Consider the following 52,754-nt stretch of genomic DNA (forward strand, 5'->3'; position numbering starts at 1 on the left):
ATTTGAAGTCGTATAAGCTCCTCTTGATATCTCTGCGGATTTCAGAGTAACACCCAGATCCACGCCCGGAGTCGTGGAGGACTTCAAATAAGCATCCGACTTGGCAATCTGAGTATTTGCAGGCATACCGACTTTTCCCTCGGCAGCCACCTTCTGCCCTTCCTCGCTTACATTAAACGCCAGGTATTTCCATGCATCTTCCTTGTTCTCCGACTGGTTTACAATAAACCAACCATTGGGGAAGGTATTTACCACACGGCCGCCGTTAGGCGCCTTTGGAGTCAGCGTTATACCATAGTTGATCTTTTTATCATCATAAACTGCCACATTCCAGCTGCCCAAATCAAACATGGCAATATTTCCATTTGCAAAATCAAAGGCATTGCTCTTGTTGGCCGCTGCAGAAGGTGTAACTTTGTCTTTCCATATAAGATCATGCAGGTACTGGAAGGTTTGTACATTTTCAGCAGAATTCAAAACAGAGGTTTTTCTGTCATCCTTTACAAATTCTCCCCCGTTTGCCCAGATGTACGGGAAAATAAAGTTGGGCCATGCACCGAAGGAAAAGCCGTACTGATCGATTTTTCCGTCTCCGTTTGTATCCTTGGTCAGCTGCTTTGCGGTATCCCTTAAAGTATCCCATGTATAGTTTTCATCCGGATACGGAATACCTGCTTTATCAAAGATGTCCTTGTTGTAAAAAAGCACATTTACAAAGGTCATTGTGGGCATGGCATACAATTTTCCGTCAACGGTAAACGGACCATACATGCCCTCCGGCATACAATCCTTTTTAAACTCCGTGTCTTTGCCCATATAATCGGTAAGATCCGCCATGATACCTTTTGCCTGATATGTAGGTGTCAGCATTTCCTGCATGAATGCTATATCCGGAGGCGTACCGCCTGCAATCATAGTCTGCAGCTTTGTCCAATAAGTGTCGTTGGGCAGGGTCTGCAGGTCGATTTTTAAATTGGGATACTTTTGCGAAAATGCATCATTAACCTTTTTCTGCGCATCCCACCTGGCTTGTTCACCCCACATAACAGCCACCAATGTTTTTTCCTCACCGCCGCTTTGTACGGCAGTCGCTTCGGCACCGGTGCTTTGAACCGCCGTACCCGAGGATACCCCTGCGCTACTTTGTTCGGCTGCACTCTTGCCGCCACACCCGGCCAATGTACCTGCAACCAGGATTACAGACAGTAAACCGGACAATAACTTGATGCTTTTTTTCATCTTCATCTTATTTTCCCCCTTGAATTATAATTACTGATGTCTTTTGATAATCTATTAAAGAATACTAATCATGCCGGCCCGGCGCCTTTTAAGCCGACTATGTTTCGTACCCGAAATAGGTTGATATTAACTTTTTCATATTTTTATATTTCAGTTTTGATATTCAGATATTCATGTTTCTTTATTTTTCTTTGGGATCCTTTAGATTTGGCCACGATGATACGATACTTATTATGGTAAACAACCTGAGCTGAAAACATATAAAAGTAAAAATTTTGTTTTATTACATATTTTTTGTTGGTTTTATTAAAAAAAATGCAATTCATACAATGTTTTTGTTTTATTACATTTTTATTGTAGCATTGCCCATAAATATTGTCAATATATTAATGGATTTATTCAAAATTATTGGAATAATCAATTCTCATAACTATGTTTTGTGCATGATCCCCAAACTTATCACCAAATATATTGATGCCTCCCACATTGGCCGCATCCTCTTTGACCCCTATCCTGACGCTGATATAATCACGTGAGTTCAGGGACAGGTCCTCCAGTCTGATGCCGGATAACGGCATTTCATCTATACTTGAGCCTTCAGAATTTATCCTCCAGGTTTTGAGCATACCGTATTGCGTGCTGGCATCGGGCCACCACTGCGGATTAAGCCTTCCTCGTCTTCCACCGAAATCACCCGGACATGTCCAGGTTCCTATTTCAAAATCATTTATCCACAAGGTAATGTCCGAAGGCCAGTTGTTACGGTAGTTTGGAGCTTCGGAGCACAGCTCCAGGGACAACTCCAGCAGGTTGGCTTTACCGTGCTGCAGAATGCTGTTGGGAAACCTGTATTCCACATAGCCTTTATAGAACCAAATCAGCTGGGCATTGATTCTCTCAGGGTTATAAAAGCTTCTGGGATTATCCTCCACATCAATGCATGCCTTTTCGCTCATTATTCCGCATGTAGGGCTGACTTTGCAGTCTATATAGCTGCCGATGGGCATATTTATGTAGAATGAATTGACCACCGCCCCATTGGTTTGCGGTGAAAGCTCAATATTGATCAAATCTATTTTGCGGCTGCATAGCTTCATGGAGCCTCTGACACCGGGCTGCAATTCCGTGAGTATGAGCCCTGCATCCTCCAGGAATTTTACGTTCACCGCAGCAGTGGAAGTGGGTATTCCCAGCTTTTCGGCTATTTCGTTTACATTCAGACTATCTGTATTCAGGAGTTTCAATATTTCTATGCGAATTTCCGATGCCAAAGCCTTTGACACGCTAAATAACCTTTCTGCATCCTCCGTGCTTAAAAATACCTGCTTTGCAATATAATCCGTCATACAATCAAATCTCCTTCTAACAAATTGGCAGTTTATGAATCAAAGAATACATATTATATTATTATATTGTAAATTCGTTCAATAACTTTGTCAATTAGGTCCGGGATTAATTAATGGTTTATTACATATTTATTGTAATAAACCATTGAAGTTGACAAAAAAACTGCAAGCAGTTGTTTTGTATTTACACACAACTGCTTGCAGTCTCCAAATAACTTTTATGTTATTGCTTTATTTTACTGCATTTGATTTTTAATCAGGTTATACAATACCTGCGCCATTTGCGCTCTGTTGGTTGTATCCTTTGGCGAGAGTCTGCCAAGATTTCCGGCTATTATTCCGTTTTCTGCAAACATTGACATGGCAGGCTTTGCCCATTCAGCAATATCATTTGTATCGCTGAATTCATTCAGACCCATTCCTGAATTTCCGGCAGGAACTTCATCTATCAGCTTCAATATGTTGTACAGAAGTGTAAACATTTCCTCCCTGGTAATTTCTTTTTCGGGTGCAAACCTGTTGTTTCCGACTCCTTCGGAAATACCGAGTCTTTTTGCTGCCGCCAGGTAACCCGTATAGAATTTGTTTCCCGCATCTGTAAAGTTATCAGCCGTTTTTTCATCGGCTTTTATCTCATATGCCTTCATTACCATTGTGAGGAATTCCCCTCTGGTCAGCTTTCCTCCGGGACTGAAATTACCGTTGCCGGTACCCGTTGTAATACCTCTTGCGGCTATAAAATCAACCGCCTTGGAATACCATGCTCCATCTTCTACATCCTTAAAGCTGACCTTGTTGTAGCCCACTGCATATTCCATTAAATTGTTTGTCTTAAAGCTTATCATTTTTGTTTCTTTGTTGTATACGCAGTTGCTTACAAGTTCCAGGCCGCCCTGTGAATTTATGCAGTATATGACAACAGCTTCGGTATCCTCTCCCGCTTTTGCAGTATATGGAATAGATACTGTTACATTTCCTGCAAACTCTGATATTGTTTTTCCGCCGCTGGTAACGCTTAAATCCACCACCGGCCTGCCGCCTGCAATCCGCTTTGCCTCATCGGACAGAGTTGTGCTGTCAACACTGGAGGCTGTAATTTTCACATCTCCTGCCGCTGACTGGGAAATTGTTTTAACAGACTCCTTGTCAAAGGTCATGACTGCAATAGGTGTTGAAATAGTAATCGTATCTACTTTGCTGCTTACAACCTTATCAACTGCTTCTTTTGGAAGACTGACCTCCACAGCTTTTGCACCGGAAGGAGCAGATACCTTAATTTCCACATTTGCTGCCGTACCTTTATCCATATTTGCTGCAGCTTCAATTACCTTGTTTATTGCTTCGGTAACTTCTTTTTCTGTAACTGCGGCTGTGGCCTTTCCGTCCTTGTCAGTTTTTGCTGCTGCTGCAATTGTGCTTGTAACAGAGCCGTGACCTGACGCAGCTGCATCGGAGATGGTATTATTTGACGCAGCAGGGGGCGGAGTTGTATTGGTACTGCTGCTACTTCCGCTGCCGCCTCCATTACTGCCGCCACTGCGACTGTCGTCAATATACGGTTGTACCGTAACGACGCATTGTGCTGTACCGCCATCTGCTGTCGCTGCTGTAATTATTGTTGTTCCGGTACGTATTGCGGTAACCTGTACGGTTGTTATTCCATTTTGTGCATCATAGGATGGCGTACCCAATGACACTATGCTGTTTCCGACGCTGAAGCTTATTTCCTTATTTACCGCTTCCTCCGGAACAGCGGTCGCAGTCAGAGTAAAGCTATCACCGGGATAAAGTGTCTTTGAAGGAGTATCAAGTACTACACCGGCCGGGAGTACATTTACAGCACATCTTGCAATTCCGCCGCCGCTTGTAGTTGCGGTAATAATGGCATTACCCACCTTTGCAGCACTTAAATGTACTATTGTTATTCCACCGGGAGTGCTGGACTCTGTTTCTCCTACTATAACGGCATCGCTGTCCGAGCTGAACAGTACAATACTGTCAATAGCCGCAGGAGAAGTTACTGTTGCAGTGATTGTGAATTCCTGACCCCTGTACACTGATTTGGATGTACTATCCAGGGTTATAACATCAGGATTTTCAGGGTTTGTTACCTTAACCAGCCCATTCATGGCTGCAATTAATGCATTTACAACAAAATCTATTTCCTGCTGTGTGGCATAGTCATTAAAATAAACTGAATTGGCATCGGCAAGTAACTTTTCCAGATTGGCGCTTTCCCAGCTTTCAGGTGTATAATCCGCCTGTTTTAACGCATTTACCTGTGACATAGCAGTTACAAGAGAAGCTTTATTTGACCGTTTCTCCAATATGTTCATTGCCGTTTGCAGGTTTTGTATGGCAGCATCAACCTGACGCTGTGTTGAATTATTATCACCCAGTACAGTATTTGCATTCACTAAAACACTGTCTATGTCCGAATCAGTCCAGGACGAAGAAATATAGTCATTCTGGTCTAATTGTGAGGCTATATCATAAAGTGCCTGCAGATCATTTTTAAATGTGTTTACTTTTACTGTGCACAAATCATATTCAGAACCGGCCGAATGGCGAACTATAATAACCGAGGTACCGCCCGAAACAGCCTCCAGCCTGGCAGTATACGTTCCTTGGCCGCCTGGGACGGAATCCCCGCTGACTACAGGAGTTCCTACAGTTACTGCATCTGTATTATATGATTTAAAATCAGCACTGTCTGTCTCTGAATACGGAGCTAAAATAGCCTTCAAGTCCAGAGTATCCCCCTTGTTCAATGTGACTGCATGATTGTCCAGCTTATAAGAGTAATCTCCATAAACCTCAAACTCATAAATAGCCAAGCCATATTTTGTGGCCATTACACCACTAACCCGTATGTAGCGGGCTGTAAGCGGCTTGAATTTTACATCATCCTGCTCATTGCCTTTGTATGTACTTCTATTAATATCAGTAATAGGCATCCATGGACCTGCCGGATCATTGGAATATTCCAAATATACATGCTGAGAATTTACTTCCCAGAAAAGTTTTATTTCATTTACTGATAAAGGTTGACCCAGATCAACGTAGAAAGAACGCTGTGTAACCTCTGCAGTACCTCTGCCCGTGCTGATCCTGGTTCCCATATTCCCGTCGGTAGGCACAGTCGTCTCCAGTGGTGCCTCAATATTAGCACTGCCGCTGTAACTGGAATCCAATGTGACTGTTTTGCCGTAAGCCAGGTTCTGCCTGCCTCCATAATTGGGCAGCGGAGCCGGTACATCAGCTTCTCCGAATACTTCAAATTCATACATGGATATGCCGTACCGGCTATCAACCCTGCTTATGCTTTGCAGTCTTATGTATCTTGCATCAATACTTCCTTCGGGGAAGTTAAGGACTTGAACCCCCGGCTTGTTATTAGCAAAAGTATTTACGTCTGTCCAGGTACCTCCGTCATCTGAGGTTTGGATTTTGAAACTGGTTGAATAAGAACCTTCCCAGGAAATCCGGATTGTTCTCACTTTTGACTTTGCTCCCAGATTAACCTGCCACCATGGGGTAGCAGTCGATGTCGGACCCGACCATCTTGTGGTGTCATTCCCGTCATTTGCATAAGTTGCCATACTGCCCGAATCATTTCCGCTGGTTGATGAAGGTTTGTATAATGCCAGATTTACAGCATAATGTACATTAAGATCTTTAATATCATACCCGTTCTTTTTATTGCTTGAGAGCATTAATATGCGGATATACTTTGCCTGAACATACGGCAGATCAATTACTTCCTTTCCGCCGTTTCCATGCCACTGTAAATACCCGTCGGTCCAATTAACATTATCTGTGGAATATTGAACTATATATTCTTTTGCATAATCAGCGCCCCAGTCAACAGTAACCTTGTCAACAAGAGGATTGGGAGTATCGATATTATAGACAATATACTGGCTTTCATCAGGCTCCGAGCGCCAGGAAGTATCCATGGAATCATCTATTGCATTCAGAGGAGCATATCCCGGTAAAAATGAACTTGCCCCTATATTGCTGGCAGAAAGAGGAACATCGGATAAAGTCTGGGTAATCGATTGTCCCATGTAAATTCCGCTTCCAAGATTATACCTTCCATATAATGTATCCTTATCAGTCTCAGTAATTTTTACGTCAACTATCAAGCCCGGTGTTTCGGGATTTGATACAGTTACCTTTGGTGTTCCGGAACTCTCGTCAATAATTGCCAGACAGGGCTGATTCACTGTTATGGTAGCACCGGTGCGGTATTCAAAACTTCCGGCGGTGTAAAAGATCAATTGTGTCTGGTTTAAGCCTTCATTTCTTACCGCCTGCAATTCTGTTGTATTTGACAAAATCTGAACCGGAATATTGTTTGAATATGCTTCGACTTCGGCTGAATCCTTTCCAGGAACAACAATATACTCATAGGAAGCATTCGCAGGATTAATGCCATGGTTAAAATAAAGTGTGAATGCCTGCTTTGTTTGAGCCGGATGGTCCAGCCAGTTTGATGTCTGATCCATATTTGAAATACTGACTTTGGAATCAGCCGGGAACACATATCCTATCTGATCATTATAAGCCCATTTGGGATTTGTATATGTTACCGGGGCTGTCCCCTTTGGAACCTGAACTCCGTCAACTGATGCATTGTCCTTTGCAATTGCCTGGTTAACGGTAGTATGAACCTCTACAGGGCGGGTTGACGATATTCCTGCCCCTAAAGCCACCATTTCGTCATCAAAATAAAAGTATCCCTTGCGTGCAACAGTATTATCCATATCCTGGGTAAACACCGATGCACCGTACATACCGTCGGACACTCCGCCTACAAAGCTTGAATTTGCATTAAATTTGCATTCCAGCGTGTAAGGCATCTTTTCATTGGGAGCTGTCGTACCCGGATAATGCGACCAGTTAAAGGCCGGAACCAGATCAGTGTACTCATGTCCATTAACAAAAATTGCCGTTGTACCTGCCGCATTCCAATAAATTTCATTTCCTATGGACGACCGGAAAGTGGACCGGTATTCACCGCCATTAATACGGCTTGAACTCATTTTAGTCATAATTCCGTAATTATCGCGCATTTGAGAGGTATAATCGGACCGCCAGAAATGTTTGTTCCCTACCAATCCATTTGTCGCCGACTTGCCTTCTATGTTGTCAACTAACTGCTGGTACTCAGCCCTGCGCTCCGGGTCGGTATCATATTGTGCCATTATAATCATTCCCGGCAAAATATCGGCCGCATAGCTGCTGACTCCTTCAATGGTATTATACCTTCGATATCCAAGGTACAGGAAACCGAACTCTCCCCGGATCATCCACCTGGTACCGTCAAGTATATAAAATTCCAGTTTCTTTAAGGCTTCTTCGGTAAAAGCAAAATTAGTTCCGCTTGTATAACCGACCCACATGGCAACCATGTTAAACTGAGCCATTCCATACCCTTCACTGTACAGCTTGGCGCCATGACAGTAAAAGCTTGAATCTGCCTGAACCGCTTCATTCGATGTTCCTTTTTCATCAACTGCCAGAGTTTCCGCGAGTGTCGAAATTCCTTTTACAATCTCAGGATAATCATTCTGCACCAGCTTCTTATATAAATAATCCTGTGTTCTCCAAACACCATTTGCACCTACTGTATCCAGACGTCCCTGATTGTAGTTAATGCATACATCCAACGCCTGTTTGCTTATGATGCCTTCCATAAATATACCTGTAACACCCATACACATGGCTTGTCCGATTTCATTTTCCCACCAGTTTGTGGATGAAGGCTTGACACTGTCCCAATAAATTAATGCCCTTTCAATGGCGTCCTTTATTACAGGATTTTGATATGCTTCATTACCTTCCTGATTATAGCCCATTGCCATTGCCGTTATACGGTATAAAGCAAGATATGGACTCCATAAAGTACCATTCGCACTATTGGTACGGTCAGCATAATTTACATCAGACCAACTGCCGTTTGGCTGAATGGAATTTGCATACTCCATTGACTTTGATATGTACCCGAAAATGTCAGAACCGCTGACTACACGATAGGAATCACTCGCTAAAAATGTCGCTTTGATCCTATCCTTGACAATTTGAGCACTTTCACTATCCGTCATGTCAGATGCATATACTGACGATATGGACATTGAAGAAATTGTCGTGAGTATTAGCGCTAAAACTAATAAAACAGCTGTCAATTTTTTAAAGTGGACTGCTAATCGCTCTTGTCTTTTTCGTATCTTTGACATATTGTTCCTCCTTATTATTAGTATTTGCTGCAAAATTTTGCATATATTAAGGCTTTAAAGCCTAATATAACAAGCCTATAGATATCCAGGGCTTACTTTAATCCTAAAGAAGTCATAATATCCTCTATGGGGATCTCGGCATAACACATATGAGTATCAGCCGCCCCATAGTATACTTTTACAACATCATTTTCGTATATCACTCCGCAGGTGAATATTACATTTCCAAAAAATCCATTTATCTCGTAGTCTTCTACCGGTTCCATGATAGGCTTCTCACTTCTTGCAATCACTTTCCAGGGTTGTTCCGGGTCCAGAAGCATAGCCCCCAGACAATACTTATCGTCTTTTGTAGCTCCGTGATATATCTCAAGCCAGCCTTCCTTCACCCTGAAAGGAACAGCACTTCCGCCAATTCTTCCATTATCCCAATAACCCTCGCGTGCACCTGCCAGGTGTCTGTGGTTTCCCCATGAAATCAAATCGGGAGACTCGGATATCCATATATCCATCTTCCCGAAATGTGACATGGACGGCCTGTTCAGGGCATAATACCTGCCATTTATCTTTTCCGGAAAAATCTCAACATCTTTATTGTCAGGATGAAATATGACACCATGCCGTTGGAACTTGATAAAATCCTTTGTGGATGCAAGATAGGAAGTTATCCCCAAATCGGATATGGCACTGTAACTAATATAAAATGTGTTGTCAATAAAGGTTATCCTGGCATCCTCAATGCCATAAACCTCATATATGTTTGCAGGTGAAATAGAAGGCGTTTCTTCAATTTCAAAATGAATTCCATCCCTGCTGCGCGCCACTCTCAAATGGGATATGGAGGTAATATAATTAGTCGAAGGAGTCCTGATCCACCGCGAATCCGAAAAATCGCAGCCCGGTTCATCCGTATTAAAGCTCTTTTTAATAATTGCAGCCTTCTCAACGTCATAAACCGGAGCAATATGAATATCTGAATTTTGATTGATGGGCCTTTCTGCTACCCTCAATAATAAAATCACTTCATCTCCCAATTTTGCAACTCCTGCATTAAATACACATATAACTTCAAAATCCGGTCTTGAAGGTTTAACATCCTGAGGTCTGATTATTGGATTATGTATATGTCTTTGAACCATTGTGTCCTCCAAATAAAATAGAATATATAATTTATTCTAATTCTATTAAGACAACACACTAAATTACACTGTTGAATTTAAATATTCCTCAAAATTCTATTTATTTTGTTACTTCATATTTTAAAGCTATACATTTTTTTTAAATATTTCTCCTAATTCTGTTCTTTCTTTCTGAATTGAGTGGGCGTAAGACCATTGAATTTCTTAAAAAAAGTATAAAAATGGTTCTCAGAATTCATTCCAATCATTTCACTTATGGCTGCAACTGTCAGATTGGAATTTACAAGCAGCTCCAAAGCTTTTTCGTACCTGTATTTACTTATATAGTCTGTCAGGGATATTCCCAATGCTTCTTTGAATATAGCCCTTAAATAATTAACCGACAGTCCTACCCGTTCGGCAATGCTTTCAATATTTAATCCGGGATCATTATATTCGTTATGAATTATAGTAAAAACCATATTAATATATTCTCTTTTTGTATCTTTAGGATTATCTTCTATGTATTCTATTTCATTCTTGTATATATAAAGCAGCCATTCCTTAATTTCCTCCAATGTATCAAATCTCTCCACCTGATCTCTCAAAACTTTGAAGGAATATGCATTTCCGGAATTGTTGCAATGATTCATTAAATTTATTGTAGCAATTGAATCGTGTATAATCTGGGAAAGTATAACCATAATATCATCATATTCCATCTGGGCCAGTCTTCCGAAGAACTTATCGACCTGCTTTTCCACAAGATCATATTTGCGCAGCTTCAGATTATTTAATACAGGCATAAAAATATCCTGTGAATAATGATATTTGGCAACTTCTTTCAGGTTCAGTATTTCCTGTGTAATTACAGACCTTTTGCCGTATATCAATCTGTAGTTTGAATTTAAAACAGCATTATTATATGATTTATTAATATTTTTTATATGCTTCTGTAATGGGCCTATACTGCCGCTTAGAGAAAAATTCAAATATTTCTGTACCGCATCCTGAATCTGTTTTATGACCGTTTTCAAATCAGCTTCGATTGTGCTATCAGGTTCTCCCTTGGTTTTTACAATTACGGCAATGGTATCTTCACCCATATCCACAGTTTCATTTGAATAAAATTGTTCTGTCAATTCCTGCGCAATATTCCCTATGGCAAACCTGTAAAGGGATAAATCCTCCACTGAATAATTAAATATTTCTTCATTATAATAGTTATCAATCTTTAAAACATAAACAACAACATTTTGAAAATCAAATTCCAAATTATTAAACCTGCCTTCAAGGTCTGCCCGGTGAATATACCCGCCTAGCAGAAGCTCCTTAAGCAATTCATTCCGGATCAGCCTGGAATCATCCAGGGATTGATACTTTGCCTTTAACAACTCGTCTTTCATATTCAGTATAAAATCCGAAACATACTCCAATTCATGCTTTTCAGAACCTTTAATTGCAATAGTACCCGTTGATATATCATTTGCCTTGTTAACAAGCTTGCGAATAGGCAAATAGAATTTTCTGGATATGAAATATGATATTATAGCTCCTATAGTGAATAGAATTATGCAAAAAATTATAATCAGATTGCGCATGTTATAAGCTTTTGCAACTAACTTTCCATAAGGGGTTACCTGTATTATTTTCCATTTTAATTTACTTGATGAAATAAAGGTTACAAGTGATTTCTCACCGTTTACCTCCCCTGTAAACTGCCCGGAATTGTCTTTTGATGCAACTATGGATTTTATATATTCCTCCGAGGATAAATCTTTAAGGAACATATCCGGGTCATAATCGGAAATAACCCTTCCTTTTTCATCCACCAGCATGGTGACATCATCTGAAAATGGTATCAGCGATTTAAGGATATTCCGGATATAGCCTTCCTTGACATTTATTATCAAGGCACCCTCCAGATTTCCGTTTTTATCCGGTGCTTCGCTTGAAATCAAAGTAAGCAGGTTATCGTTAATTTCAACACCGTTTATATTATATTTTACTTTTCGAGGAATAAAATGAAGTGTTTTCATTTCATTTTCATTTTTTAAAAGCTTTAATATATCCTTATCATAAAATTCTACTGTGGAAGAAGTGCTTCCCTTGGTAGAAAAGACCTTTTGCATATTTCCGTTATACAAATAAACAGATTCTAAAAACATACTGTTGGATATGGCTTTTGTTATTTTGATGCTGGCATTTATTGCTTCAGTGGGAGAAACATCTCTGCTGTAAATACTATTATATACATCTGCGTCTCCGTACAAATCATAAAGATGGTTACTGGACAGGTCCCAGACAAAATCCACAGCTAATGCTGTTTGAGTAAGGATCTGCTTTGATGAGTCACTTGCCTGCCGTATGGTTTGTTTTTCATAGTTATCATAAAATACCAAAGAACAGGTTAAAAGTATTATAGATAACAGAATAATCAAAGAATAAAATAGTTTGGTAAATGAACTCCTCATTTTAAACACTTTCAACATATATTCACCCTATTCTACATTATTAGAGTTAATCTCATAAAGTCAATTACGGTTAAACTATCGGCTTTCAGCAATAGTAATTGACTTTTTTATCATAGCAAGATTATGTTAACAATGCCAGATGTTTTTTCACTTATACGGCAGCATAAATTAAAATATTTATTTGCATAAAGTGGACTAAATGTTTGTGCATATTACAAATACAAAAGTCCAAAAGTAAAGTCCAGAACATTGGACTTACTTTTGGAATCTTGTAAATAAAATGGAATTTTACAAATAAAAGCTGGGATGTCTACTTATAAAAATCTTTAATTCTTGGAAGCCAAAAATTCATCAACTTGCTTTTTAGCCTCTTCTACTATTTTCAGATATCCTGCATCCTCCAGTTTCTTCTGAACCTTCGGGAGTTCGGAAATATCCAATGACCCATTTAAAATTGGCAGCATTGTTGCAGGCCAAATAGCGGATACCTTTGCAATTTCATTTTTAATAGGATCAAGATTTGGAGTAAAGCCCATCAGCTTTGAGGCAATAAGCTGATTTGGATCTCTCAGCTTTTTGTAATAGAACTTATCATCTTCGGATGAAGTGGCCAAAGTTCTTTCAAAGTTCGGATTCCACATTAGATCGTATCCGGGGAAGTTGTAATTTTTCGAGGCATCTATTCCCTTTGGCAGGTCATATGTCTTATCACCAGTATCCACCCAGTTTACGTCCTTGATTCCGTATCTCAATATATCGTAATTTGCCTGATCCTGATACATCCAATTCAAGAATTTAATTGCCCTGTCTGGATCTTTTGCATTGGCATTTACACAGATAAAGTTCCATTGTGCAAAGTTTGTTACATGTTTTGTATCTTTTCCTTCAAAGTTTACAAACTCAACTTTTGCACCCGGTATTATTGCATCCAATTGATTTGATATGGTACCTACAATATAATCCCCTTTTATGGAGGCTACCTTGCCCGACTTAAATGCTCCCATTTCATCCTTTTGAGTCATTTGATCCTTTTCTATCAATCCTGATGTATACCATCTTCTTACCATCTTTATCCAATCCAATACATGTGGATTCTCATATATGGGTACTATATCTTCAACTTTATCACCTGTTGCGAATATATCCACTTCGGAGTTGTTTCCGCCGAATAAGGTAACATCATATCCTGCATCGTAAAAACCGTTGCTGCCGATACAGTAGTTTCCGAGCCAGGTTAAAGGAATCATGCTCTTTTCATTTTCTTTTACTTTTGTCAAATACTGTTCATATTGATCAATAGTCTCAATCGGGGCCATCCCGTATTTTTCCCTAAGATCTCCACGGATCCATATACCATGCTGGCTGGATAATACATCCCCTAAAGGAATACCCATTATCTTGCCGTTTTGACGGTTGGCATCAATCATTTGTTTTGGGAATGCCTTTATTAAATCCGGGCCTGATTTCTCTAACAATGGTTCCAGGTCCAGATATGCTCCCTTTGAAATCATCTGTGACAAATGCATCCACGGTGCATCAAATATGAGGTCGGTCTGATCTCCTGCTGCAATCATAACCTGCGCTTTGTTCGGATAATCGGTCCAGGATGCAAAGGTAATGCCTAACGTTACATTAAGTGCCTCTTCCAGCTTCTTATTAGTTTCAGCTAATACTTCATCCAGTTGAAGAGGAGTATCTCCGGGCAATAAAGCTGAAAGTGAATACGGTGTCAGGTTTTCGGAACCGGATGTTGTATCGCCTGAGCTAACAGCGGCAGTGCCGGTTGCAGAACTTGTTGATGTTGATGTGTCTGAATTTGAACCGCAGGCAGTGAACACTGATGCTAACATACCAACTGCAACCACCAGACAAATTAACTTTTTGGTCATTTAAAATTCCCCCTTGATTTTTTTATATGCTAACCGGATTTCCGGAAATAGCCACCTAGTGGTCTGTAACACCTATATTCATAGGTTACAGGCCCCTAACCTTTAACTGCTCCCACAGTCAGACCTTTAACAAAATATTTCTGAACAAATGGGTAAAACAACACAATAGGGCCGATTGTAACCAGGCTTGTTGCCATTCGCACCGAATATGCGGGAGGTATTATGCCCTGTTTGGCGTTGGGATTAAGTGCCTGTACTTCCGAGGAGAGATTTGATACCAACGCTCTCAGAAGCAGCTGCAATGGCTGAAGATGCCTGTCATTTATAAAAAGCAGACCAAGCCACCAGTCATTCCAGAAAAACAAGCTGTAAAACAGGCCTATTGTAGCCAGTGCGGGAAGAGACAGAGGAAGTGCGATCTTTATAAATATGTAAAAATCCTTTGCTCCATCAATTTTAGCAGACTCTATCAATGATTCCGGGATTGTGCTGAAAAACTTTTTTAACAATAGCATATACCATGGGTTTATAAGGTATGGTACAAACAAAACCCAAATCGTATCCTGAATTTTCAGGTACTGGGTTATTAAAATATACCAGGGTACCAGCCCTCCGGAAAACAGCATGGTAAACACTACATAAAACGATATCTGGTTTCTGTACTTAATAGTTCTGAGAGAAAGTCCATAAGCCATCATTGACGTTATAAGCATTGCAGAGCAAGTTCCCAGTATTGTAACCGCAATAGTGATTTTATATGCACCCAGAACCCTGTTTCCTGCAAAAATGGTTCCAAATGCATCTATTGAAAACTTCTTTGGAAACAGCTGATATCCATTTTGGATTATTGACGTTTCATCGGTAAAAGCCCCTGCTACCATTAACCAAAAGGGTAAAAGGCAGAATAGTGAAAACAAAATAATTGATAAATAGGCTACGATGTTATACATAAAATTGCTTTTATTATTTTTTATTTTTGAATGTACCATTATCATTCCTCCGACCTTTTTCAAGAAAATTTGCTGCGCTCAATTTTTATAGTGCTCATTTCATATAGCGAACAACTATGTTAAAGTGATATAAATTCCTATACGCTAAAACAGCGCTCCGTCACTCTGATATTTCCTTACCAGCAGGTTGGAGCCAAATACCATTACAAAGCACATTACCGACTGGTATAAGCCAATTGCCGAAGCCATTCCGAAATCGGACATCTGTCTGAGTGCTCTGTAAACATATGTATCAATAACGTCGGTGGTTGCATATAACATACCGTTGTCACCGATTATCGAATAGAACATTCCGAAATCTCCATAAAAGATTTTACCTATCTGGAGTAATGCCAGAACCAGAATTGTCGGCATAAGCAGCGGAATTGTAATATATCTTATCTGTTGAAATTTACTGGCGCCATCGATTGATGCGGCCTCATAGCATTCCATATCAAACCCTGTAATAGTGGCAAGATATATTACAAGGTTATAACCGCACCATTTCCAGATATAGAAAATAACCAGTATAAAAGGCCATAGACCAGGTGAACTGTTCCAGCTTACCGGATCAACATTTAGCGTCCTCAGAAAGCTGTTTATTGCTCCGTTGTCACTTGCAAAAAAACCTTGAGTGATAATACCCACAATGGCCCATGAAACGAAATACGGTAAAAACATTACCGATTGTGATATTCTCTTAAATCCGTTAGCTGTAAGTCCGTTTAAAAATATTGCCAACGCCACCGAAATAACCGTGCTGGCTATTAGGAATAACAGATTTAGATAAAACGTATTAAATGTAATTTTTAAGGCATCTCCCGAAGAAAAGAAGAATTTAAAATTATCAAAACCGTTCCAGCTGCTGCCGAATATTCCTTTTTTGATATCATAATCCTTAAAAGCCGTAATTACACCTACCATAGGAATATACGCGAAAATTAAGAAAAAGAGTATTCCCGGTAAAATCATGGTATATATGGATTTATTTTTTTTGATTTCATATAATAATCCATTATTAGGTTTTATTTTTTTTGATTGGTTTATTTCATAAAGTCCTTTAGCCACTGCTAAATATTCCCCCCAACTGTAAAATGTTTTGCATCCTTTGCACCATGTATCATTTGCATCATATGTTGTATCTGATGCATTAACTTTAGCATTAGGGAGTATATATTTTAAACTTTTCAATTTAACATTTACTTCAAAAGTTAAAAGTTTTAAGCCTATTTATGTTTAAATAGACTCATTATTTTAACTATTTATTTGAAATTTTATAGCAAAAAAATCTGTGAGATGGGCCTTATATCTGTTTGATGGGCACTTTGACGGTCGGTATAATAAATTCGGCTGAAAGAAACCACAACGGAATGTCATGGTTGTGATTTTAAGGATACAAATTTGAATTGGGTCATTGCTGGAATATTCTATCCAAACAAGAGAAGGTATCGGAAGCCGATACCTTCTCTTGTGGAGTTAATAATTAGGGTTAAACTCTGACTTTATATTTTAAATTAGATAACACCACATACATCAGACTACCCAATTATTATGATTGAATTTGACTTCATATTGTAACTTTTTAAATATCCTCCAATAGACATGTTACAGGTATATTCAATGCGTCACTAACCTCAAACAATACTTCCAATGAAAAGGGCTTATCACAGTTCTGAGCTTCAATCTTCGTAAGGTAACTCATGCTGATAGAAATTTTATCGGCCAGTTCCTGTTGGGTAAGTCTCTTCTGTTTTCTATAGTATTTAATTTTTTGTCCTATCTTCTTATACTTATCAGAATACTTGCCTGTCATTAATTAACACACCTCAAATAGATTGTATCTGATTTACTCATAATTAAAGTTTCACCTATAGTGAAACTTATGCTATAATGTTAACTATGTAATGTTTGTAGTTGTAATCAAATAATTTAAATAGGAGGCTTATAAGATGCAAGCCAGGAAATTAACTGTATACAGCACAACATCAGGTAATGCAGAAGTGCCACAAATTAGAATACAAGGCAAATGGCTGGAGAAAATCGGTTTTCAGCCCAATTCAAAGATTATTATTGAGGAAAAGTACGGACAACTGATTATTGCAAAGCAAAAATAAAGAAAATATTTGACTAAGGTTATGATAAATATTTTCAAACCATCATAATTTTTATTACATTATAATACATATTTGAATAGATAGGTCAGTACTTGAACCCGGGCTGGGTAACACCAAAAGAAATACCTCTCAACTTTGTCGAGGTATTTCTTTTAGATCTCCTAATCAAAGTTCAACTGTTGACCTCACCCTTGCCCACGGATTGGAAAATTTTAATGTAATCTATTCAAAAATTTGATACTACTGTGTTTTTAATGTTGCAATGTCCGTGATTTTATAAGAGTAACCCGTCTTATTTTTTCGGAAGTTAAAAGGCTGTGTCAAGCACTAAGCGTAAGGTTAATTCACAGGTTATTAATTATTTGACTGTTGAAAACGAGAACAAAACAGTCTTTCTTTAAATAATTAACTCCTAATAATTATTGTATTGATTTTTTGTGATTACATAGTTTAGTTTATCTTCCCATCTATTATTCATATTATAGAATTGTTCTTCCTTATTAATGAACTTAAATCCAAAATTATTAAAGATCCTTTGCATTTTTAGGTTAGAACCCATTGTATCAGCATAGATATTTTTTAGTTTTAATGTATTGAATATGTAATCTATAGCTAGTTTTACTGCCTTGGTTCCATACCCTAATCCCTTATAATTGTCATTGGCAAGAAAGATACCAAGTTCACATTTACCTTTGTCATAATCAATTCTTTTAATTGAAACCTCGCCAATTACTGTTTCATCTAATAAAAAAATTCCGATTCTTGGGTACACTGACTCATTTTTAGTAATAGAATCAAAACGAATATTAACTTTTTCCTCATTATACAAATATGGATTTGGGTCCATGACCGAATCTGCAACATAAGACTTCCATAATTGATGATATTCATTTCTTTTAAATGACCTTAAACAAATATTATCACCTTGAATACTTATCATAAAATGACCTCCAAAATACGGCTATCTTAACAGTTTGCTTATTATGAAGTCTCTACCTACAAACAATAGCCATCCACTTTAACATACAATATTAATAATATTACTATTTATTACAACTAAATACAACGAATAATAGTTAGATATGACGCGAAATAAAAATAAGCTATTTCTGTCAAATTTCTGTCAAAACAAAAACTTCCGAGATTTTACAATCTCGGAATCCTTAATTTTATTGGAGCTCCCAATCAGAGTCGAACCTGACCTCATCCTTACCATGAATGCTCTGCTCTCAAAAACCTTCCCAATACTTCGTCATGCTGCTCTCCTCCGGTGCTCTCGTATCTCATACGCTCCGCTCCTCGGATCACGCCTTCCTTGTATTGCTCGCTTTTTGCTTCGCAGGCTCTGCCCGGCAGAGCGCTTCACGTTACGCATTGAGGTCAGCATTTGCATCCGAGCCAGGAGCACACAAAAAGAAATACCTCCTGACTTTCGTCGGAGGTATTTCTTTTTGGAGCTCCCAATCAGAGTCGAACTGATGACCTCATCCTTACCATGGATGCGCTCTGCCAACTGAGCTATGGGAGCAGCTATTAAGTTTTGTGGTGCGGTCCACTCTCTGTACAGGCTTGTCCTCGGCCGGAGCCTTCCGGGTTTGATTCCTGAGAGCTTTTGTATGCTGCTGCGTCAGGAGTTCCTGCCAATACCTTGGTTTTATTACTGGAGCGGGTGATGGGAATCACGCACGCTTCTCGTGCTTGTGACGTCGCCCACCATTCGTTTTACTCACGGTGCCGGGCTTCCTACTCTCACTACAAAACGGTCGTTCAGACCCTTTTGTGCAGACTCTGTCTGCCGTTCGAGCCCTCTCGGGTTCGATTCCTAAAGATTTTTATATTACGTTAGGAACTTGCTTATCAAACCTTTAAGTTTTTTTGGAGCGGGTGATGGGAATCGAACCCACGCAATCAGCTTGGGAAGCTGATGTTCTGCCATTGAACTACACCCGCACTCTATGTAGCAGGGCTAATGGACTAGAGAATTATAGCATGTTTGCCCTGCCTCCGTCCAGTAGCATTTAAGCCTGTTTTTGACGATTATGCTTTCTGTTCTTCAAGATATTTCTCCAATTTACGTTTTACTCGCTGTAGCGCATTATCAATTGATTTTACATGCCTGTCCAGGTCCTCGGCAATTTCCTGATAGGATTTGCCTTCCAGGTAGGAAGTCAGAACCTCCCACTCAAGGGAACTCAGTATCTCGCCCATCTTGTTTTCAATTCCCAAAAATTCTTCCCTGTTTATAACAAGCTCTTCAGGATCGCTGATGTTTTCCTCACTGATGACATCCATCAGGGTTCTGTCGGATTCTTCATCGAAAATTGGCTTGTTTAATGAAACATAGGAATTCAGGGGAATGTGCTTTTGTCTCGTAGCCGTTTTGATGGCAGTAATAATCTGGCGTGTTATGCATAGCTCCGCAAAGGCCCTGAAGGATGACAGCTTGTCCCCTTTATAGTCTCTGATTGCCTTAAACAATCCAATCATACCTTCTTGTATAATATCTTCGCGGTCAGCTCCAATGAGAAAATATGTTCTGGCCTTTGCCCGAACAAAGCTCTTGTACTTGTTGATAAGATACTCCAGCGCTTTTTCACTACCAGCCTTTGCCTCTTGTATTACATCCTCATCTATCATTCCGGTATACGTCTGATAGACCTCAGCCCTTACGTTAGTTTTCAATGCAGTTGCCCCCACTTTTCGGCTAATTAAAGAATGGTAAAAATAGAGATAGACACTCACACTAAATTATATGGGACTACCCCGATTATGTCAAGCTTTACTTTCCCTTACGGATCTTATCAAGTTTTTCATATATGTCGGGTGACACCTTTGACATGATTTCATTACTTTTTATCGGATGCTTGTGTTTGTATCCGCTCTCGTCGGCAGCCTTCAAATCGGTTTGAATTTCCATCCTGAATTCTCTGGGAGACACCCTTATTCCGCCTGAAGACATTGTAATGATCTGTTCCAGGAAATCGGAGGTTACAACCTTTACCAGATTGGACCTTCCATGCAGATAAACAAACCTTTCAATAAAGCTGTCGGCCGTTTCACCTTCTTTTGTATATACGACCTTGAGTTTATCAAAATCCTGAACCCTATTGGGACCGCCTTTTTGCATATAAGCATCAAAAACCACTATTATTTCAATATCCTTGTAACCCTGATAGTTGGAAAGCATATTGAGAAGCCTGTCTCTGCAGTCCTCCAGGGAATCTTTTTTTAAATCAAAAAGGTCGGTCCATTGATTTATAACATTATAACCATCTATAACCAGATACTCCATTGACCCCATTACAGTCAGTATTCATGGAATGACTAAATAATAAAAACCTGATCCTTAAGGTGATATTTATGTTATTTAATCTTTTCCATGCTACCTATGACCTTCCCCTTTGCTTCAATATCTCGTACATAACAATTGCGGCTGCAACTGAAGCATTTAATGAGCTTATTTCACCCTGCATAGGGATATTTACAACAAAATCACACTTTTCACGAATGAGCTTGCCCATTCCCTCTCCCTCACTGCCCACAACCAGCGCCAGAGGACCCTTCAGATCACTTTCATAAAACGCCTTTTCACCTGTTGCATCAGTGCCCACAACCCAGACATTGTTTTTTTTCAGGTATTCTATCGTCTGGGCAATATTTGTGACTCTTGATACCGGAACATATTCCACCGCCCCTGCCGCTGCCTTTGAAACCGCCGAGGTCAGGCCTATAGCTCTTCTTTTTGGAATGATCACACCATGGGCACCCACCGCATTGGCTGTTCTGAGGATTGCTCCAAAATTGTGGGGATCAGCGATTTCATCCAGAATTATAATAAAGGGAGGCTGCCCTTTTTCCTGCGCAAGCTGTAATATATCATCAACCTCCACATATTCCTTAACCGCCACAAAGGCAATAACACCCTGATGGGATCTGGAACTCGACATGCTGTCCAGGGCACTTTTTTCCACCTCGGTCACTATTATGCCTTTTTCTCTGGCCATGGCCACGATCTGACGGATGGAGCCTTCACGCTCGCCTTTTATTACAAATAATTTATTTATGGTCCTGTTGGCCCTCAAAGCCTCTAAAATAGAATTTCTGCCTTCAAGCTTGTCATTGTCTCCAAGCTGTTCCTCCTGAACCTCTGCGTCCAATTTAGGCTCTCTTGGCATACGTTTCTCAGGAGCTGTCCCGCCTGATTTTTTCTCCTGACGGGGTCCTTTTCTGCTGCCGTCAAACTTATCCGTCTTTGATGTTCTTTTATCTCCGAAGGAACCCCTTTTATCAGCTTCAAATCTGGGGCTTCTCCTGTCGTTGAATGAGCCTTTTCTATCGCCGCGCATACCGTTTCCCGATCTTCTTTCCCCTGCCATATAATCTCCATTCCGCTGCCATGCAGCGATATAATATAATAAAATATAAATAATAAAGTTACACTTGTGTCAAAGTCAGTTATTTCCCGACAATTACTCCTGACTGCCGTCTTCCACCGACATCCTCAATATATCCATCAGTCTCTCGGTTTGTTTTGTAAGATACAGATAGCCAACAAGAGCTTCATACCCTGTGGAATACCTGTAGTCAGTCACTTCAGCATGCTTTGGCACTGTTGCGGATTTTGCATTCCGCCCCCTTCTGACCACATCCTGCTCTTCGGCAGTGAGCCTGTCCATAATACGTTTTACGGTGTCGGACTGTGCTTTGGCCTTTACGAACTTCACCGACATTTTATGAAGCATGTTTACATTTGTCTTCTTATTTACAACAAGCATTGTACGGACATAAGCTTCATAAATGGCATCTCCGATATATGCAAGAACAAGAGGCTGCAGATTCATCACTTCAATGGGTTTAATATCAAAATCCCCGCGCATATTGCCAATAATATCTTCAAACATTATTATCTCCAAACTGATTTTTCAAATTCCAGGTATCCAGGGACACCAAAAACACCGGCCGGTTAGTCCGGTTCTGTTCCTGATGACTACTGCTATTATACACTAAAGTTATTTCAGTTAAAACAAATTTGTATTGAGAAAACATACCTTCTCATATATATTTTCTATTTACTTTTTATTTACATTTTATTTATATTTTTATTGGATGCCCTGTAACTTATCCACAGCTATTCAGGTATAATCCAAGTCAAAGCACAGTATATTAATGATAATCTCATGTTTTTCCACAATTTATTCATAATGTGGACAGGTTTTCTGTGGATAATGTGGACTAATCTGTGTATATGTTTAAAATAGGCTTATCCACGTTGTGAATAAAATAACCCCAATTTAGCATACCAAATTGGGTAAATTCTTATGAAAACAAAAAATATGAAAACCGGTAACATAAAATTATATTTGTATCTCCAAACCCACGGGACAGTGATCCGAACCCAGTGTTTCCGAAAAGATATATGCATCGTTTATCCGGTCCTTAAGGCACTCAGAGACGCAGAAATAGTCGATTCTCCAGCCGGAATTCTTTTCTCTGGCCTTGAACATGTAGGACCACCAGGTATATGCGTCGGTCTTGTCGGGATAAATGGTTCTGAAAGTATCCACAAAACCATTGTCAAGCAGCTGGGAAAACTTCTCCCTTTCCTGGTCGGTAAAACCCGCATTTGTCCTGTTTGTTTTAGGATTCTTCAAATCGATCTCCCGGTGGGCCACATTGAGGTCCCCGCACAGGATCACAGGCTTCTTTTGCTCCAGCTGCTTGAGATACGTTCTGAAATCGTCCTCCCACTTCATTCTGTAGTCAAGCCTTTCAAGCTCTCTTTTGGAATTTGGAGTATACACATTCACAAGATAAAAAGTCTCGAATTCCAGAGTGATTACGCGGCCCTCATTATCGTGCTCCTGGATGCCGATACCGCAGGAGGAGGCTACAGGTTCGATTTTGGTAAATACCGCAGTGCCGGAATAGCCTTTTTTCTCCGCATAATTCCAGAACTGGTGATAGCCCTCAAGCTCCAGCTCTATTTGACCCTGCTGCAGCTTGGTTTCCTGCAGGCAGAATATATCGGCATCAGTTTGCCTGAAAAAATCTAAAAACCCTTTATCCATACATGCCCTGAGGCCGTTTACATTCCATGAAATAAGCTTTATCATACGTTTCTCCCCCACTGATATTATAAATTCAATATATAAATTTAAAGCTTTGCCTTAATGTATTTTCAGTCCTTATAGTCGGTAACATCCAAAACGCATATTGTACGGCAGGAGAACTTTTCCCAGAACCATGCATAGGAGGGCGGAATAATTGCTTTATTCCAACTGACTGTGGCGACGTCCCGGAAAATTTAACCGCCGGCAATATATGATTTTCAGGTGCTACAGACCACTATTATAACATAGCCCTCTTCAAGCGGCAAATGGATGGCCCTTTACTTTTTCAACCCTCCAAAGCCCTCCGCTATCCTTATGAAGCACACGTCCAGCCACTTGGTATTCATGGCCTGATTATACCAGTAAATCTTGTCAATTCCCGACTTCTGGCTTATGAATTCCAGGGCTTTTTTAAGGTCGTCATTATCGGCAAGTGTCTTAAGTTTTATATACCCCATTTTGCCGGTTAATCTCACCAAATACCAGTTTCCGCTCAAAACTGCCTCAATATTTGCCGTGCCGCCGGCCTTCAGCTTTGTGACAACCGCAGAGGCCTCATCAGGCAGGTCATAAATATTGATATCGGCAGGCACGGTCTTAACCGACTGTTCAAAGGTTATTTTGGTATCGTTGTACTCCCCAGTGAAATATTTCAGCCTGCCGAAGGTATTGAAGGAATCAAACAGCTGGGTATTGACAACACCGTAGAAAGTTCCTCTTGCATGGGTTATCCTGTCATTCCCCGTATAGATGCCGCAATGTACTATTCCGTTGGTGTCAGTGTTTCTAAAACATATGTCGCCCGGTCTGAGCCGGCCTTTGCTTACAGGGCTGCATAAAACAGAAAAAATGCTCTGGGCCGAATAATCTGCAATCATGGGTATTAAGCCCATTCTCCGCAGTGTATATACAATCAGCCCTGAGCAGTCGAAATATTGATAGCCTATCCACTTTTCCGCCGAATAGTTAGTATAATAGTACTTTGATTTTCCGAAGGTATTGACCAGCTTTGCCAGTGCCTCACCGGTCAACGGCTCTCCGTTCTGGCCCCCGTAAACATACCCTGCCCCGATTTTGGAATTGACTATTGCTAAAAACTCCTGAAGCTTGTTCAATGAAATCCACCTTCCCGTTTGATTTTTTTATGATAATTTCATAATATGAGGAAAATAAACTTCATGCTATTGGATTATTTCATTCCTGTTTTCTACGTTGACTTATTTTCATTTAACCCGCCGGCAATATATGAATTCAGGTGGTACAGACTACCAGCCTGGTGGAGAAGTACCTTTCCAGCACCTTTTCCCTGTCAGGCAGAAGTATGGGTATCTCCCTGCCGTTTTTTATTTCAAGGGATTTGACATTAATTTTAGATATCGAATCAATATTTACCAGGTAACACGGATGACATCTTATGAATTTGCTGCCCTCCAGCTGCTTTTCCAGCTCATCCAGGCTCGAGCCGGTCTTTATGAGGTAATTTTCGGTGTGTATGATGCTGGTGCCGTTAAGGTTTTCAATATACCTGATGTCCTGCTGAGGCACTTTTACATGGGTTTTCTCGGATAAAACCTCCAGACTGCGGTTAAAAATATATTTTGAGGAACGCCTCAGGCAGGATCTTACACTGCCCTCCTCCAGAGGTTTGACAAGATAATTTCTGATCCCCAGCTCATAACCTTCCTGAAAATTTGTTTCCATATCGGTAATTAAGACCAGGATAGCCCCGGTATCAATTGAGCGGATTTTTTTAGCCCCTTCCATATTCTCCAGCCCGGAATGGTACAGATCTATGAATACCATCTGGTAGGAATTGGCCGAAAATGCCCGAAGCAATTCCTCACAACTGCCATATGCATCAATGCGGCAATCCCAGGATCGTTCGGAGCAATACTTTCTTATATAGCAGGATAAAATATCCCTGTCTGGCGGAATGCGGTCACATATTGCAATATTCATGTTTGCCCTCCTAAATAAAGCTGCGTTTAATGTTATAATACCGATTAACCAATTAGCATAACATGTTAATTTAATATTATACATTACTTTTACTTTTATGGAAATAGCATACATTAACAATATTTTCCGCGGCATATCCCGGTAAATAATAAACAAGGACTTAAACAAATCCGTTTAAAGCACCGGTTTGTTTAAGTCCTATGATTTGTTCATTTTATATTATATAGACTATATACACCTGCATTCCCTTACAAAAACCTAACCTTTGGTCCTGCTGCCGTATCTTCCACAACAATTCCCATGGCTTTCAGCTCATCCCTGATTTCGTCGGAACGCTTCCAGTTTTTCTCGGCTCTGGCCTGCTGCCTTTCGTCCACCAGCTTCTGAACCTCTGGACTTATTTCCGGACCGTTGTCCTGGATTTTCTTTTTGCTTAAATCAAAACCGAAGATTTTATTCATTCTGGTTAGAAGCTCAAATATCTGCGGCGAATTCTTGCCGTATCTTACGGCATTCCAGGCTATTCCCAGGGCTTTGGGTATGTTCAGGTCATCATTTACCGCTTCTTCGAATTCACGGAGGAATTCATCTGTTACGGCCGCATCAACCTGCTCTGTTCCGTCCTTATGTGCCAGCGCTCCTTCAACAAATCTGTCATAGGATACCTGGGCCGACTGCATAACCTCCCAGGTGAAATTGAGCTTGTTCCTGTAGTGTGCATTCAGGCACATATATCTGAATGCCAGCGGGTCAAAGCCCTTCTTTTCCAGATCATCAATGGTATAGGTATTGCCCAGGCTCTTGGACATCTTTCCGTTATTGACCATCATGAACTCACCGTGCATCCAGTAGTTGACCGCAGGCTTGCCCAGCAGTGCCTCCGACTGTGCCAATTCATTTTCATGGTGTACCGGGATATGGTCCACTCCGCCGGTGTGAATATCAAAAATATCACCCAGATATTTTCTGCCCATTGCGGAGCACTCTATATGCCAGCCCGGATATCCCATTCCCCACTGGCTTGGCCACTGCATGATATGCTCTTTTGGAGCCTTCTTCCAGAGGGCGAAATCAGCTGGGTGATGTTTTTCTTCATTGACCTCCACCCTGGCACCGGCTATCTGATCCTCAAGGTTTGCCCTGGAAAGCTTTCCGTATCCCTCGAATTTCTGTATGTCAAAATATATGCCGTCGCTGGTTTCATAGCCAAAACCCTTGTCTACAAGGCCATTGACAAACTCCAGCATTTCGGGTATGTGCTCTGTTGCCTTCGGTACAATTTCTGGAATCTCCACATTGAGAGCCTTAATGTCCTTCATAAACACGTTTGTATAGTACTCTGCTATTTCCCAGGGGGTTTTTTTCTGTTCACGGGCTCCCTTCAGCATTTTGTCTTCACCGTCATCCTCATCGGATACCAGGTGTCCCACATCTGTTATATTCATTACATGTTTCAGGGAATAACCGTTATATTCCAGAACTCTTCTTAATATATCCATGAACACATAGGTTCTCAGATTGCCGATATGGGCAAAATTATATACGGTAGGACCGCATGAATATATTCTTACCTCTTTATCATTTATTGGCTTAAACTCTTCCTTTTTTCTTGACAGTGTATTGTAAACCTTCATCCTTGCCCTCCATCCCGTGTTATACACGCGGTAATAAAAATTTCTATTAAAGCTGCTTTTATATTTTTATCCATGTTTATTTTTCATGCTTATTGTCACTGTGCCTGCTTTCTTTCCCTTCCCTTGCCTTCATATCTGCATGCAAACCTTCATCCCCGGATTTGAAACACTGCCGCTCCACATGCTGAATTCTGCTTTCCAGTCTGCAGATTTCCTGTGAAATCGGGTCTGGCATATGTATCTGATCCAGCGATTCGGAAGGACTGATAACTCTCCTGTTGCCTTTCTTGACGGTTCTCCCCTTAACTCCGACTACGGTTGAGTAGGGTTCAACCTCAAAGGACACAAAGGTATTGGCACCAATGGTAGAATTGTCCCCGATTTTAAAGGGCCCCAGAACCTTGGCGCCCGCACCTATTAGGACATTGTTCCCCACAGTGGGATGGCGCTTTGCGCCCTTATCCTTGCCTGTTCCCCCCAGGGTCACTCCGTGATAAATAGTACAATAGTCACCAATCTCGGCCGATTCACCAATTACAACACCCATGCCATGGTCAATAAACAGGCCTTTGCCTATTTTTGCACCGGGATGGATTTCAATTCCTGTAAAGTGACGTGCAAACTGCGATATAAATCTGGCTGTGAAGAATCTTTTCTTCCTGTAAAACCAGTGTGCCGCCCTGTGATAAACCAGCGCATGAAAGCCCGGGTAAAGCAGTATTACCTCCAGGGTACTTTTGGCGGCAGGGTCCCGGCTTGCTATTAATCTGGCATCATCAAGTAATTTGCCCATATTTTCGTCCTTTATATATATTGTTTGCAGCTATAATGCTTGCAGTATTATTCCTTATACAGTATATTCCGGTAAAAATGTCCTGATACACATCAGGATAAGTACGGCATTAGTTATAGACATTTTAACAGTTTTGAAATTCTATGTAAATAAGGAGTGAGACAACTTTTTTGGACAAAGCGAAGGGGCATTTCTGCCCCCTATGCCTAAGGAACAGCCAAATAATAACTTCCGATTCTAAAGCGGCTATTTTTTCGTTATAACTGCGTTGTCGTCAATCGGAATATAGTAAATATTCCTCACTCCTCCGCCTTGCCTAACGAAACAATACCTCGCTTTACTCTCCGGAATTTATTATTCAACTGTTCCTTAATTAATTCCCAAAATGGCGTCCCCAGTATTTTGACACCTAGCCCAAGCTAGGTGGGTGTCCCGGTGGCATTTTCAGTCTTCCTTCGCCGTTGCACAACGTTCACGCCGTGTGTCGGAATTAACCAAGGCCTGACATAGAATACCAGACAGCAGACTCCCTTATTACAGATGTAGGTTCAAAATAAAAGGTTTTATTCGCTCATTTCAGGATATCTTATTAACTTGGAAAAGATAAGCCTGATGTGACTCAAATCCTATCATTCACTGCGTTTTATAGCCCTATTATAACACCTGTAACATACATTGTAAAATATTTTAAAAAATTGTATAGGTAATATATCTCCTGCTATCTGCCGTTATCTTTCTCATAATGAATCTCTTTACTATATTCTCTGATACCTGTTTTTTGTGAAGCCCGGTACAACCCTGTAAAAAGCCTTTACAGGCGTATGGCACTCAACTGCCACGTTTCTTACAACAGGCAGATACTCTTCCGGAAATTTCAGGCACAAACCACAGCCGCCTTTAGCCACATTACATGGAGTCGAAACTATATCGAATTTTAGACCTTTCCTTTCAAGAGCAGATTCCAGCTTATATACATAATTACCCGTTTCCAATACTGCTATGCACTTCATAAAAACCACTCCATCTGCATAAAAAATTATTATATGTGCCCTTATTTGCTGTGAAGCTACTATTGCTGTCATACTACATAATATAGAAGCGATGGATAAAAAGTTCCGTACGAAGGAACCGCATATTATTTCCGGGGGGACATCCCTATCCTGTTCAGCCTTGCATGGTAAAACAGATACTGCTGGGCATACCCTGTCAAAGCTCCAAAATTATCTCCGGCATACTGCTGTATTTCCTTGAGACTGGCTTCCCTTTTCAGGTACAGCTCCTCCATGACTCTTTTTACCCAGACATCGGTAGGAAAAACATCATATTTCAAGCCGCTGAACAGCAGGATGCAGTCGGCCACCTTCGGGCCCACTCCCGGGAGCGTCATAAGTTCTTTTCTGGCGGCTTCGGTTTTCATCTCCATAAGCCTGTCCCTGGTGATATTTCCGGCCTTCATCAGCTGAGCGGTCTGATAAATATATTTACACCTGAAGCCGGCCCTGCACTGTTGTATTTCCTCAAGCGAAGCCGCCGCCAGCTGTTCAATTCCGGGGAAGCTGTAGCTGGAACTGCCGGCCTCGATGCAATCGCCCTTCAGCATGGAAAGTGTGTCCACGGTTCTCATTATTCTCGGTATCATATTGTTGGCTGAAATGATAAAGGAAATGAGCATCTCCCAGAAGTCCTGCCGCAGCAGCCTTATTCCGTTACCGGTCTTTATGGCCTCCCGCATGACTTCATCCCTCTCCAGGACTGCCTTTATCCGGGAATAATCGGTCCCCAGATCAAAATAATCAAACCAAATATCCATAAAGTCCTGTATTCCCGAGTTTTCTATATACAGCGTCTCTCCGTCAAAGCTCACCCTGGCCGCTCTGCCGTTGACAATCCCCCTGTAGCTTCCGTCGGGCTGTTTGATCCACCTGAAGCATTGTCCGCACTCAAATATATGCGTCAGATCAAAATCCTTTACATTCCCCACCTTTAGGCAGCCGCCCTTTTCTTCTAACATATAACCCTTGTATTTCATGAGTGTTCTCCTTTTTAACCCCTTTTACTATTAGTTCTTACCCATATGTTTTTTGTTGAATCAATTTTTCTCTGAATGGATTGCAGTATCCGAACTGTCAATAAAGTGATATAATTCATTATTGTAATACAACAGGTCGAAGCGGGCAAATGTCAAATACTGCCCGGTTCAAATATGATTGAAATATGATTTATGATGGCATATTTGCCGGACAAGTATGGCTTGATGGCTTAATTAATTTTTAATTTAAAGTTTATAGTTTAAGTATAGTTATAGGAGAAACATATCTTATGAAGGAAAAGATTTATACCCTGCCTGTTACAGACGCTTTTGCAGTGGAATGCGAATGTCCGCTCTGCGTCCTGGAGAAAAAACTTGAGGAGGAAAGTGTTGAATATGCACTGGGACCTGCTCTCATGGAGCCTGACAAACGCCAGGAAACCAATGAACTCGGGTTTTGCCGCACTCATTTCGAAGCCATGTACAACAAACAGTCCAACCGCCTTGGACTGGCTCTGATGATCGATACCTTCCTCCAGGAAAAAAACAAAGCTATGAAAAAACTTTACGACAGCAAGGCTGAAGCCTTGAATAAGGACGCCTCCACAGGTCTGGTAAAAAACCTGTCCAACAAGCTGTCCTCAAAGCAGACCGATACCGAAAAACTTGTGGCCGAGCTGGTATCACAGCTGGACAATATCGAAAAAAGCTGTGCCATATGCCGTAAGCTTGAACACACCATGGACAGATATATCGATGTTGTTTTTCACCTGTATTTCAAGGAACCAGAATTCAGGGAAAAGTTCCATTCAAAAAAGGGATTCTGTCTGAAACATTTGAAGCAGCTGCTGTCCTCTACCAAAAAATATCTTAATGCCAATGAGACAGCAATCTTTACTAAAAATTTAATGGAATTGCAGCTTGCCAATATGGATCGGATCGAGAAGGAAGTTGACTGGTTTACCAAAAAATTCGACTACAGGTACAATGATGCCCCCTGGGGTAATTCAAAGGATGCGGTAATCAGAAGTATTCAAAAAATAAGAGGAAATAGTGATTTAAAATAGTAACATTTTATTATGTCCGGAAATATTATGTAAAGTAGATAGAGTATTTCTATCTACCCTATGAGCACCCAAAAAGACTGCTACCCCATCCCCATCCTGTACCGGTCCTCCCCCTGGCACAGCAATCAATGTCGCAATAACTACACTACCAGGGTGTCCGGGTCTTCAAAGTGAATCGGCGGACACCAGATGAAAAAGATATGGATTGTTAAAAACTTTTAGGTGCTCATAGGTAACAATATTCTTCCGGCTCACTTGCCTATCTTTGTCAAATCGTACGGAGTTTCCTGGTACACATAATAGTTCAGCCAGTTCAGGAATAAGAGATTCGCATGTCCCCTCCATCTTACTATGGGCTGTTTGTCCGGATCATCGCCGGGGAAATAGTTTTTGGGCACCTCTATTTCCAGTCCCTTTTCCACATCCCTGACATATTCGGCCTTAAGCGTAAGCGGATCGTATTCGCTGTGTCCTGTTGCAAATATGTGTCTTCCGTCCTTTGAGGCCACCAGATATACCCCGGCTTCTTCAGACTCCGACAGAATTTCCAGCCCGTCCACCCCGGAGATATCTTCCTTTCTTACCTCGGTATGCCTTGAGTGAGGTACATAGAATATATCATCAAAGCCTCTGAGCAGCTTGACATGCTCTTTACTCTTTGTGTGGGGGAATACGCCGAACATTTTGTTCGGAATATCATATTTGGGAATGCCGTAGTGATAATACAGGCCGGCCTGTGCACCCCAGCATATATGAAGCGTGGAGTAGACATTCGTGAGGCTCCAGTCCATGATGCGGGTCAGCTCCTCCCAGTAGTTCACCTGTTCAAAGGGTATTTGCTCCACGGGAGCGCCCGTTATTATCAATCCGTCGAAATGCTCGTTCCGGATTTCATCGAAGGTTTTGTAGAACTCAAGAAGATGCGCCTCAGGTGTATTTTTTGGTATATGGGATGCAGGATACAGCAAAACCGTTTCTATCTGTATTGGTGTATTTCCTATTAGTCTCAGCAGCTGTGTCTCTGTGGTTATTTTTGTTGGCATCAGGTTTAATATGACTATTTTAAGGGGCCTTATATCCTGATGATATGCCCGGTCCTCAAACATGACAAATATATTTTCTTTGTTTAAAATTTCTGCTGCTGGTAGATTATCAGGTATTCTAATTGGCATATAAGTCCCACAGGCCTTTCCGGCTCACAATATTTTTTATAAGGCTTTCGCACTTACCGTGAGCCGGGTAAGGCGTAAATTGCACATGCTGCGGTTTTTACAGTGTCCCGTTGCTTCCGGCGGCCAAGGACAAAGCCGTTAAAGTGTTTATCCGGCCGTACATCAGCATTTTTGAACACCGGTTTCCACTGAACGTAGTAATATAAATTATATATTTATGAAATGAAATGTCAACCACAAAGAACAAAGTCACTGCACAAGTTATGCCCCAATAACAAAAAGAGCTGCCGCAAAACCGGGCAAAAGCCATACACGATTGATATTATCATACAAGTACGCTTCCATATGACGAAGCATAGTTACAATATCTTTCATATGTATTTCATTTGCTTTGGTTTTGCAGCAGCCTTATTATGGGAACTATATTATTGATAAATCTACATTATGGCAGCTGTGTTATTTTATTTTTTCCAGGGCCTGGTCAAGGTCATATATGAGATCGTCGGCATCCTCTATTCCCACCGACAGGCGGACTGTATTGGGTGTAACGCCCGACTCGGCAAGATCCTTTTCAGACAGCTGTGAATGAGTGGTTGTGGCAGGGTGTATAACCAGGGATTTTGCATCAGCAACATTTGCAAGCAGTGAAAATATTTCAAGACTGTCAATGAATTTCTTTGCCTCGTCTATTCCGCCCTTTATTCCGAAGGTGAATATTGAACCTGCTCCCTTTGGAACGTATTTCTGCGCCAGCTCATAGTATTTGTTGCTCTTGAGGCTTGGGTAATTAACCCACTCCACAAGAGGATGATTTTCCAGATGTTCAGCGATTTTCTTTGTATTGCTGACATGTTTTTCAACTCTCAGGGACAGGGTTTCAAGTCCTTGAATGAAAAGGAAGGAATTGAAGGGGCTGATTGCCGCACCGGTGTCTCTCAAAAGCTGCACTCTCGTTTTTGTCACAAAAGCAACTCCGCCCAATTGTGAATACACCACTCCGTGATAGCTTTCATCAGGCTGTGTAAAGCCCGGGAATTTGCCGCTGGCAGCATAATCAAATTTGCCTCCGTCAACTATTACTCCCCCGATTGAAGTTCCGTGTCCGCCAATAAATTTTGTTGCCGAATGAATTACCACGTCGGCACCGTATTCTATAGGTCTGACCAGATATGGAGTTCCGAAGGTATTATCAATTAAAAGAGGTATTCCGTTTTTATGTGCAATGTCGGCTACCGCCTCTATATCTATTATATTTGCATTTGGATTTCCGATGGACTCTATGAATATGGCCTTTGTCTTGTCATTTATAGCCTTTTCAAAGTTCTCCAGGTCATCGGGATTTACAAAGGTTGTGGTTACACCGTACTTTGGAAGTGTTACGGCAAACAGGTTATAGGTACCGCCATATATGGTGTTTGCCGAAACTATGTTATCTCCTGCACCTGCAATATTTAAAATTGAATAGGTAACCGCCGCCGAACCTGAGGCTACAGCCAGAGCAGCAGTCCCGCCTTCCAATGCCGCTATCCTTTTTTCAAAAACATCATTGGTAGGATTCATTATTCTCGTATAGATGTTTCCGGATGCTCTCAAACCAAATAAATCTGCTGCGTTGTCGGCATCCTCGAATACATATGATGAAGTCTGGTAAATGGGAACAGCCCTGGATCTGGTTGTTGGATCTACTTCCTGCCCTGCATGTACCTGTAAAGTATCAAAACTTAATTTTCGGCTCATATGGCCACCTCCTATTTAATTCCTAGTATTACGATAAGTTTAATATATATTGATAATACTATACCTTTGTTTACCATTTAAGTCAATACATTTATTTGATTTATTTTTTGTTTTTCATGCGGAATTTGAATTTAAATTTCATCTTCTAGTTTTCTATATATTTTGATTTGATATTCAATGGCAGCATAATTTTTATTAATATGGAAAAAGACAATTGAAATATATGTGAGTACTATTTAATAGCGCAGGCGCACCATTATAAACAATAACTCATGTATTGCAATTGTCTTTATGTAAAATTTCGTTATTCTGTTATTCCGCTGCCCTTTTGTTTTTGAATACTGCCAGCAATACAACAACCAACACCAGCGAAAGTGCCGGTACTGCTGTGATATACCTGGCCCCCCAGTTATCAACCACCATGCCCGAAATCCATCCTGCAAGCACAGCCCCCATAGATCCGAAAGCCATTGCCAGGGCCAGGGCACTGCTGCTTTTTTCCCCTGTTATCCGTGTCATCCAGGTCACCAGCAGCGGGTAAAAAGGTGCACATGCAAAACCTGATATTCCGATCCAGACTATTGAAGCTGTCTGACCCGAGAAAATAACGCAGGTCAAAGCTACTACAGCCAGAATCCCATGCGTTATAAGGATCCGGGACATATTATAGCTTTTCAGCAGCCTTACTGAAAGAGATCTTCCCGCAAACATCGAAACCCAGATAAGGATACTCGCCAATATACCTGAAACCCTCCCATAACCCTGGTTTTCAAAAAATACCGGTGCAAAGCCCCAAATACCTATCTCTGCTCCCACATACAAAAACAGTGCCGACGGTGCAATCAAATATGACGGTGTTTTCAGGGCTTTAACATATATTGAAAAAGTATTCTTAAAAGATAGCTGATTACCGGTCTTCTCGTCCCTGTAGCCCGAAGTTATCAATGCTACCATCAGGCACAAACCTCCCACCAGGTAATATGCATATCTCCACTTATTGAACAGGAGCATAAAAATCAGCAGCAGCATAGGGGTCAATACAGCTCCCACGGTAAAAAACATGTTTATGAATGCATTATTTTTTTCAGCGTTTTGTTTGTCATAACCTGTAGCCAGAGATATGAGCGCGTTTTGGGTGATACTTCCAAAACCTCCGATCAGCAGGACTCCAAGGACAGTCATCCAGTATTGTGATGCTGCTCCGAACAAAAATGATGCAAAAGCCAGTATTCCAAAGGACAGGCTCAAAATTCTAAGCTTTCCGAATTTGTCCAGCAAAATTCCGCCCAGGAGTACGGCTATTGTAAAGCCGAAATACTGGATACTTACCAGACTCCCCTGCTGTACCGGGGTCAGACCGATTTCCTCCTTCAATCTTGGAAGGGCAAGTCCTGTGGAGGACAATATCATTGCCATTAAAATCATTTGATTGCACAGCAGTACCATACCTGCTTTTTTCTTCTGCTTCATAAATATCCCCTTATATGCTGCGAATGTATATTATTTGAGGTTCAGTCCGGTGCCGGCTTTCTTTCCGGAATTGACTCCCTCCTGCTTATATTGCATTGCCACAAAAATTCCTGCCAGAGCCACTGCACCTATGGTAATGAATCCCCACTTTATACCGATCCCATCCGTCAGTGCTCCGACCACGGTCGGCCCCATGAACATGCCCAGACCGTATATTGCCTGAAAAACACCCATGGCAGTTGCCCGTTTGTCACCGGGTACATTCTGTATGCTGAGTCCCATAAGCAGCGGGAAAACCGTTCCCGTTCCAAAGCCTCCTAAAAGCTGTGAAACAGAGAGCATGGCCAGATTATGCGAAAAAGGTATTATGCAGCAGGAAGCCGCTGAAATTATAAGACCATAGATTATTGTCCTGCGTTCCCCAAGCTTCCGGGCAAAGAAGGAACCGCTGAGCGCAGAACCTATTACCCCCGGAACTGCCGACAGGGCTGTAAGCATGGCAATCTGAAATTCCGAAGCCCCCAGATTTTTTGCCACAACCGGGGTAAAACCGTAAATTGTTGCAAAGGATACAAACTGGCAGATTACACCGATTGCCGCAACCGTTTGGAAATTGCCCTCCCGGACTACCATGAGCAGTTCTTTGACCTGGGCCGGTTTCCTTTCCAGCTTCTTTTCCGAAATGCCAAAGCTCAGGAGAAGACCTATGGCAGCGATTATCAGGGATACAAAAAATGTAGCCCTGACGCCGAAACCGTCTACGATGAACCCCCCTGAAACAAGCCCCAGCAATATCCCTCCGTTGCAGAAGGCATTTAATACCCCCACTGCTTTGGTTGCTTCGCTTTCATCAAAATAGCTGGAGTAAAGTACTGTAAATATGACCCAGAACGCAGAAGCAACTCCTGAAAAACTTCTGAAAACCAGAATAAGCATGGGCTGATCATATAAATACAAGCCTGCCGAAGATATTACAAGTGATAAAAGTCCAAGGCTTATAAATATTTTTCTTTTCCCCAGCCTGTCGGAAATAATGCCGATTGGCACTCTGAACACCAGCTGACCCACTCCATAGCAGCCTAATATTAGTCCCACCATCAGGTATGACGCCCCCAGTGATTTTATATAAGTCGGCAGTACCGGTGAATATATGTACGTAGAAAACCAAAAAAGTGCAGTAACAGTATATAACAAGTGTATTTTTACATTTTTGACCATAGATTTATCTCATTCCCATATGCTGTAAATTTAAACGTGCAATAGAAGCAACAGTATAAATGATAACACAAATAATTAAATAACAAAACAAAATCACCATTCCACCCTGTTCCTTCCATTTCGTTTGGCCAAAAGGAGATTTTTGTCGGCTTCCTCAATGACGTCCTCATAATTATTGTCCTTGGTATATATTCTGCAACTCACTCCAAAGCTTGCAGTTACCTTTATTTCATGATCCCCGCTCACAATTGTCCTGCTTTCGATTGCCTTTCTCATGCTCTCGGCAATTTCAACCGTCATTCGCAAAGGCGCTCCGGGAAGGCACACCAAAAACTCCTCTCCGCCGTAGCGGGCCAGCCAGTCGGTATCTCTTCGGATGCAGGACTGGATAATTCCGGTCAGAGTCTTCAGTACCGTATCCCCTACCAGATGTCCATAGGTATCATTGACTCTTTTATAATGATCAATATCAATCATTATAACCGACAGCAGTTTTTTGTTGATTATCGATGACATCAGCTCTATGGGAAGTTTCTCGTTGATATACCTTCTGTTGTATATCCCCGTCAGTGCGTCTCTTACAGCCAGATTGTTGATATTGTCTATCATTATGAGCAGCTCTGTTATGTCACCGCTCAATTTGTTTTCAAAAATCAAACTGTCGGTAGCATCTTTCAGGAGTTCAACCACCACCCGTCCTTCCTTCAATTCCACCGGTACAGCGGTTGTCATAACAATTTTGTCCGGGTTATATTCTATTTTTACAAAAGATTTATTTTCTATATAGGCGCGCATGGAAATACAATTTTTACACACGGTTGTGTTTCCCCAAAAGGTGTAGCATTTTATTTCTTCAGCTTCGGTATCTATCTCATTCTTTTCATTTACATTTATCACCTTTGAATTTACAGGGTCCACAAACCTTATATGCTCGTACATATTGCGTATAATATCCAAACAGCCCAATAACTGCTCAAAATCTTTTTCCTTCACTTCGTCACCTCCCATCTTTTTTTATAGCAGCCGCTTTTTCGATACACATATTTTAACCATATACTGCGACAATATTTGACCCGGCTTTTGTTTTTGAAAAAATTAATAAGCTTTTTAGACTTGAAAGCAGTGCTCCCGGCCGGTATTAATCAATGGATTGCCCCCGAAGAACTTGCCTGAAATAGTATGGCTTACTCAAAGCACCTCTCAGCCGTCGCAGCAACTCGACCATCCGGGTCTCGAGTGCTGCTCAAATTGACGTCCTGTCAATTTCCCGGCATGATGTGCTTTGAGTAAGCCCACAAATTTCAAGCAAGCTCTTCTGATCAGGCAATCCATTGATTAATACCAGCCTCGCGCACTGCTTAAAAAGTGTAATGCTGTTATTAACATTTTTTCAAAAAATTTTCAGCTTACAGTCCACAGCATGAAATGATTAATATTGGACAAAAAATGAAATGCCATATAAAAATAACTGGGATATATTATTAATTAGTGAATAAGGTAAAATTAGCAGTATTCGCCTCTCAGCGGATACTGGAGCAAAAAAATTTTTATAATATTTATGGCTGCTATGCGGCTCATGGAGGTTAGCTTGAAAGACTTCACTTACGTTCGTCTTCCAAACCAACCTGTGAATTTATGGCCGTGCGAAATATTCAAAGTATTTACCAATACTTTGAAAGCGCACATGGCCAATTAACCTCCTTTATTCACCTTATAGCGGATGAGGGAGAGAACAAATTTCATTATTATTTTGTGGCCGCTATTGCGGCTCATGGAGGTTAATATGACTCACGAAAAACCGGCTTACATGAATGAAAGTTTAAGTTTTGAGGAACGTGTCAAGGATCTGGTATCCAGAATGACTCTTGAGGAAAAAACATCTCAGATGCTCTACAATTCCCCGGCAATACCCCGTTTGGGAATACCTTCCTACAACTGGTGGAACGAGGCGCTGCATGGCGTTGCCAGGGCCGGAACAGCAACTGTTTTTCCGCAGGCCATCGGTATGGCTGCAACTTTTGATGAGGATTTAATCTTTGAGATAGCAGATGTTATTTCCACCGAGGGAAGAGCAAAGTACCACGAATTCCAAAGAAGAGACGACCATGACATTTACAAGGGTCTTACCTTCTGGTCACCAAATATCAATATCTTCAGAGATCCCCGCTGGGGCCGCGGCCATGAGACCTATGGCGAAGACCCGTATCTCACCGCCCTGCTTGGCATCAAGTTTGTTGAAGGCCTCCAGGGAAACGACAGCAAATACCTGAAAACTGCGGCCTGCGCCAAGCACTTTGCCGTACACAGCGGCCCCGAGGGAGAGCGCCACAGCTTCAACGCGGTAGCCTCCAAAAAAGACATGTATGAAACCTATCTGCCTGCCTTCAAAAAACTGGTGCAGGATGCAAAGGTTGAAGCTGTAATGGGTGCCTATAACAGAACCAACGGTGAGCCCTGCTGCGGAAGCAAAACCCTGCTCCAGGACATTCTCAGGGACGACTGGGGCTTCCAGGGACATGTAACCTCAGACTGTTGGGCAATCAAGGACTTCCATGAACATCACATGGTTACAAAAACAGCTCCCGAATCAGTTGCACTGGCTGTCAACAACGGCTGTGACACCAACTGCGGTAATATGTATCTGAACCTGATGATTGCATACCAGGAGGGCCTCATTACCGAAGAGAAGATAAACGAATCGGTTACCCGCCTGATGATGACCCGTATGAAGCTGGGTATGTTCGACAGGGATGAAAAGGTTCCTTTTGCAGATACCCCTTATGATGTGGTTGACTGTAAAGAACACAGGGCTCTTGCACTTAAAGCCTCAAGAGAATCTCTGGTGCTTCTGAAAAATGACGGTTTGCTTCCTCTTAAAAAGGACGGCTTGAAGTCCATTGCCGTCATCGGTCCCAATGCCGACAGCAGGGATGCCCTCATGGGCAACTATTTTGGAACTCCGTCACAGTATATTACAGTACTGGACGGCATCCGCGAAATACTGCCCGACACTGTCAGAATTAACTATTCCCAGGGCTGTCACCTGTACAAGGATAAAGTTGAAGGCCTGGCCATGCCAAACGACAGAATCGCCGAAGCCGTGGCTGCAGCCGGGAAATCAGATGTTGTCGTACTCTGTCTCGGACTTGACGCCACCATCGAAGGTGAAGAAGGTGATGCAGGAAACGAATATGGGGCAGGCGACAAATTCGACCTGAACCTTCCCGGGCTGCAGCAGCAGCTTCTGGAGGCCGTAACGGCTGCCGGCAAACCGGTCATCCTTGTGCTGCTGGCAGGAAGTGCCCTGTCTGTCACCTGGGCTGACAAAAATGTGCCGGCCATCGTTCAGGCATGGTATCCAGGTGCTCAAGGGGGAAGGGCTATTGCCGGAATGCTTTTCGGAGAATTCAGTCCCTGCGGCAAGCTGCCTGTGACCTTCTACAGGACAACCGAGGAACTTCCTGATTTCCATGACTACTCCATGAAAAACAGGACTTATAAGTATATGGAAAATGAAGCACTTTACCCATTCGGCTATGGTCTTGGATATACCAGATTTGAGTTCAGTGACTTAACCCTGTCCTCGGATAAAATCAAACCGGGAGACAGTATTACCTGTACAGCTAAAATAAAAAATGCAGGAAGTATGGAAGCCAGTGAAGTTGTACAACTTTATCTGAAGGATGTTGAAACCAGTGTCACTGCTCCCAGATGGCAGCTCAGAGGAGTCCGGAAAGTAAGTCTCAAGCCCGGAGAACAAAAAGAAGTAAGTCTGGCTTTGACAGCGGAGGATATGCTGCTTGTGACCGATGAAGGCGATTCCGTTCTGGAGCCCGGAATCTTCGAGGTCTATGTCGGCGGAAGCCAGCCGGATGCCAGAAGCGTCAGCCTGACAGGCTGCAAGGTGCTGAGAGGCTGCTTCGAATTGGCATAAAGCCAGAAACAAAAGTGGCAAAAACATAAGTTGACTCGTGTGCTAATTAAAGTTTTGTTTTGCTTTACAGATAGATTTAATTAGAATCAACTGGTACGCGAGTACAACTTCATGAAATAAGATGCACAGTTAAAAACAATTGCGGTAAATTGTCGACGACGGTAAAACCGCTTTAAATGAGACGATACAATTTTCGTAATTTTTTGGGGGCATCCTTATTTCATGAAGTTAGTACGTAAGTTAACTTCCCATACAATATCATGCCGGAAAATGATATACTTGATATGACTGCTTGTCTTATTCAAAACAAATAATATAGATACACTGTATGGAGCTGCAAATTTATGTTCGTTGAAGGTCTGCACGAAAAGAATATATTTTCAGTAGAATTTCCCTTCAGGTTGGAGGACAACACTCAAGTGGATTTTACTTACCCTGTTCACTGGCATCCCGCTGTTGAACTGCTTTATGTTGAAAAAAACACATTTAACATTACTGTCAACAACAGCGAAATCGCACTTGATGAGGGAGATATTCTGTTCATTGCAAATGGTGATACTCACGGATTTTCAAATAAGAACAACCATGGCAGGAGGTTTTTCATCCAATTTGAGACATCAGCCTTCAATGCTCTGGGAAGCAATACCGTTATCAAGCCCCTTATATCCAATACCATCAGAATATCCAGGCAGGAGCTGCCGTTTTATAATGATCTGAAAGTCCATATATTAAGTATAATTGACAGTTACAATAAAAAGGCCTTTGGTTATCAGCTTTTTTTAAGTGCCAGACTTTATGACATTTTGGCCATTATTTCAAATTATGTCATGGATAGGGTAAAACCCCAAAACAGGACCGATACAGTGAAGAAAATTCAGGGGCTGGACAAGCTGTCCGAAGCCTTTAAGTTTATCGAGACAAACTACATGAATGACATTTCACTGGCAGATGTGGCCAGGGCAGCGGGCTTCAGTGAATTTTACTTTTCAAGGATTTTCAAGGACATTACAGAAAAAAATTTCAGCCGTTACTTGAATGAATACAGGATCAAGCAGGCTGAACATTATTTGATAAATTCAGGCATGTCGGTAGCTGATATCGCCTATACCGTCGGTTTTAACAGTATAGTGACCTTTAACAGGTCCTTTAAAACCGTAAAAGGCTGCTCCCCTTCCATCTATAAGAAAATAGGTATTTAATTATAAATGTAAATATCAAATTCAATTTCGCAAATTCCCGGTCATATCCGTACCACGACCGTTACCGCTCAAAAAACATGAATGCAATTGGAATTAACGTACCTAAGACCGATATCAGTATAACTCCAACGCTTCCAAGTCTTTTATGGTCATCCCTCCATAGACTTACACCATAGGTAAGGCTGTAGTACCCTGCCATAAGCATGAAAATAGAAAGTATATAAATCAAATCAATCACTCCGTCTTCCGTAATATAAATCTTTTGCAGACAGCCGCCAGCTGTATCACCTTTATCTTTGCAAATTCTGCTACTTGTCGGTCACCCTGGAGGATTTCCACATAAGCCCGGTCCTCCGGATATTTACGTTGGCTTTGACATTGACTCCGGCTTCCTGAAAATGTGAGTTCCAGTTAAATTTTTCCCACTCCCCGATATTGGAGAAATAGCCTGCGAATTGTTGTCCGAAGCCGAAAATATCGGATTTATACTCATCCCGGACCTTTCCGATTACCTGTGTTACTCTTTCCCGGATATATTTTTCGGCGTCATCATTCAATTTTTCAATTTTGTTCCTGTCCTCATAATCTATTCTGCTCTGTATTGAGCCTATATCCGCCTCCAGTTCAAGACTCACACTGACAACAGGCCGTCCTTTTTTAAAATAGCCCTTTATGACAGGCTTCCTGCTGAGCCGGAAATCCATAGGAATAACATACTCCGGTAATTCCTCGTCCTGAATATCTATTATCCCTCTCTTGAATTTCCCGGTAATCATGAGAAAATATCTCGTCTCTTCGGAGTTCAGTGTTCCCACCATCTTATCCCCTTTAAATACGGCAGTACCGGCGAATTCCCTTTTTGCAACACCGGATCTGGGAATTCTCCCTGGCTCATACCCATTGTCAAGGTTTAGAGGCGATTCTGTTTTTTGCTGTCCTTCAGGCAGCTGCTTGAAATCGTTGATCCCGCTGTATGCGGTAAAGCCCTGCTCATAAGTGGACAGCAGTGCAGTATAAAAATTATAGAAGGTGACCCTGGGAAAGAAACTTGTATTGTCTGCCTGAACAGACATCAGCTCCATTGCTTTGGACAAGCTTTCACCAATATTTGACGTATTGTCTCGAATATAATCCTGTGCGGTCCCTTTTACCACCGCTATATTAACCACTCTCCTCGCCTGTCTGAATCTTGCCAGCGGAGCCAGAAAAGGCTGTATTCCCTCCTTGACCAGGTCCTCGGACATTATTAAATTTTTCATGTGCATCAGGGATATTCTTCTCGATACAGCCATTCCGTACATATCAAGGGCTTCCAGAATGGATGGGGCCTCGATGGTATGAATATTGGTTCCGGCAGCTTCATTGGAGCCTTCCATCCCTCCGCCTCCGGCCTTCTTATCCTGTCCTCCTCCGCTTCCTCCTCCCGAATTCTTGTACGTGGGATATTGAATGGTAACCCTTATTTTATTTGTTATTCCCTTATCAAGGCCAAGCACCAGTGCATAAACCTCGTCATCCACCTCAACGGCATCATAGCAGGCAGTGGTAACAGAGCCGATAAACAGACAGACTATTATTAATAAACTAATTCTTTTTACCATGGACAATATCACCCCTTTTGCGGAATATTACTGCAATAAACAGTATCAATACAGGTACAAGATATATAAAAAAGCAGCTGTACTGTCTGATGAAATGAATATTTAGCTGAACTACCTCGGACATATTCTTCGGGACGAGAGCCACCATAAACAATAAAAAGCTGAAGGGAAATATCAGCGGCCTGTGCCCAGGGATTCTAAAGGCCTTGGTATATATGTTTATGGATAAATAGAAGGCTATTGACACCGACACCAGTGAGGATATGACCCAGGCAAACAGAAAGATCGACTCCAGTCTCTGTACAAATCTGTTGAAATAAATAGCTCTTGATAATTCAAAAAGTCCGGACAGGTTTTCCCTTCCCCCTGTATATGTGAAGGCCAGTACATTACATAGCAGGTTGCTGCTGAAGGTGATACCTGTTATGATTATGCTGGCATACCCGGCCCTTTTGAAGGTTTTCAGCCCATGCATGGAATTTATCATAAAGGCCAGTATGAGCACTTCGTCATATGCGGAGCACCGCAGCAGACCTGTGACTACTGTCTCTTTTAATCCATACCCAAGATATGGTTTCATATAATTGATATTATAATTCGGACTTGCCAGCAGCAGTATAACAAAAAGTGCAACAATGACCGGAATAAAAAAGATTCCCGATATGCGTGCAATCCCTTCCAGGCCATAATAAGCCACTATGGCGCACACTGCTATAAAAGCGAAAATCAATAAGCTGGGCGGTGAATAAGGAAGGTTATACGCTTTTATCATCTCTACGAACTCCCTGAGACTTGAGGCAGCATAAAACAAAAGATATGCCGAAAATACCAGAGACAGCACCTTTCCGCTAAACCGGCCCAATACTGCTTCGAATATCTGCGTAATATCCTTATTGGGAAAGCGTTTCATCAGCATATATATCAAAGAGAACATCACAAGAGTTGTCAGACAGGAAACAATAGTACCAATCCAGCCCGACGTCCCCTCAATGTCAATGATTACAGATATGCTGGTATAGAAAATCTTTGTTATCATCAAAGTTGAGGTAATGCAGATTGCCTCATAGGTTCCGAAGGCACCTTCCCTATTCCTGATCGTCGTCATCTTCTTCATCCTCCTCATCCTCAATGCCTTCCCGACTTTTCCCGCTTCCCTTTTTTTCTCTTCCTTTTATCTCTTTGCCGCCTGTTTCTTCGCCTTCTGTTTTGCTCTCCCGTTTACCCACCTGCTCTTCCTCATCGGAATCCTCAGCCGGAGCAGGTGCTTCTTCAACCCATTTTCTTGACACTTTCGACTGTCTTGTGACATCCAGAGGATTTACATTCTCCGGCCTGAATTCCTGCATCCATATAGGCCTTCTTATAACAAGATCGTTGCTGTTACTGACTTTAGGGGCAAAATAGGTCAGCATGGGAACACCAAAGGATTTGGTACATGCCAGCATAACAGCTCCCACTACTATGCCCAGGGAAATACCGTAAAAACCCAGAAATGCTCCCAGTATTATAAAAACCAGCCTGGAAATTCTGGCTGCAAAAGCTACACTGAAATCGGGAACCGCAAAATTCCCCAGTCCTGTTATCGCAACGATTATGATGAGGACAGGGCTGACCAGGTTGGCCTGAACTGCCGCCTGTCCCAGTATAAGTGCCCCGATGATGCCTATGGTATTTCCTATAATCCCGGGTATTCTGATGCCTGCTTCCCGGATGAGTTCAAAGGATACTTCCATCAGCAGAACCTCCATAATAGTTGGAAAAGGTACATTTTCACGGGCTTTTGCAATTGCAATCAACAGATCGGTTGGTATCATTTCTCTGTGAAAGTTTGTTAATGCAACATAAAGTCCCGGTATAAAGGTTGCAATAAATAAGGCAAAAATTCTGATAATTCTCAGGAGTGTTCCGTATTGCCACCTCAAAGTGGTGTCTTCAGGGGTATGAAGCATTGTTGCAATACTTACAGGCACTATCAGTGCAAATGGCGTGCCGTCTGCAATGATGGCAGCTTTGCCCTCTATAAGGTGGGAGGCTGTTCTGTCAGGTCTTTCCGTGGACAGAATGGTCGGAACTATTGACCAGGTATTTTCTTCAATAAACTGCTCCAGCATTCCGCTGCCGGCTATAAAGTCGGTTTTCAGACCTTTTATCCTTCTTTTTATCTCCTTTACTATAGCCGGATTAATTAATCCGTCAATGTACATCACTGCACATTGGTTTTGATTTCTTGTACCTATCTTCAGAAATTCCGTTGACAGATCCTTGTTTTTTACAATACGCCTGACCAGGGTTACATTGGTGCGCATATTTTCTGTGAAAGCTTCCTGGGAGCCCCTTACGACTCCTTCGGTCTGGGGCGTACTCACAGCACGCCTTTCGTACCCCTTTGTCTCACTGGATACGCAGTAATCACAGCCTTCAACAAACAGACATGTATTGCCCACAAGGATCTCGTATATCATTTCCTCGGTTTCAGAAATTTTGGTGGCCTGGTTTGTTTCAAGAACTCCCCGGAGAATCCTGTCCAGACTGCAGTCCTCCTCCTGAAATTCCTTTTTTATCATAAGGGGTTTAATAATAAAATCGTTTATGGTAATCCTGTCCGCCATACCGTCAATATATGAAATGAAAGCTCTGAGTCTGCCCCCGACAGTGAATTCCCGGATGATGATATCCTTGTTTTTTTCAGCATTAAAAGCCTTTTTGACAAGCTCCATATTCTCATCAATATCTCTTGAAATCTCTTCAGCAAGTATATTGCCATCATCTTTATTCACAACCTGATATTTTTTTCCGGGTTGATCTTCCCTGGCTGTTTCTTTCTTTTTGCCTTTAGACTGTTCCTTTGTCTTTACCTTTTTTATCATTGACACCGGAGTCGGCTTTATTATTCCCCTGACCTTATGTTCTACTCCCCTGATCTTTCTGGCCTGTCTTTTCTCCTCTTCTGTCTCGGGGATGTAAAAACTCTCCTCTTCTTTTGGTTTTTTATAGGTCAAAAGCGAAAACAGGCCCGGAATACCTCTCTTTTTAGCCATAATTTCCTCCTTATTGTAAGCAATGGTGTGTATTAATATCATTTCCAAAGCATATTAAAATATCATAAGGAGAAAATTGTATATTTTACCTGTACTTTAAGGTTCTTATCCATCAATGAGAGTCTGATAATTTTCCTGCCGGGAATTTTATTAAAAGAATTGCGCTTGTGATGATTGCAGTTACAGGGATAATCAGTATTATTCCTATGCCGCTGCACAGTATTTGAAAAACTTCAGGACAAAACAGTTTGGAATTGATCAATTTGCTCAAGGGATAGTTTGTTATATCAAACCAGAGCAGAAGGGTCATAAAACCGCCAATGTATGCGAAAAGCAGAGTGTTTGTCATGGTGCCCAGTATATCCCTGCCGATATTAATACCGGACTTCAGCAGGTCATGTTTATTAATGTATGAATTATTGCTGAATATCTCCTGCATGGAGGATGAGATTGAAATGGAAACATCTATAACAGCACCTATCAGCCCGATCAGTATTTCACATACGACCAGTTTTGAGAAGTCAATATGAACATAATATGACAAATATGCCGCTCTTCCCGGGTTTTCATTGCTGAAACCCTGCAGCCTGGCATCTGAACCTATTTTATATACCAATAACAGTGTCAGCAGCACCACCAGGCACACAGCTATAAACGATGAAACCGTTTTTTTATTAAAGCCGTTTATTAAAAACAAAGTAATGAAACTGATTACAATACAGCCTATGACCGTAGCCTTAACAGGGTCGATACCTGAAGAAATCAATTTCAGCATTGCAAAAAAGGTAAAAAAGTTCACTATAAGCATGGCGAAAGACTTTAATCCTCTGTTTTTTCCCACTACGGCCATCAGGAATAGTAAAATTATCAATAATACAAATGTAACACTCATGTTTTAACTCCGCTTCTTTTATATGTCAATAGTAATACCGAGATATAAATGGTTATGGGAATACTGATAACTATGCCTATACTCCCGGTCAGTGCCCGGGTTACTTCCAGAGACAAGTTATAATTTATGATGTTAAAGGTCGAATATCCATTCTTAATCCAGAGTATTATCATGGGAATGCTTCCGCTGATATATGCAAACACAAGTACATTGGCCATGGTTCCCATAATATCCTTCCCAATCTCCCTGCCTGAGCTGACAAGCATTTTAACTTCAATATCCGGATTCTTCATATAAATTTCATTGATGGCTGATGAGATGGTTATTGCAATGTCTATAATCCCACCCAGAGTACCTATTATCACTTCTACAATAAACAGCCTGGTGGAGTCATAGGCTAAAAAATCCATTTCGTCATAATATATGCCTTTCCCATCGGTAACCAGGATTACCGCAAGTGTCAGAAGAAGTGAAAACAGAGTTCCGGCAATGGTTCCGCATATTGCCGCAAAGCTTTTGTTATTGATCCCATTCACCAGGAGAATGGATATCAGAATGAACAGCAGACTGGCTGCCGCCGTAATCAAAATAACATTATACCTTTTGACATAAAGGTCGATAAGCATCCATGAAATCATAATATTGACAGAAACACTGGCCAGTGATCTCAAACCTTTATTCCTTCCAATCACAACAATAAGAAATACAAATATAATTATGACATACACAAGCTGCCTGTCCCGTTTCAAATCCAGGATACCGGCTGATATGATGTTTTTTTGAGCATCCTCCCTGTATGAAATAAAAACCTCGTCCCTGACTTCATACCGGGTATCAAACACCTGGGATTCGGAAGTATTATTACTCAGAGTTATCCTCTCTCCCCTGTGAACTCCATTCATCACCACCGCTCTTATATCCTGGGTGTATATCTTCTCGGAATTGCCGTAAATATCACCTGACTGCTTTGTATGAGTCTCTGTTACTGACGTAATCTTAGCTATTGGTCTGGTATAAAAGCTTTCATTATTATTTGCGAATATAACTGCACCCAGCGACAAAATTACTAAAAATATGGTAAACACAGCCCTATGCCTGTAGTTACCGCTATTTAAACCAGGTATTTTCATAAGTTCCTGTCCTTGAATTCATTATTTCTTATTATAATACACCCAAAATAATACAAAACCAAGCATAAGAATTGATAAATTCAATATTCAGAAGCTAATTTAATGAATAAGCCAAAAGTTTAAAGCTATTTTTTAAGCTGTTTAAAGAGGGTGATTGCAAAGATATGCATGTTAGTGCACTGGGGCAGGGTTATGCTTTCCAGCTTTACAGTACCTGGAAAAGACCTCTGTACAGCGAATATACTATATAAATTATAATACAGCCTGTCTTCGTTTTTATCGTAAACCTTACCTTTCCATATGACCTTTTCGTCGTATAAGGGATGACCGGCTGCCCAGTCACTGAGGTCTACCCGCACCATGTCCCGGTTTCCGCCGGCATGGTTTAATGTCATATACTCAGTATAATTACCCCAATAAAAGTGCACTCGGTCTCTTCAGTTATAATATCAAAGCCGGTGTTTTTGCATTCTTTTCATTTTGAGCTGAACCGGTATTGTCCAGAGCATCTTGAAGCTTGCTGAGAATGTTTCTTTCTTCTTTTAAAATATCTTCAAATATTTTGAGTGCCTTATCGTGTATGACAGGAGAATAACCTGTGTATACCCCTTTAAGCAGCCAGCTTATTGCAAACTTCCATTTGGTGGATACATTTTGAAAATCCTTGACAATATTATCAAGGCCCGGATTCTGTAAATTCTTATTTATATGGTCTATAAACTGGGAGTAAAGAAGTCTGGAGCCCGACACATACATGAGATTTCTGTAAAATAGTGAGCCCCATATGTTGGACCTGGCTCCCCTGAATTCGTCTTCAAAATTAAACTTTGTTGTAAAATCGATTATAAAACTTTCCAGGTTGTTAAAAATATTCGACTGTTGGATTTTTTCCACAGATCCCGACAATATGACTTTGTAATCAAAAGCACCTGAAAATTCTTCAAAATGAAATGTCGAGTAGAAGGCGTAACCCTTTTCGAAATCAGCATAGGGCAATTTAAAGTGATTCAGTCCGGCTACAGGATCAATACATATAATATTGTTGCTGCCGTCAATATCCAGAGCGAGGCAGGTGTGTCCGAGACTGTGTTTTTGATAATTCCGGCTCCAGGGACACCAGTAGGTATTTATGGATATGGCGGTAGGATACCCAAGCTTTAACTGTTCTTTTATGGTATTGAGGATCTCCTTAACAGTTTCAGCTTTTACCCATTAAGCCTTCTTCTCCCGCCTCCGGGGGAAGGTATTCAAAATTGAAAGCTCCGGAAAAAGCCAGCAGGTATTTGTTGGAAAGGCTGTTACTGTTGAAAAAAGAAAGATATTTATTTACCATTTCTTTTTGATACGTTAATCTCTGCATGATAGATAAAACAAGGCCACATCAGCCGAAACTGTGTGACCTCGCTTTGTATATTACTAACCTTTTTCTTGTTTTCAATGACATTTCAGCATTGAATCCTAATACTCCTGCTTTCTCTTCTTATTGTTCTTGAGGCAATTTTAATTAAATTTTCTGGAATCATCTTGCACTTTATGTATAGATATCGGTATTTTACTTTAATATGTAAATGAACCTTTCTCACTAATTTACAAATATAAGTTTAAACCTTAACAAGATAATACTCCCTGAAACTCACCAATAAGTGATATATAAACTTCATATTTGACTTTTTTTAAATTATCAACACTTTCTTTTCCTCCTAAACTTAACAATGGTTCATATCCAAAACATTCATCATACGCAGGTTCTCCGTATTTTCCCACCGCTTCAAAATACGGACTCCATTTCCAATAATCCTCTTGAAAAAAGTTATTTAAGAAATAATTCCATCTTATATTTCTTTTAGTCCACATAACCTTAATTCTTTGATGTCTATAATCTAATATCACAAAATTCCCTCTACTATCACATACAATAATATCACCCATACCTGTTACAAAAATAGGTATCTCATTCAATGGCATTATATACGTTTCTTCCAATAATTTATGTAATAGATCTGGATTTATTACCTTTAAGTATCCTCTAAATGTACTTCCAAAGCCATACTTTTCCCATATTTCTATTACATCTTCTCCAACTTTGTCCTTATATTTGTTAATTGTATCTTTACTCACCTTCTCAGACAATTTAAAATCACAAAATACTTGTTCCATGGATTCTTTCATACTAAATACCTCCACAAGATAATTTAACATTCAGAAGAACTTTTTTAAAATCTTTATCAGGCAAATTTTTGTCCGTAATGTATTTATTCACCCCATTTTCAAGAACATCTGCCCTTGTTTTCCATTGAGATCCAATAGAAAAATTTATTCTGGCATTTCCCATTCCAGTTACATTTTCTGGATTACCACCTGCAATTTGATCTGGGTCATGCAGTGCCGCTTGAGTTTTTATCCATTTATTAGCTTTTTCTCTTGCCTCTTCTGGTTCAATACCATCATCCAAATACTCATTAAACTTATCTTCAAACGCTTCATCCCTAATTCGCTGTTGTTCAGTATTTCCCTTTGGATCTCTTCCACTGGGATTCTTCTTACCCTCCAGTTTTTGTTCCTCAAGTCTCCTCACATAAAACTCTCTGTTCTTAAGAAACTCCCCAATCGTTAATCTATTCAACCCATCTTCTTGACCCTTGACTTGCCTTTCATATTCCTCTTTTAACTCTTTAAACTTAGCCTTCACATTGAATGGTGGAACTTTAATAACTCTATCCATTGGTTTAGGCTTGTCGTCTTCTTTGGAGTCAACTTCACTTTCTCCCTGACCAGCCGCTTGCATACCCTGAGCAAGATCTTGAAGATTTGCGTTAGCCTGTGATTCACTCTGCTTTTTCTTGGTTTTTTCCAGCTTATCTCTTAATTCTCCACTTTCTGCCAAAATCCTGCTCGCTTCTGAATTTTCTTCAACTTCTGTTCCTTTTAGGCTTGCCATCATTACGGAGTTTCTATCTTTATCCTGTTCCACCCACAGTTCATGGGTTTCATTGCCCAGCTTGAATTTGACCTTCGGAGTCAGCATTTTTCTTATGGCTCCTGATATTTTGGCTGCTCCGGCTGCCAGTATCTGCATTCCAAGCTTCTTCAGGTTTATAAGGCCTAGTGTCATGAGGTTATTATGTATGCCGCTCCTGACGGTTCCGAAGAAGTCTCCTCCGCCTTCTGTTTTACTGCCGCCTTTGCTGTCGCCCTGGGCCTGTCCGGTTTCCTTTCCGCCTGTATTGCTTCCGGTTTTGCCCTGGCCGCCTATTCCCATGGCTGTCATCAGTTTGGCTCCATTACCCATGCTAGATAGGGTTGTTTTCTCGGCACTGTCCACCATTCCTGTTGTCTGGTTCGTGACCTGGTCTATCATTCCTCCCACTGTTTTTACAGGGCCCTCCAGGGGTTTCATTATGCCCTGTACCGGACCTGAGCCGGCGATTTTGTCCAGTATCTTGTCGGCATAGGGTATGTATTGTCTGATCAGCTCTACTATGGACTTGCCGGCTATTGCCTCTATTCCTTTGAATACAGCTTTTATCAGTGCTGAGGGCGGATGTGTGATGATGAAGTTCAGCACCATGTCCACGGCCTTGCTGGCTATGTTTTTTATGAGCTGGGCAGGCTGTCCCAGCAGTGTTACTTTTTCTTTGATGCTTCCTGAGATTTCTTTTACTTTGGTTTTTATGCTGCCAAAGAAGTTTCCTACTGCCTCTTTTAGTTTTTCTGCTCCTTCGCTGAGGGCCTGTGCGGGATTTCCCACTTTTTCGATGACTGTCACTATTCCTGCATACATTGCACTGAAGCTTTCAAACCAGGGTTTTGCCGCTATGTTTATGACCCCCAGTATTTTGTTCAGTCCTCCTGCTATTTTGTCATATACTCCTTTTAGGACGTTTAAGACTTTTGTAAGGGCATGGAGTACTTTTATGAGCCCTTTTTCTTCACGGCCCGCTGCAGGTTCTTTTTCCTCTTCTTCCTTTGGCTCCTGGGGCAAGCCCCTCAGCTGTCCGAACAGGCCTTTTACAAGGTAGCTTCCTATTCCCGCTATGCTCAGGATTTGCTTTACATCAGACAGCTTTATGCTTCTGATTGTGCTGACAAAGTTTAATACCGAGCCAACCTGTTTTAATAACTGGGGCAGTGTTGTTGTGAGCCAGGTTACTATCTGTACTACTACACTTCCTCCGCCTGTTGCAACTGCTGCCGCTATTTCGGCTGCTATCCGGGCCCCTTCCAGTACTACATTGAACACTTTTTTAAAATCCATGCTGAGGAATTTTTTTATTCCTGACATTACTGTCTTATACAGCTTCTGTATTCCTGTGAACATGCCGTCCACTGTTTTTGCCATTTTGTCAAGTGCAGCTGTAAC

At 41.2% G+C, this 52,754-nt stretch carries 39 protein-coding genes, 2 tRNA genes and 1 other RNA gene (1 of these 42 only partly in view); 4 read left to right on the top strand and 38 right to left on the bottom strand.

Features of this window, described 5'->3' with window-relative positions; genetic code table 11:
- From T344_RS0121620 to T344_RS0121660, 9 genes are all read right to left on the bottom strand, one after another.
- A protein-coding gene (locus T344_RS0121620; RefSeq protein WP_027630433.1) for an ABC transporter substrate-binding protein crosses the window boundary here: on the bottom strand, window positions 1-1,245 show its 5' portion. It extends 129 nt beyond the left edge of the window; the window shows 1,245 of its 1,374 coding nt (coding positions 1-1,245); the start codon lies at window positions 1,243-1,245; its stop codon lies beyond the left edge, outside the window.
- A 389-nt stretch (window positions 1,246-1,634) separates the two neighbouring features.
- Window positions 1,635-2,585: an ArsR/SmtB family transcription factor gene (locus T344_RS0121625; protein ID WP_034862612.1), complete on the bottom strand. Its 951-nt coding sequence runs from the start codon at window positions 2,583-2,585 to the stop codon at window positions 1,635-1,637.
- Between the two features lie 236 nt (window positions 2,586-2,821).
- Entirely contained in the window at window positions 2,822-8,827 is a 6,006-nt protein-coding gene (locus T344_RS30040; protein ID WP_084331305.1) for a polysaccharide lyase family 8 super-sandwich domain-containing protein, read from the bottom strand.
- A gap of 92 nt (window positions 8,828-8,919) precedes the next feature.
- Window positions 8,920-9,966, bottom strand: coding sequence for a glycoside hydrolase family 130 protein (locus T344_RS0121635; protein ID WP_027630435.1), 1,047 nt, complete (start codon window positions 9,964-9,966; stop codon window positions 8,920-8,922).
- 152 nt (window positions 9,967-10,118) lie between these two features.
- The gene (locus T344_RS0121640; protein WP_027630436.1) at window positions 10,119-12,437 is read right to left on the bottom strand and encodes an AraC family transcriptional regulator; all 2,319 of its coding nucleotides are present in this window, start codon (window positions 12,435-12,437) and stop codon (window positions 10,119-10,121) included.
- 308 nt (window positions 12,438-12,745) lie between these two features.
- A complete protein-coding gene (locus T344_RS0121645; protein ID WP_027630437.1) occupies window positions 12,746-14,308 on the bottom strand; it encodes an extracellular solute-binding protein in 1,563 nt (520 codons plus the stop codon).
- Window positions 14,309-14,403: 95 nt separating this feature from the next.
- A complete protein-coding gene (locus T344_RS0121650; protein ID WP_004624603.1) occupies window positions 14,404-15,297 on the bottom strand; it encodes a carbohydrate ABC transporter permease in 894 nt (297 codons plus the stop codon).
- 105 nt (window positions 15,298-15,402) lie between these two features.
- Window positions 15,403-16,365, bottom strand: coding sequence for an ABC transporter permease (locus tag T344_RS0121655; protein WP_051572159.1), 963 nt, complete (start codon window positions 16,363-16,365; stop codon window positions 15,403-15,405).
- Window positions 16,366-16,879: 514 nt separating this feature from the next.
- The gene (locus T344_RS0121660) at window positions 16,880-17,110 is read right to left on the bottom strand and encodes a helix-turn-helix domain-containing protein (RefSeq protein WP_027630439.1); all 231 of its coding nucleotides are present in this window, start codon (window positions 17,108-17,110) and stop codon (window positions 16,880-16,882) included.
- Between the two features lie 136 nt (window positions 17,111-17,246).
- Here T344_RS0121660 and T344_RS30575 point away from each other — a divergent pair, with 136 nt between their 5' ends.
- Complete coding sequence (locus T344_RS30575; protein ID WP_084331306.1) at window positions 17,247-17,411, top strand: SymE family type I addiction module toxin; 165 nt, start codon at window positions 17,247-17,249, stop codon at window positions 17,409-17,411.
- 412 nt (window positions 17,412-17,823) lie between these two features.
- Here the strand turns inward: T344_RS30575 and T344_RS30045 are convergent, their stop codons facing one another.
- From T344_RS30045 to T344_RS0121735, 15 genes are all read right to left on the bottom strand, one after another.
- On the bottom strand, window positions 17,824-18,351 hold the full coding sequence (locus T344_RS30045) for a GNAT family N-acetyltransferase (protein WP_051572142.1): 528 nt from the start codon (window positions 18,349-18,351) through the stop codon (window positions 17,824-17,826).
- Between the two features lie 512 nt (window positions 18,352-18,863).
- A tRNA-Thr gene (locus tag T344_RS0121675) sits at window positions 18,864-18,939 on the bottom strand.
- 348 nt (window positions 18,940-19,287) lie between these two features.
- Window positions 19,288-19,361, bottom strand: a tRNA-Gly gene (locus tag T344_RS0121680).
- Window positions 19,362-19,448: 87 nt separating this feature from the next.
- Window positions 19,449-20,093, bottom strand: a complete 645-nt coding sequence (gene sigH / locus T344_RS0121685) for an RNA polymerase sporulation sigma factor SigH (protein WP_004629038.1) — start codon at window positions 20,091-20,093, stop codon at window positions 19,449-19,451.
- 97 nt (window positions 20,094-20,190) lie between these two features.
- The gene (locus T344_RS0121690; RefSeq protein ID WP_051572144.1) at window positions 20,191-20,703 is read right to left on the bottom strand and encodes an NYN domain-containing protein; all 513 of its coding nucleotides are present in this window, start codon (window positions 20,701-20,703) and stop codon (window positions 20,191-20,193) included.
- Window positions 20,704-20,797: 94 nt separating this feature from the next.
- Window positions 20,798-21,586 (bottom strand): 23S rRNA (guanosine(2251)-2'-O)-methyltransferase RlmB, encoded by a 789-nt coding sequence (gene rlmB, locus T344_RS0121695; protein WP_422784868.1) that lies wholly within the window; start codon window positions 21,584-21,586, stop codon window positions 20,798-20,800.
- A gap of 294 nt (window positions 21,587-21,880) precedes the next feature.
- Window positions 21,881-22,312, bottom strand: coding sequence for a Mini-ribonuclease 3 (locus T344_RS0121700; protein ID WP_027630442.1), 432 nt, complete (start codon window positions 22,310-22,312; stop codon window positions 21,881-21,883).
- A 453-nt stretch (window positions 22,313-22,765) separates the two neighbouring features.
- Entirely contained in the window at window positions 22,766-23,524 is a 759-nt protein-coding gene (locus T344_RS0121705) for an exodeoxyribonuclease III (RefSeq protein WP_027630443.1), read from the bottom strand.
- 275 nt (window positions 23,525-23,799) lie between these two features.
- Complete coding sequence (locus tag T344_RS0121710; RefSeq protein WP_027630444.1) at window positions 23,800-24,636, bottom strand: NlpC/P60 family protein; 837 nt, start codon at window positions 24,634-24,636, stop codon at window positions 23,800-23,802.
- A gap of 136 nt (window positions 24,637-24,772) precedes the next feature.
- Window positions 24,773-25,480 (bottom strand): LytR/AlgR family response regulator transcription factor, encoded by a 708-nt coding sequence (locus T344_RS0121715; protein WP_027630445.1) that lies wholly within the window; start codon window positions 25,478-25,480, stop codon window positions 24,773-24,775.
- Window positions 25,481-25,728: 248 nt separating this feature from the next.
- Window positions 25,729-27,114, bottom strand: a complete 1,386-nt coding sequence (gene cysS, locus T344_RS0121720; RefSeq protein WP_027630446.1) for a cysteine--tRNA ligase — start codon at window positions 27,112-27,114, stop codon at window positions 25,729-25,731.
- A 76-nt stretch (window positions 27,115-27,190) separates the two neighbouring features.
- Window positions 27,191-27,907 carry a serine O-acetyltransferase EpsC gene (epsC, locus tag T344_RS0121725; RefSeq protein ID WP_027630447.1) on the bottom strand — a complete coding sequence of 239 codons (717 nt, stop codon included), beginning with the start codon at window positions 27,905-27,907 and terminating at the stop codon, window positions 27,191-27,193.
- A 373-nt stretch (window positions 27,908-28,280) separates the two neighbouring features.
- Window positions 28,281-28,493: non-coding RNA, 6S RNA (ssrS, locus tag T344_RS30580), on the bottom strand.
- 169 nt (window positions 28,494-28,662) lie between these two features.
- Window positions 28,663-28,917, bottom strand: coding sequence for a putative Se/S carrier protein (locus T344_RS0121730; RefSeq protein ID WP_004629072.1), 255 nt, complete (start codon window positions 28,915-28,917; stop codon window positions 28,663-28,665).
- 125 nt (window positions 28,918-29,042) lie between these two features.
- Window positions 29,043-29,936 (bottom strand): DNA-3-methyladenine glycosylase family protein, encoded by an 894-nt coding sequence (locus tag T344_RS0121735; protein ID WP_027630448.1) that lies wholly within the window; start codon window positions 29,934-29,936, stop codon window positions 29,043-29,045.
- Between the two features lie 290 nt (window positions 29,937-30,226).
- Here T344_RS0121735 and T344_RS0121740 point away from each other — a divergent pair, with 290 nt between their 5' ends.
- On the top strand, window positions 30,227-31,003 hold the full coding sequence (locus T344_RS0121740) for a DUF6062 family protein (RefSeq protein ID WP_027630449.1): 777 nt from the start codon (window positions 30,227-30,229) through the stop codon (window positions 31,001-31,003).
- Between the two features lie 251 nt (window positions 31,004-31,254).
- Here T344_RS0121740 and metA read toward each other — a convergent pair whose 3' ends face one another.
- The 5 genes from metA to T344_RS0121770 form a co-directional block, all read right to left on the bottom strand.
- Window positions 31,255-32,175 (bottom strand): homoserine O-acetyltransferase MetA, encoded by a 921-nt coding sequence (gene metA / locus T344_RS0121745; RefSeq protein ID WP_027630450.1) that lies wholly within the window; start codon window positions 32,173-32,175, stop codon window positions 31,255-31,257.
- Between the two features lie 456 nt (window positions 32,176-32,631).
- Window positions 32,632-33,912 (bottom strand): O-acetylhomoserine aminocarboxypropyltransferase/cysteine synthase family protein, encoded by a 1,281-nt coding sequence (locus T344_RS0121755; protein WP_004629016.1) that lies wholly within the window; start codon window positions 33,910-33,912, stop codon window positions 32,632-32,634.
- 312 nt (window positions 33,913-34,224) lie between these two features.
- Window positions 34,225-35,382, bottom strand: coding sequence for an MFS transporter (locus tag T344_RS0121760; RefSeq protein WP_027630452.1), 1,158 nt, complete (start codon window positions 35,380-35,382; stop codon window positions 34,225-34,227).
- Window positions 35,383-35,412: 30 nt separating this feature from the next.
- Window positions 35,413-36,600 carry an MFS transporter gene (locus T344_RS0121765; RefSeq protein WP_027630453.1) on the bottom strand — a complete coding sequence of 396 codons (1,188 nt, stop codon included), beginning with the start codon at window positions 36,598-36,600 and terminating at the stop codon, window positions 35,413-35,415.
- A 93-nt stretch (window positions 36,601-36,693) separates the two neighbouring features.
- A complete protein-coding gene (locus tag T344_RS0121770) occupies window positions 36,694-37,593 on the bottom strand; it encodes a GGDEF domain-containing protein (RefSeq protein WP_051572146.1) in 900 nt (299 codons plus the stop codon).
- A 790-nt stretch (window positions 37,594-38,383) separates the two neighbouring features.
- Between T344_RS0121770 and T344_RS0121775 the strand changes: the two genes are divergently transcribed.
- Entirely contained in the window at window positions 38,384-40,534 is a 2,151-nt protein-coding gene (locus T344_RS0121775; protein ID WP_027630455.1) for a glycoside hydrolase family 3 C-terminal domain-containing protein, read from the top strand.
- 344 nt (window positions 40,535-40,878) lie between these two features.
- The gene (locus T344_RS0121780; protein ID WP_027630456.1) at window positions 40,879-41,733 is read left to right on the top strand and encodes an AraC family transcriptional regulator; all 855 of its coding nucleotides are present in this window, start codon (window positions 40,879-40,881) and stop codon (window positions 41,731-41,733) included.
- Between the two features lie 308 nt (window positions 41,734-42,041).
- On the opposite strand, the gene T344_RS0121785 is transcribed toward T344_RS0121780, so the two are convergent.
- The 9 genes from T344_RS0121785 to T344_RS29015 all read right to left on the bottom strand — a co-directional run.
- Window positions 42,042-43,334 (bottom strand): Ger(x)C family spore germination protein, encoded by a 1,293-nt coding sequence (locus T344_RS0121785; protein ID WP_027630457.1) that lies wholly within the window; start codon window positions 43,332-43,334, stop codon window positions 42,042-42,044.
- Complete coding sequence (locus T344_RS0121790) at window positions 43,318-44,448, bottom strand: GerAB/ArcD/ProY family transporter (RefSeq protein ID WP_340140768.1); 1,131 nt, start codon at window positions 44,446-44,448, stop codon at window positions 43,318-43,320. Before T344_RS0121790 ends, T344_RS0121785 begins: the two co-directional genes overlap by 17 nt.
- Window positions 44,420-46,372: a spore germination protein gene (locus T344_RS0121795; protein ID WP_027630459.1), complete on the bottom strand. Its 1,953-nt coding sequence runs from the start codon at window positions 46,370-46,372 to the stop codon at window positions 44,420-44,422. Before T344_RS0121795 ends, T344_RS0121790 begins: the two co-directional genes overlap by 29 nt.
- A gap of 112 nt (window positions 46,373-46,484) precedes the next feature.
- Window positions 46,485-47,264, bottom strand: a complete 780-nt coding sequence (locus tag T344_RS0121800; RefSeq protein WP_027630460.1) for a YibE/F family protein — start codon at window positions 47,262-47,264, stop codon at window positions 46,485-46,487.
- Window positions 47,261-48,394 (bottom strand): YibE/F family protein, encoded by a 1,134-nt coding sequence (locus T344_RS0121805; RefSeq protein ID WP_027630461.1) that lies wholly within the window; start codon window positions 48,392-48,394, stop codon window positions 47,261-47,263. Before T344_RS0121805 ends, T344_RS0121800 begins: the two co-directional genes overlap by 4 nt.
- A 125-nt stretch (window positions 48,395-48,519) precedes the next feature.
- Window positions 48,520-48,789 carry a hypothetical protein gene (locus T344_RS0121810; protein WP_154669466.1) on the bottom strand — a complete coding sequence of 90 codons (270 nt, stop codon included), beginning with the start codon at window positions 48,787-48,789 and terminating at the stop codon, window positions 48,520-48,522.
- A 46-nt stretch (window positions 48,790-48,835) separates the two neighbouring features.
- Window positions 48,836-49,390, bottom strand: coding sequence for a hypothetical protein (locus T344_RS0121815; protein ID WP_027630463.1), 555 nt, complete (start codon window positions 49,388-49,390; stop codon window positions 48,836-48,838).
- A 612-nt stretch (window positions 49,391-50,002) separates the two neighbouring features.
- Complete coding sequence (locus T344_RS0121830) at window positions 50,003-50,563, bottom strand: T6SS immunity protein Tdi1 domain-containing protein (RefSeq protein ID WP_051572148.1); 561 nt, start codon at window positions 50,561-50,563, stop codon at window positions 50,003-50,005.
- 1 nt (window position 50,564) lies between these two features.
- Window positions 50,565-52,754 (bottom strand): polymorphic toxin type 15 domain-containing protein (locus T344_RS29015; RefSeq protein WP_242842120.1); only part of this gene is annotated, 2,190 nt, incomplete at its 5' end.

The organism is Ruminiclostridium cellobioparum DSM 1351 = ATCC 15832, assembly GCF_000621505.1.
Taxonomy (GTDB): Bacteria; Bacillota; Clostridia; order Acetivibrionales; family DSM-1351; genus Ruminiclostridium; species Ruminiclostridium cellobioparum.

Excerpts from the sequence above, each read along its gene's own strand:
- T344_RS0121705 (WP_027630443.1), bottom strand. The coding sequence starts at position 23,524 with ATGATAAAGCTTATTTCATGGAATGTAAACGGCCTCAGGGCATGTATG.
- T344_RS0121800 (WP_027630460.1), bottom strand. The coding sequence starts at position 47,264 with ATGAGTGTTACATTTGTATTATTGATAATTTTACTATTCCTGATGGCC.
- T344_RS0121700 (WP_027630442.1), bottom strand. The coding sequence starts at position 22,312 with ATGTTTGAAGATATTATTGGCAATATGCGCGGGGATTTTGATATTAAA.
- metA (WP_027630450.1), bottom strand. The coding sequence starts at position 32,175 with ATGCCAATTAGAATACCTGATAATCTACCAGCAGCAGAAATTTTAAAC.
- T344_RS0121690 (WP_051572144.1), bottom strand. The coding sequence starts at position 20,703 with ATGGAGTATCTGGTTATAGATGGTTATAATGTTATAAATCAATGGACC.
- T344_RS0121765 (WP_027630453.1), bottom strand. The coding sequence starts at position 36,600 with ATGGTCAAAAATGTAAAAATACACTTGTTATATACTGTTACTGCACTT.
- T344_RS0121635 (WP_027630435.1), bottom strand. The coding sequence starts at position 9,966 with ATGGTTCAAAGACATATACATAATCCAATAATCAGACCTCAGGATGTT.
- epsC (WP_027630447.1), bottom strand. The coding sequence starts at position 27,907 with ATGGGCAAATTACTTGATGATGCCAGATTAATAGCAAGCCGGGACCCT.
- T344_RS0121805 (WP_027630461.1), bottom strand. The coding sequence starts at position 48,394 with ATGAAAATACCTGGTTTAAATAGCGGTAACTACAGGCATAGGGCTGTG.
- T344_RS0121760 (WP_027630452.1), bottom strand. The coding sequence starts at position 35,382 with ATGAAGCAGAAGAAAAAAGCAGGTATGGTACTGCTGTGCAATCAAATG.
- T344_RS30040 (WP_084331305.1), bottom strand. The coding sequence starts at position 8,827 with ATGTCAAAGATACGAAAAAGACAAGAGCGATTAGCAGTCCACTTTAAA.
- T344_RS0121810 (WP_154669466.1), bottom strand. The coding sequence starts at position 48,789 with ATGACATTAAACCATGCCGGCGGAAACCGGGACATGGTGCGGGTAGAC.
- T344_RS0121715 (WP_027630445.1), bottom strand. The coding sequence starts at position 25,480 with ATGAATATTGCAATATGTGACCGCATTCCGCCAGACAGGGATATTTTA.
- T344_RS0121650 (WP_004624603.1), bottom strand. The coding sequence starts at position 15,297 with ATGGTACATTCAAAAATAAAAAATAATAAAAGCAATTTTATGTATAAC.
- T344_RS30045 (WP_051572142.1), bottom strand. The coding sequence starts at position 18,351 with ATGATAAGTATTCAAGGTGATAATATTTGTTTAAGGTCATTTAAAAGA.
- T344_RS30575 (WP_084331306.1), top strand. The coding sequence starts at position 17,247 with ATGCAAGCCAGGAAATTAACTGTATACAGCACAACATCAGGTAATGCA.
- T344_RS0121740 (WP_027630449.1), top strand. The coding sequence starts at position 30,227 with ATGAAGGAAAAGATTTATACCCTGCCTGTTACAGACGCTTTTGCAGTG.
- T344_RS0121625 (WP_034862612.1), bottom strand. The coding sequence starts at position 2,585 with ATGACGGATTATATTGCAAAGCAGGTATTTTTAAGCACGGAGGATGCA.
- T344_RS0121735 (WP_027630448.1), bottom strand. The coding sequence starts at position 29,936 with ATGAAATACAAGGGTTATATGTTAGAAGAAAAGGGCGGCTGCCTAAAG.
- T344_RS0121780 (WP_027630456.1), top strand. The coding sequence starts at position 40,879 with ATGTTCGTTGAAGGTCTGCACGAAAAGAATATATTTTCAGTAGAATTT.
- T344_RS0121790 (WP_340140768.1), bottom strand. The coding sequence starts at position 44,448 with ATGAAGAAGATGACGACGATCAGGAATAGGGAAGGTGCCTTCGGAACC.
- T344_RS0121755 (WP_004629016.1), bottom strand. The coding sequence starts at position 33,912 with ATGAGCCGAAAATTAAGTTTTGATACTTTACAGGTACATGCAGGGCAG.
- T344_RS0121645 (WP_027630437.1), bottom strand. The coding sequence starts at position 14,308 with ATGACCAAAAAGTTAATTTGTCTGGTGGTTGCAGTTGGTATGTTAGCA.
- T344_RS0121640 (WP_027630436.1), bottom strand. The coding sequence starts at position 12,437 with ATGTTGAAAGTGTTTAAAATGAGGAGTTCATTTACCAAACTATTTTAT.
- T344_RS0121785 (WP_027630457.1), bottom strand. The coding sequence starts at position 43,334 with ATGGTAAAAAGAATTAGTTTATTAATAATAGTCTGTCTGTTTATCGGC.
- rlmB (WP_422784868.1), bottom strand. The coding sequence starts at position 21,586 with ATGCCAAGAGAGCCTAAATTGGACGCAGAGGTTCAGGAGGAACAGCTT.
- cysS (WP_027630446.1), bottom strand. The coding sequence starts at position 27,114 with ATGAAGGTTTACAATACACTGTCAAGAAAAAAGGAAGAGTTTAAGCCA.
- T344_RS0121795 (WP_027630459.1), bottom strand. The coding sequence starts at position 46,372 with ATGGCTAAAAAGAGAGGTATTCCGGGCCTGTTTTCGCTTTTGACCTAT.
- T344_RS0121830 (WP_051572148.1), bottom strand. The coding sequence starts at position 50,563 with ATGAAAGAATCCATGGAACAAGTATTTTGTGATTTTAAATTGTCTGAG.
- T344_RS0121775 (WP_027630455.1), top strand. The coding sequence starts at position 38,384 with ATGACTCACGAAAAACCGGCTTACATGAATGAAAGTTTAAGTTTTGAG.
- T344_RS0121660 (WP_027630439.1), bottom strand. The coding sequence starts at position 17,110 with ATGACAGGCAAGTATTCTGATAAGTATAAGAAGATAGGACAAAAAATT.
- T344_RS0121730 (WP_004629072.1), bottom strand. The coding sequence starts at position 28,917 with ATGAAGTGCATAGCAGTATTGGAAACGGGTAATTATGTATATAAGCTG.